This window comes from Caulobacter sp. BE254 (genome assembly GCF_031457295.1).
Taxonomy (GTDB): domain Bacteria; phylum Pseudomonadota; class Alphaproteobacteria; order Caulobacterales; family Caulobacteraceae; genus Caulobacter.
Genome location: NZ_JAVDWJ010000011.1, coordinates 55391 through 111376, shown reverse-complemented (window position 1 = coordinate 111376; position 55986 = coordinate 55391). Strand labels below are relative to the sequence as shown.

Here is a 55986-nt window from a genome sequence, read left to right as displayed (position 1 = left end):
GCGACGGCGTCAAGCTGCTGGCGCGCGGCTGCGTCGGCGACGGCGTCAACCAGGCGGTCGGCGCGCTGTTCAGCGTCGACGCCGAGACCTTCCAGCGCGACGCGGTGCTGAGCCACGAGGTGTTCGGCTCGTCGTCGCTGATCGTGCGCGTCAAGGACGCCGCCCAGCTGGCCGCGGTCCTGGAAGGGCTGGAAGGCCAGCTCACAGCCACGGTGCAGATGGATCCCGCCGACGCCGAGGCCGTGCGCCCCCTGCTGCCGATCCTGGAGCGCAAGGCCGGCCGGATCCTGGCCAACGGCTGGCCGACCGGCGTGGAGGTCTCGCACGCCATGGTCCATGGCGGCCCGTTCCCGGCCACCTCCGACCCGCGCGGCACCTCGGTGGGCACCCGCGCCATGGAGCGCTTCCTGCGGCCGGTCTGCTACCAGGACATCCCCGACACCCTGCTGCCGCCCGCGCTGAAGGCCGACAACCCGCTGGGCGTGCGGCGAGCCGTCGACGGCGTGCTGTAGGCTCGCTTCTCCGGAACGCGGACAGGCATGCGCCTGTCCGCGTTCCCTCGAGCTGACCGTCCGAGGCTCGTCCAGCGGGCCATGTCCCAGCTTCGGAGTCCGCGATGCCGACCCGCCGTAGCCTGCTGGTCCAGATCGTCGGCGCCACCGCCGTCGGCGCTTCGGTTCAAGCGGCCGCCGCCAGCCTCAACGACCAAATGACCGGCGACCTGGCGCCCGTCCACGACCCCTGCATCATCCGGCAGGGCGCGACCTATCACCTGTTCTGCACCAGCCAGGCCAGCCAGAAGCCCGGTCTGATCCACTGGCGCACTTCGCCGGACCTGGTCGTCTGGACCCTGGTCGGCGCCGTCATGCCCGCCCTGCCCGACTGGGCCCAGCAGGCGGTACCTGGCGCGCGCGGGGCCTGGGCGCCGGACATCAGCCTGATCAACGGCCGCTACCACCTCTATTACGCGCTCTCGACCTTCGGGAAGAACCGTTCGGCCATCGCGCTGCAGACCACCGCCACCCTCGACCGCTCCGACCCGGCCTTCGGCTGGCGCGACGAGGGCGTGGTGCTGGTCTCCGGGCCGGACGACGATTTCAACGCCATCGACCCCAACATCGTGGCCACCGCCGGCGGTCGCGTCTGGATGAGCTTCGGCAGCTTCTGGTCCGGCCTGAAGCTGGTCGAGATCGATCAGGCGACAGGCAAGCCCCGGGCCGACGCGGCCCTGACCGCGATCGCCGCCCGCCCCCGCCCCGGCGCGATCGAGGCGCCCTGCATCATCGAGCGCGAGGGCTGGTTCTACCTGTTCGCCTCGTTCGACTTCTGCTGCCGGGGCGTCGACAGCACCTACTACACCGTCGTCGGCCGCTCGAAGGCGGTGGCGGGCCCCTATGTCGACCGCGACGGCAAGCCGATGATGAAGGGCGGCGGCTTGATCGTGCTGCACGCCGACCTCGACCCCGCCAGGCGCTTCAAGGGACCGGGTCACGTGGCCGTGCTGCGCGACGGCGACCGCGACGACATCGTCTACCACGCCTATGATTCCCGAAGGGGCGGCGTCCCAACCCTGCGCATCCAGCCTCTGGCCTGGACCGACGACGGATGGCCCGTGGCCGCCTGAGCCCCTTTTCCGCCCGGGCCTGACGCCCGCCGCGGCGACCTCCGCTCTTTCCGCAGCGCTTCGATTGCACCGGCGTCAATTGTCGGACTATATGATCGCCAAGCGCCATCCAGAGCCGCTCCGATCGTTGGAACGAGGAACCCCATGAAGACTTCACGCCGCAAACTGGCCGGCGCCCTCCTGGCCGCCGCCGCCATCACTCTTCCGGCGGCAGCCCTCGCGGCCGACTACGCCCGGGCCCCGTTCGGCAAGACGCCCGACGGCGCGGCGGTCGAGGCCATAACCCTGACCAATGGCAAGGGCGTCAGCGCCACGGTGATCACCTACGGCGCCACCCTGCAGTCGCTGATTGCCCCCGGCCGCGACGGGACCAAGGCCGACATCGCCCTGGGCTTCAAGGACGCCGAGGCCTACGCCAAGAACGCCAGCTATTTCGGGGCCTCGGTCGGCCGGTTCGCCAACCGCATCGGCAAGGGCAAGTTCACGCTGGACGGCAAGACCTACCAGCTGGCTCTGAACAACAACGGCGTCGCCGCCCTGCACGGCGGGCTCAAGGGCTTCGACAAGCAGGTCTGGAAGGTCAGCGACGTCAAGCGCGGCCCGGTCGCCTCGGTCACCTTCACCTATGTCAGCCCCGACGGCGAGGAAGGCTATCCCGGAACTCTGACGGCCACGGCGACCTACGCTCTCGATGAACAGAACCAGCTGACGATCACCTACGGCGCCACCACCGACAAGCCGACCATCGTCAACATGACCAACCACGCTCTGTTCAACGTCGCGGGCGAAGGCTCGGCCGATGGCGCGATGGGCAATGTCCTGACCCTGGCGTCCGACGGCTACACCCCGGTCGACGCCGAGCTGATCCCGACCGGCAAGATCACGCCCGTGGCCGGCACAGTGTTCGACTTCCGCAAGCCGCGCGTGGTGAGCGAGCGCGTCCGCGACGCCCGCGACCCGCAGATCGTGGTCGGCCGTGGCTACGACCACAACATGGTGCTGACCGGCAAGGCCGGCGGCGCCCCGCGCCTGGCCGCGCGCCTGGCCGATCCCAAGAGCGGCCGGGTGCTGGAGATCCTTAGCGACCAGCCGGGCATCCAGTTCTACACCGGCAACTTCATCGACGGCACCACGGTGGGCAAGAGCGGCAAGATCTATCGCCAGGGCGACGGCATCGCCCTGGAGCCGCAGCACTTCCCCGACGCCCCCAACAAGCCGGCTTTCGCGTCGGTGCGGCTGAACCCGGGTCAGAAGTACAGCAACGTCATGGTGTTCAAGCTGACCACCGACAAGAAGTAGTCCGGCCTTGCCGGACGGCGGAGAAGTCTGCTCCCATCAGCGCATGGCGACAGACTTCTCCATCCGCCCCGTCCGCGCCGCCGACGACCTGGCCGCCGTCGTCGCGTTGTTCCAGGCCTATGTCGCCACGCTGGACGTTGATCTGGGCTACCAGGATTTCAGCGGCGAACTGGCCGGCCTGCCCGGCAAGTACGCGCCGCCCCGGGGCGAACTGCTCCTGGCCCGCGACGCCGCCGGCCAGCCACTGGGCTGCGTGGGCCTGCGCCCGATCCCCCCCGACGGCTGCTGCGAGATGAAACGCCTCTACCTGCTGCCGGCCGCGCGCGGGCTGGGCCTGGGCAAGGCCATGACCGAGGCTGTGATCGAGGCCGCGCGCAGCCTCGGCTACAGCGAGCTGCGGCTGGACACCCTGCCCAGCATGACCACCGCCCTGCGGCTCTACGACCTCATGGGCTTCGAACGCACCGGTCCCTATTACGCGCCGACGCCGGACGGCACGGTGTTCATGCGGCTGAAGCTTCAGGCCGCTTAACGCTTGGAGACGTTCAGCGCCACGGCGGCGCGGATCAACGCCTTGAACGCGGCCTCGTCGATCGCCTCGCCCTGGTGGAAGTCGATCGCCCGCCGCGTGGCGCCCTCCAGGCTGGAGTTGAACAGGCCTGCGGGATCCTCCATCGACGCGCCCATGGGAAAGGTCGTCTTCACGGCGGCCTTGTAGGTCTCGCCGGTACAGACGATTCCGTCGTGCGACCACACCGGTACGCCCCACTTCCACGCCTCGACCACGTCGGGGTCTGCCTCGTGGATCAGCTTGCGGATCCTGGTCAGGGTCTCGCCGCGCCAGTCGTCCAGCGCCGCGATCGCCTTGTCGATCAGCTCGGACGGCGGACCTTCCAGCGGACCGCCCATCTTCTTTTTCATGGTCTTCACCTCGTACTGGCGGCCTGACAGCAGCGTCGGTCCGGACGCCTCCTCGGCCACGGCCTCCGCCTAGCCTTGCGTGCGCCGTCCGCTCCGCCCCCTGGCGACATAGGGCAGCACGAACATGTACAGGCCGCTGGCCAGCAGCAGGATCAGCGGGACCAGGGCGAACAGCCCCACCCAGGCCGGGGGCTGCCCCTTGGTCATGACGATCATGTAGCCGACGACGCCGGCCGTGAAGAGGATCGACAGCCAGCGGTGGGTCTGTCGGATGATCTTGCTCAAGGGAATTTCCTTTGATGGTGGGCGCGACGGATCGGGCCTCGGATCAATATTCATTCTCGGGAAGCGAAAACCTCGTCCTTCGACAAGCTCAGGATGAGGTTTTCGACTGCCAAGGCTGCACCATGGTCCTCATCCTGAGCTTGTCGAAGGACGAGGACCATGCAGGGCGCCAGACGCGACAACCCCTTAGTCCAGCCGCTCCAGCAGCTGGTCCAGATTGCCGAGGAACGACTTCCAGCCGGCGTGGGCGCCGCCGTAGGCCTGCTTCTGGTCGGGGTGGAAACCGGCCTGCTCGACGCGCAGGTGCGTGCCCGTGGCGGTCGGCGTCAGGGTGAAGGTCACCACGCTCTGGAGGTTGTAGGCCGCGTCCTCGTGCGCGAAATCCCAGGTGTAGGACAGGGTCTTGTGGGGCTCGACGGCCAGGACCTTGCAGTCCAGCACCCCACCCCACTCGCCGCGCAGGTTGAAGCTGTGGCCCACCTGGGGCTTGAAGTCGTTCTTCATCAGCCATTCCTCCATCAGGTGCGGCTGGGTCAGGGCGCGCCAGAGCTTTTCCGGGGGATGAGCGATCTCTCGCTCGACGACGACGGTGCGTGTCTGAGTCGCGGTGCTGGTCATTGGTCCATCCTGTTGAGCAGGTCTTCGAGATTGTCGAACCGGGTCTCCCAGAACCCGGCCATGCGGCTTGTCCAGTCCACCAACGGAGCCAGGGCGTTCAGCTGGGCGCTGTAGTGCGTCTGCCGGCCTTCATGGCGGTCACTGACCAGGCCGGCCTGCTTCAGCAACCCCAGGTGCTTGGAGACCGCCGGCTGCGAGACCCCGGCCAGGGCCGTCAGGGCCCCGACCGTCTGCTCGCCGTCGCGGCACAGCCGCTCGAAGATCCCCCGCCGGGTGGGATCGGCGAGCGTCCTGAAGAGCACATCGTGGGCGTTGGTCATGAAAACCGATAACTCATTGGCTATGGGTTACTCATAACTGGTGAGTTATGGGTTCGTCAAGCGGGAGGTGCACATCATGCGAGCGCGACAACTCACCCACTTCCCATCCGTCATCCCGGGCCTCGTGCCCGGGACCCCTCGTTCAGCTGACGGTGAAGCAAAATGGCGCGCCGGCGCGCCACTCATCCGCATCTACGGCGGACAGAGGGGTCCCGGGCACGAGGCCCGGGATGACGCCGGTTGGGAAGATGGCGCTGAGCTCATCCTTGGAACATCCGGAGCGAAACCTCATGAAATCAATGTTGTGAAAAATCTCGACCCAATTTGATCCTCACCCATTCAAACCGCCCGCATACTCATCTCTGCCCCGCCGCAGGGGAGGCCGTCCAGCTGGCGACCTGACGGGCGGCGGGGGCGGTCGAGCGGGAAGCGTCCGCCGGCCGGCGTCGAAGGGCCCTTCGGGTCGGTCGGCGGAGCGTGGGGGTCCTGGATGGGGCCTCGGGCGGTCCGGACCGGACGGCGGGAACACCCCCTCGGGGCCGAACGGCGAAACGCACCAGGCGCGGGCTGAAATCGCCCGCGCGGTCCGGAGGGTTTGCCGACCTTCCGCCCGCCGGGGGCCTCCATCGGAGCGGGTTAAAAATCCGCGATCCGAAGGCTCTCGTCCACCGGCCGCGCGGAGCGCCCGTGACGTGTCGAAACGGTACTTTCCAAAATTCTACACCGGGCGCGCCCCGGACGCTCCGCCGCCTCCCCAAGCCTGTCGGCTTTCACCGACGGAAGAGCGCGAACCTGCGTCGCGATTTTCGCTGTCATCCCGGACAAGCGCGCAGCGCGCAGATCCGGGACCGACGCGTGAACTCGGCGCTTCCGGCGGTCCCGGATCTTCGCTTCGCTGCGTCCGGGATGACAGGCTCTTGAGGGGGTTGAGCCCGCTCACCCTCGCCCGTAATACGCCTCGACCAGCTGTCGATGCGGCGGCAGGTGCTTCAGCGCTTCCCGCGCCGCCTCGGCCACCTTGGCGAAGCTCTGGCGAGCGAGCGCGGCCTCGCCGTAGCGCCCCTCGACCGGCGCGAAGTCCGTCGCCGCGTTCATGCCGTAGAGGATGTACTGGTAGCTGGACGGCAGGAAGGTCTCCAAGTCGACCAGGAAGTCGAACCGCGACACCGGCCGATGCTTCCACTGGGCCAGCAGGTCGCGCAGCGCCTGCGGCCAGGTCGCCGGGTCGGCGTTGTCGCGCCAGTAGGGCTCGTCGCGCTTGGTCAGGCAATAGTGCAGCTTGAGGAACGTGACGATCCGCTCGAAGCGGCCCGCCATGGCGGCGTTGAACGCGCGGGCGGCGGCGTCGCGGGCGGCCCGGTCGCGCAGCGGAAAGACCTCGGCGATCATCGTCGCGGCCACCTCGATCAACATGATCCCGGTCGATTCCAGCGGCTCGAAGAAGCCGGCCGACAGGCCCACGGCCACGCAATTGCCGATCCACTGGCGCTCGCGATAGCCGGTCTGAAACTTCAGCAGCCGTGGCTCCAGGCCGTCGCCCGCCTTGCCGACATAGCCCCGCAGCACCTGTTCGGCCCGGACCTCATCGGTGTGACGGCTGGAAAACACGTAACCGACGCCCCGGCGGCTATCCAGGCCGATGTCCCAGGTCCAGCCGGCCTCGTGGGCGGTGGCCAAGGTGTAGGGATTGATCGGCGCGTCGGGCGTCTCGTACGGGACCTGGATCGCCAGGGCGCGGTCGTTGAACAGCACGTGGTCGACCCGCTTGAACGGCGCGCCCAGGGCCTCGCCGATCAGCAGGGCGCGAAAGCCCGAGCAGTCGACGAACAGGTCGCCCTCGATCGTGCCCAGATCGCCCGCCTGGATCGAGGCGATGTCGCCGATCATGTCGCGGACAACGCCGTCGACCCGGCCCTCCAGGTGCGTGACGCCCGCCTCGACCGCCACCCCGCGCAGGAAATCGGCGAAGCGCGCGGCGTCGAAATGGTAGGCGTAGTTCATCGGCCCCTGGAAATCGGGGTCCTCCAGCCGCTTGGGCGCCAGGCCGGCGGCGATGACCGCCCCCTGCGTCGTCACCGCGTCGGCGAACGGCGGGGCGCCGCCGGCCTGGCGGTCCAGCAGCCAATAGGGCGACAGGTCGCGGCCGTTGGGGCGGAGCGGCAGGTTGAACGGGTGGAAGTATTCGCAAGACTTGCCGTTTTGCGAACGCCGCTCCCAGTCCACGAAGCGGACGCCCTGCTTGAACGTCGCCGCGCTCTCGCGCAGGAACCGCGCCTCGCTGACGCCCAGCTCGGCCAGGGTCGAGCGGATGGTGGGAAACGTGCCCTCGCCGACGCCGATCGTGGCGATGTCCGGAGCCTCGACCAGGGTGATGCGGGCGCCGTCGGGCCGGTCGGCGCCCAGGCGCTTGGCCAGGTAGGCGGCGGTCAGCCAGCCGGCCGTGCCGCCGCCGACGATGACGATCCGGTTCCCGGTCATGGCGCGGCTCCCTTGGGACGATCCTGGCGGCTGGGCGCGAAAAAGAAAATCCCGGGTGACAGTCGGGGGCGTCGTCACCCGGGAGAGCGCAGTCTGGGAGGCAATACGCTCAAGGAAGGGGTGGAGCGACGCGTCGGAGGGGGCGCGTCGCTCCTGAAACGGGGTCCGGGCGAAGGACCGCGCCTCAACACAGGCCTAGAACTTGGTCTTCAGGCGGACGCCCCAGGTGCGGGGCGGCTGGTAGACCGCGGTCCAGACCGGATCGTAGTTCGGCACGCCGGCGGCGCCGGCCCCGGTCTTGATGTTCTTGTCCTCGAGGTTCTGGACGAAGGCCTCGACCGACCAGGGAGCTTCCGCCGGCTCGTAGCGCAGGGTCACGTCCGTGCGGGTGTAGCTCTTCTGCTGGTCCGGGGCGCCCTGGTTGAAATAGGACAGCCAGCTCTTGCTCTCGAAGTGGGTGGCGATCCGCGGGATCACCCGGCCGTTGGCCAGTTCGAACGTGTGCTCGTAGGCTACCGTGCCCGAGAAGTGCGGGGCGTGCGGCAGCTCCTTGCCCTTCAGCTGCACCGCGTGGGCCGCGTCGTTCGGACCGATGCGGCCGTCGGCGGCCATCAGCTCGTCCATCTTGGTGTCCTGGGCGGTGGCCGAGATCTGCAGGCGGTCATTGGCAGTCAGGTTGGCGGTCAGCTCGGCCTCGATTCCGTAGGCCTGGGCGCCCTTGGCGTTGGTGGTCACCACCTGCGACTTGTCGACCGAGCCGTCCGGCTTGAAGGTCGTGACCACTTGGTTGACCTGGTAGCCCTTGAAGTCCTCGTAATAGGCCGCGAGGTTCAAGGTGGCCCGGCCGTCCAGGAAGCGGATCTTGGAGCCGACTTCGTAATTGGTCAGGGTTTCCGGATTGGCCAGCAGGCCGCCGTCCTCGATGTTGCCCGACTTGAAGCCGGTGCTGACGCTGCCATAGACCAGCACGTCGTCGGTCAGATCGGCGTCGGCGCGGCCCAGCCAGGTGAACTTGTCCCAGCTGCCCTTCACGTCGTTGTTGCTGATGCTGTAGCCGGGGCCCAGCAGGGCCAGCAGCTGGGCGGCGCTGGCGCTGCGGTCGCGGCCGAAGATGCCGATGTCGCAGCGCTCCGGATGGCCGCCGCCCACGCCCGCCTCGGCCGTCAAACAGTCCGCATAGCCCTTGAACGTGACGTTCCGGCCGCCCTGGTCCTGCTTGGTGTCGTCGGTGTAGCGCACGCCGGCCGTCAGGCGAACGCGGTCGTTCATGTGCCAGACGGCCTGGCCGAACGCGGCCTTGGACTCGACGGTGCGCTTGGCCTGGATGAAGCTGCCCGACCAGCTCATCGGACCGTCGCGATAGCCGTCGCGCTGGTCGATGTCGAAGCGGATCGAGTTGTCCTCGTGGCTGTAATAGCCGCCGACGATCCAGTCGATGGCCTGCTCGCCCTGCGACTTCAGCTGGACTTCATGGCTCCAGGCGTCGTTGCGCGACCAGACGGTGTGGTTCTCGCCGAACCCGCCCTTGGTCAGCGAACCGTCGGGACGGGTCACGCCCAGGATGCCGCCATCGGCGTCGCTGTTGGCGCTGCCGCCCACCCGCTGCCAGCCGGTGATGTAGGTCAGGCCGACCTTGTCGTTGACGGAATAGTCCATCGTGCTGCGCACGCCGTACGAGAAGCGGTCGCTCTGCGGGGCGGTGTCGATCAGGGCCGACCACTTCTTCTGGCCGGCGCGCGGGGTCTGGGCCAGGGCAAGGATCGGGGCGCCGGTGTCCTGGTAGCCCTCGACATTGACGTTCCAGGTGAAGGCCTCGGTCGGCTTCCACAGGGCGCTGAGGCGGGCCGAGCGCTGGTCCTGGGCGTAGTACTTCTTGCCCTGGGTGACGAAGGCCGACGGGTTGATCCCCGGCGCTTCCGGCGGACGCTGGAAGTCGGCATAGCCGTCGTGGCGCTCGGTGATCGCCGCCAGGCGCAGGGCGAAGGTGTCGGAGATCGGCATGTTGACGGCGACGCGGGCGCCCAGGCGATTGTACGAGCCGGCCACGACCTCGGCGTTGCCGTAATAGTCGCCCAGCGTCGGCTTGGCGGTGCGGATGCTGACAGCGCCGACCGTGGCGTTGCGCCCGAACAGCGTGCCCTGCGGGCCGCGCGCCACTTCGACGGCGTCCACGTCGTACATCAGCACGGCCGCGCCCTGGGCGCGGGGCGAATAGAGGCCGTCGACATAGATGGCGACCTCGGGGTCGGCCACTTCGGTGAAGGCGGTGTCGTTGCCGATGCCGCGCATGGTGATCAGGATCGCGCCCTGGTCGCCCTGTTGGTTGATGGCCATCGACGGCACGAACTTGGCCAGGTCGGTGACGTCCTTGACCTGCTGGCGGTCCAGAGCCGACTGGCCGAAGGCGCTGATGGCGATCGGCGTATCCTGCAGGTTGGTCTCGCGCTTGGTGGCGGTGACCGTGATCTCCTCGAGCTGGGTGGCGTCGGCCGCGGCCGGTGCGGTCTGGGCCTGCACGGCGGTGGCGGCGATCAGGACCGTCACGACCGAGGAACCGGCCAATAGCGTTCTGCGGAGCTTCATCTTCATCCCTCTCCCTGCGCGCGATCTTTTTGGTCGCGACTTGCACGTCGTGAATAGCTACAGTAGGACAACGTTGTCAATCAGCGATCTATTTGCGACTTAGTTGATAATTTCACGCTCCACCTTGTGGATAGTTGAAAATAGTCGCCGATCCACAAGCTTTGCCAAAGAACGTCGGGCGTATAGCCAAAGACGTAAGTGGGAGGAAAAAGAATGAAGCGACAGCATATGCGGGGTCTGGTGATGGCCCTGATGCTGACCACGGCGCTGCCAGCGGCCGCCGCTCACGCCCAGGCCGCCGCCACCAGCGCCACGAAACCTTGGATGAACACCCGGCTGAGCGCCGATCAGCGCGCCGACCTGATCGTTGCGCAAATGACGCAGGACGAGAAATTGACCCTGGTGTTCGGCTATTTCGGCTCGAACCAGGACAAACCGAAGTTCACGCCGCACGCCGAGGCCCGCATGGGCTCGGCCGGCTACATCCCGGGCATTCCGCGCCTGGGCGTGCCGCCGCAGTGGGAAACCGACGCCGGCGTCGGCGTCGCCACCCAGCGCGAGTCGAGCGATCCCTATCTGGAGCGCACCTCCCTGCCCGCCGGCATCGCCACGGCGGCGACCTGGAATCCGGAACTGGCCTTCAAGGGCGGGGCGATGATCGGTTCGGAGGCGCGCTCCTCGGGCTTCAACGTCCAGCTGGCCGGCGGCGTCAACCTGGCCCGCGACCCACGCAACGGCCGCAACTTCGAATATGGCGGCGAGGATCCGCTGCTGGCCGGGACCATGGTCGGGGCCCAGATCCGCGGCATCCAGTCCAACCACATCATCTCGACCATCAAGCACTGGGCGCTGAACGGCCAGGAGACCGGCCGCATGACGGTCAGCGCCAACATCGCCGACGCCGCCGCCCGCCAGTCCGATTTCCTGGCCTTCGAGTTCGCCATCGAGCAGTCGGACCCGGGCTCGGTGATGTGCGCCTACAACCGCATCAACGGCATCTATGCGTGCGAGAGCGACGACCTGATGAACCAGGTCCTGAAGAAGGACTGGGCCTACAAGGGCTATGTGATGTCGGACTGGGGCGCGACCCACTCCACCGCCAAGGCCGCCAATGCGGGCCTGGACCAGGAGTCCGCCTACACCTTCGACAAGCAGCCGTTCTTCGGCACGCCGCTGAAGGCCGCCCTGGCCGACGGCTCGGTGCCGCAGGCTCGGCTGGACGACATGGCTCGCCGCATCACCCGCTCGATGTTCGCCCACGGCCTGTTCGATCATCCGGTGGTCAAGGGCCCGATCGACTTCGCCGCTCACGCCAAGGTCACCCAGGCCGACGCCGAGGACGCCATCGTCCTGCTGAAGAACGACGGCGGCCTGCTCCCCATCGTCAAGGCGGCGAAGAAGATCGTCGTCATCGGCTCGCACGCCGATGTGGGCGTGCTGTCGGGCGGCGGCTCGTCGCAGGTGTTCCCGATCGGCGGCATGGCTGTGAAGGGCCTGGGCCCCGAGGGCTTCCCCGGCCCGATCGTCTACCACCCCTCCTCGCCGCTGAAGGCGCTGCGGGCCCGCAATCCCGGCGCGACCTTCGCCTATGACGACGGAACCGATCCGGTCGCTGCCGCCAGGGCCGCCGCGGACGCCGACCTGGTCATCGTCTTCGCCCACCAGTGGGCCGCCGAATCCCAGGACTACTCCCTGACCCTGGCCGACAACCAGGACGCCCTGATCGACGCCGTCGCCGCCGCCAATCCCAGGACCGCCGTGGTGCTGGAGACCGGCGGCCCAGTGCTGATGCCGTGGCTGTCCAAGGTGGGGGCCGTGGTCGAGGCCTGGTACGCGGGCACCAGCGGCGGCGAGGCGATCGCCCGGGTGCTGACCGGCGAGGTCAATCCCTCGGGCCGCCTGCCGATCACCTTCCCCGCCAGCGTCGACCAGCTGCCGCGCCAGACGATCGACTGCGACCCGGCCAAGCCGGAGGCCTTCTGCGACGTTGACTACGACATCGAGGGCGCGGCGGTCGGCTACAAGTGGTTCGACCAGAAGGGCCACCAGCCGCTGTTCGCCTTCGGCCACGGCCTGTCCTATTCGACCTTCGGCTACGGCGACCTGAAGGCCAGCCAGGTCGGCGACACGCTGACGGTCAGCTTCACGGTCAGCAACACCGGCAAGGTCGCCGGCAAGGCCGTGCCGCAGGTCTATGTCGGGCCGAAGGGCGGCTCAGGCTGGGAGGCGCCGCGCCGCCTGGCTGGCTTCAAGAAGGTCGACCTGGCCCCCGGCGCCAGCGCCAAGGTCAGCGTCACCGTCGACCCGCGACTGCTGGCGACCTTCGACTCCAAGGCCAAGGCCTGGACCATCGCCGCTGGTCCCTACGAGGTGTCGCTGGGCGCCTCGTCCCGCGACCTGGGGGCCAAGACCGAGGTGACCCTGGCGGCCAGGACGCTGCCCGTGTCGTACGACGGGAAGTAGTCGTCACGGCTGGGGACAGGCGCATGCGCCTGTCCCCGATCCGTCAACCCGGCGCCGGCCCCGTCGAGGCTCGGACCATCAGCTCGAACGGCGCCAGGGTGCTGCTGGCCGCCAGCTTCTCGCCGGCCGCGCTGGCGGTGATCAGCATGTCGGCGGCGATCTCGGCCATCTTGGCCACTGGCTGGCGCACCGCCGTCAGGGACGGCACGCTGAGCCGCACCCCGATCGTGTCGTCGTAGCTGAGGATCGACAGGTCGCCGGGCACCAAGAGGCCGCGCGCCTGGGCCACGCTGACCACGCCCAGCGCCATCTGGTCGTTGGACGCCATGATCGCGGTCGGCGGCTCGGGCAGGTCCAGCAGGGCGTTCGCGCCCGCCACGCCGGCCTCGAAGGTGAAGTCGCCCTTGTAGATCCGCGCGTCCGGCACGGGATGGCCGGCCGCCGCCATGGTGGCTTGGAAGGTCTCGACCCGCAGGATCGACGACGAGAACCTGTAGTCGCCGGCGATCATGCCGATGCGCCTGTGCCCCAGGCCCAGCAGGTGCCTGGTCGCCTGGCGGGCCGCGGCGCGGTCGTCCATGTAGACCCGCGGCCCCTGGCCTCGCACCGGCGTGTTCAGGCGCACGAACGGGATATTGCGCTTCTTCAGCGCCCCCAGCACCACCGGGTTCTCGCAGTTGGGCGGCGTCAGGATCACCCCGTCGGGCTGCAGCGACGACAGCACCGCGGTGATCTGCCTTTCCAGCTGGTCCGACTCGCGGTCGACCAGCTCGAACATCAGATGGTAGCCCGACTGCTCGCAGCGCAGCATGGCGCCGTACAGCATCTGGTCGATCCACTCGTTGCCGCGCTCGCTGCGCCAGTTGTCCAGCGTTAGGCGACGGTCGTTGAAGGCCACCAGCAGGTAGGAGCGCGACCCGGCCATGGTCCGCGCCGCCTTGCTGGGGCTGTAGCCCAGCTTCTCGACGGCCGCGAGCACGCGGGCCTTCAGGTCCGGCGTGACATTGGGCTCGTCGTTGAGCACCCGCGACACCGTCTTGACCGACACGCGCGCCTTTTCGGCGACATGGATGATCGTGGCCGGCCGCTTCGCCATTCAGAATCCGTTTCCCCCAGGGTTCGAACGACCGTAACCGGGGCGAAACGCCCTGTCTGCCCCCGCGCCGCTTGACGTCCATGGGAGCGGTATCATTTAAGACCCCAGCAACGAACACGACACGAGGGATCGCGCCATGACCATCACCGGTGAACTTCTGATCGACGGCGGCGCCCGCCCCGGAACCGGCGGCGCGATCCACGCGGTCGACCCCAGCACCGGCGCGACCCTGGACGTGACCTTCGGCGGCGCGACCAAGGCCGACCTCGACGAGGCCTGCGCCCTGGCGGCCGCGGCCTTCGGTCCCTACCGCGCCACCTCGCCCGAGCAGCGGGCCGTGTTCCTGGAAACCGTCGCGGCCAAGATCGAGGCGATCGGCGACGACCTGATCGTCCGCGCCATGGCCGAGACCGGCCTGCCGCGCGCGCGCCTCGAAGGCGAGCGCGGCCGCACCATGGGCCAGCTGAAGATGTTCGCCGGCGTGCTGCGCGACGGCGGCTGGCTCGAAGCCCGGATCGACCCCGCCCAGCCGGACCGCAAGCCGCTGCCGCGTCCGGACCTGCGCCTGCGCAACGTGCCGCTGGGTCCGGTGGCGGTGTTCGGCGCCAGCAACTTCCCTCTGGCCTTCTCGGTGGCGGGCGGCGACACCGCCTCGGCCCTGGCGGCCGGCTGCCCGGTGGTGGTCAAGGCCCACCCGGCGCACCCGGGCACGTCGGAACTGGTCGGCCGCGCCGTTCAGGACGCCATCAAGACCTGCGGTCTGCCATCGGGCGTCTTCGCCCTGCTGCACGACGCCGGCATCGCGATCTCGCAAGGCCTGGTCGCCGACGCCCGCATCAAGGCCGCCGGCTTCACCGGCTCGCGCCGCGCCGGCCTGGCCCTGACGGCCATCGCCCAGGGCCGTCCCGAGCCGATCCCGTTCTACGCCGAGATGAGCAGCATCAACCCGGTCCTGCTGCTGCCGAACGCCCTGAAGGCGCGCGGCCCCGCCATCGCCCCGGACTTCGTCGCCGCCCTGACCCAAGGCGCCGGCCAGTTCTGCACCAATCCCGGCCTGATCCTCGGCATCGACGGCCCCGAGTTGGACGCCTTCCTGGCGGCCACCGCCGAGGTGATCGCCAAGGCCCCGGCCGGCCAGATGCTGACCCCCGGCATCTGCAAGGCCTATACCGGCGGCGTGAAGGTCCTGGCCGAGACCTCGGGCGTCACCGAGGTGGCGCACGGCCTGGAAGGCGGCCACGGCCAGGGCCGCGCGACCCTGTTCTCGGTGGACGCCGCCACCTTCCTGGCCACGCCGCACCTGCAGGACGAAGTGTTCGGCGCCGCCTCGCTGGTGGTCCGCGCCAAGGACCTGGCCCAGCTGACCCAGGTGCTCGCCGCCCTGGAAGGCCAGCTGACCATCGCCGTGCACATGGACGAGGCCGACACCGACCTGGCCCGCGCCCTGCTGCCGACCCTGGAGCTGAAGGCCGGCCGCGTGCTGATCAACGGCTTCGGCACCGGCGTCGAGGTCGGCCACGCCATGGTCCACGGCGGCCCGTTCCCGTCGACCTCCGACAGCCGCTCGACCTCGGTCGGTTCGCTGGCGATCTTCCGCTTCCTGCGGCCGGTCAGCTACCAGAACCTGCCGGCCGCCCTGCTGCCGGCGGAACTGCAGGACGCCAACCCGCTGGGCATCGCGCGCCGGGTGGATGGCAAGGTCGTGCTGGCCTAACCGCCGGTCGTTCCAAGACCCTCCCCCTCTGGGGGAGGTGTCGGCGAAGCCGACGGTGGGGGGAGTAGCCGGCAGGCGTCCGCAACCGGATCGAAGACCCCAAAAACTCCCCCCACCGATCGCTGCGCGATCGCCTCCCCCACAGGGGGAGGACCTAGTTAGCCGGTCCCATATCCCCCGCCCCCCGGCGTCTCGATGACGATCGCGTCGCCCGTCACGACCTCCACGGCGTCGGTCGCGCCGAGCGCCTGCACCGAACCGTCCGCCCGCTCGACCCGCGCTGAACCCAACGCCCCAACACCGCCGCCCGCCAACCCGAACGGCGCCACCCGCCGACGGTTGGACAGCAGGGTCGCCGTCATCGGTTCGCGGAAGCCGATCCTGCGCACCACCCCGTCGCCGCCGCGATGCGCCCCTACGCCGCCCGAGCCGCGCCGGATCGAGAAGGCCTCGACCAGCACCGGATAGCGGCTCTCCAGCACTTCCGGGTCGGTCAGGCGGCTGTTCGTCATATGGGTCTGGACCGCGTCGGCGCCGTCGAAGCCCGGCCCGGCGCCGGCCCCGCCGCAGATGGTCTCGTAGTACTGTCGCCTGTCGTCGCCGAACGTGAAGTTGTTCATCGTTCCCTGGGCCGCCGCCATCACGCCCAGCGCGCCATAGAGGGCGTCGACCACCACTTGGCTGGTCTCGACATTACCGGCCACCACCGCCGCCGGATAGCGCGGCCGCAGCATCGAGCCCTCGGGGATCACCAGATCGACCGGCCGCAAACAGCCGTCATTCATCGGGATCTCGTCGTCCACCAGGGTGCGGAACACATAGAGCGCCGCCGCCCGGCAGATCGAGGCCGGGGCGTTGAAATTGGTCGGAACCTGGTCGCTGGTGCCGGTGAAGTCGACCCGAGCTGTGCGGGCCGCGCGGTCGACGGTGATCGCCACCTTCACCACCGACCCGTCGTCCAGTTCATAGGCGAAGGCGCCGTCCGACAGCGTGGCCAGCACCCGCCGCACGGCTTCCTCGGCGTTGTCCTGCACATGGGCCATATAGGCCTCGACCACCGCCTGGCCGAACTCGGCCACCAGACCGGTCAGGCTCTCGGCGCCGCGCGCGCAGGCCGCCACCTGGGCCTTGAGGTCGCCGATGTTCTGGTCGGGATTGCGGGCCGGCCAGGCGCCCGAGGCCAGCAGGGCCCGCACCTCGGCCTCGCGAAACCGCCCGCCCTCGACCAGCAGGAAGTTCTCGATCAGCACCCCCTCCTCCTCGACGGTGCGGCTGCCCGGCGGCATCGAGCCCGGCGTGATGCCGCCGATGTCGCCCTGGTGGCCACGCGCCGCGACATAGAAGGCCAGGGCGCCGGCCCCGTCGAACACCGGCATGACCACCGTCACGTCCGGCAAGTGGGTGCCGCCGTTATAGGGCGCGTTGAGCATGTAGACGTCGCCGGGCAGCAGGCCCCGGCCGTCGTGCAGCCGCCCGTCGCGGATCGCCCGCACGCTGTCGCCCATCGAGCCCAGGTGCACGGGCATGTGCGGGGCGTTGGCGATCAGGTTCCCGTCGCGGTCGAACAGGGCGCAGGAGAAGTCCAGCCGCTCCTTGATGTTGACCGAATAGGCGGTGTTCTGCAGGGCGAAACCCATCTCCTCGGCCACTGCCATGAACAGGTTGTTGAACACCTCCAGCATCACCGGATCGGCCTTGGTCCCGGCCGCCTGGCGCGGGGCCAGGGCGGCGACGCGATCGATGATCAGGTTCAGGTGACGGTCGACCGTCGCCCGCCAGCCCGGCTCGATCACCGTCGTGCCGGTGTCCTCGCGGACGATCGCCGGTCCCGCCACCTCGCCGCCGATCGGCAAGGCGGCGCGGTCGAACACCGGCGTGGCGTGTTCGGCGCCCGCCATGCGGACGCTGAGGATCGCCAGGGGCTCCGGCTTGGAGTCCGCGCCGACGCCCAGGTCCGGCGCTTCGCCGGCGTCGGCGTGGCCGATGGCCTCTACGGCCAGGGCCTCGACGACCAGGGCCGTGCCCGGCGAGACGAAGCCGAAGCGCCGCTGGTGCAGGGCCTCGAACGCCTCGCGCACCGCCGCCGCGTCGCCCAGCGGCACGCGCAGCGGGGTGTCGGTACCGGCGTACTTGATCAGTAGGCTGGCGATCGTCTCGACCCGGACCAGCGGCACTTTCTGGGCCCACAGCGCAGCCTCGGCCTCGCCCGCCAGGGCGGCGGCGCGAGCGGCCAAGTCTTCGGCCGCGTCGGCCAGCGGCCGCTCCACCGTCGCCTCGCGCAGGGTCCGCAGGTCGGCCAGGCCCATGCCGTAGGCGCTGAGCACCCCGGCGAACGGATGGATCATCACTTCGTTCATGCCCAGGGCGTCGGCCACCAGGCAGGCGTGCTGGCCGCCCGCCCCGCCGAAGCAGGCCAGGACGTATCGGGTGACGTCGTAGCCGCGCTGGATCGAGATCTGCCGCACCGCCTTGGCCATGTTCTCCACGGCGATGGTCACGAAGCCCTCGGCGATCTCGACCGGCGTCATGGCCTTGCCGGTCGCCGCCAGGATCTCGGCCGCCAAGGCCTCGAACTTCGCCGCCACCACGTCGCGATCCAAAGGCTGGTCGGCGTTCGGGCCGAACACCGCCGGGAAGAAGTCCGGCGACAGCTTGCCCAGCATGACGTTGCAGTCGGTCACCGTCAGCGGCCCGCCGCGCCGGTAGCAGGCCGGACCCGGATTGGCCCCAGCCGAGGCCGGGCCGACCCGGAACCGCGCGCCGTCGAACGCACAGATCGAGCCGCCGCCGGCCGCCACGGTGTGAATGTTCATCATCGGCGCGCGCATCCGCACGCCCGCCACCACCGTCTCGTAGGCCCGCTCGTACTCGCCCGCGAAATGGCAGACGTCGGTCGAGGTGCCGCCCATGTCGAAGCCGATCACCCGCTCGAAGCCGGCCTGGGCCGCCGTCCTGGCCATGCCGACCACCCCGCCCGCCGGACCGGACAGGATCGCGTCCTTGCCGCGGAAGGCGTGGGCGTCGGTCAGGCCGCCGTTGCTCTGCATGAACAGCAGGCGCGTCTCGCGCCCCCCTTCTCCTGTTCCTTCAAGCGCGTCAGCCACCCTGTCGACGTAGCGGCGCAGGATCGGCGACAGGTAGGCGTCGACCACCGTGGTGTCGCCGCGGCCGACCAGCTTCATCAGCGGGCTGACCTCGTGGCTGATCGACACCTGGGTGAAGCCGACCTCACGGGCGATCGCCGCGACCCTCGCCTCGTGGTCGGTGAACCGGAAGCCGTGTAGCAGCACGACCGCCACGGCGCGGAAGCCGGCGTCGAAGGCGGCCTGCAACCCCGCGCGGGCTCCTGCCTCGTCGAGAGGCCGCAGCACCGCGCCCTCGACGCTGATCCGCTCGTCGATCTCGACGACGTGGTCATACAGCGCCTCGGGCTTGACGATCTGGCGGTCGAACAGCTTGGGCCGAGCCTGATAGCCGATGCGCAGGGCGTCGGCGTGGCCCCGGGTGATCGCCAGGACCGTGGGCTCGCCCGCCCGCTCGAGCAGGGCGTTGGTGGCCACGGTGGTGCCCATCTTGACCGCGTCGATGGCGCCGCCGCCATCCAGCAGCGCCCGCACGCCGGCCACGGCCGCGTCGTCATACTGCTCGGGGTTTTCCGACAGCAGCTTGTGGGTCAGCAGGGCGCCGTCCGGCCGCCGCGCGACGATGTCGGTGAAGGTGCCGCCGCGGTCGATCCAGAACTCCCAGCCGCGGTCGGTCATCAAGGTCCCCTTTTGTCGGAACCCTTTTGGCGCTGGGGATGGTCGGTATCAAGGGCTCTAGCCGCCCCGCACGATCGGGGACAAGCGCAGGTGCCTGTCCCCGGCCAAGGGCGCTAGGCGCGGAAAGCCTCCGCGCCCGCCCAGATCCCGAGGCCCAGGAAGATCAGCGCCGCGCCCAGGCGGACGTACTTCAGCGGCACGATCCTGGTCGCCGCCTCGCCCAGGTACACGGCGGGGATGTTGGCGGCCATCATGCCCAGGGTGGTGCCGGCCGCCACCCAGAACACGTCATGGAAGCGCGCGCCCAGGGCGACCGTGGCGATCTGGGTCTTGTCGCCCATCTCGACCAGGAAAAAGGCGATGGTGGTGGTCAGGAACACCCCGTAGCGACCCGCGCCGCCGGGTAGATCGTCGTCGGCCTTGTCGGGGATCAGGGCCCAGGCGGCCATGGCGATGAACGAGACGGCGATGGCCCACTTGAACCACGCTCCGTCGAACAGGTCCGAGACCAGCGATCCGGCCAGGGCCGCCAGGGCGTGGTTGGCCAGGGTGGCGACCAATATGCCCAGGATGATCGGCACGGGTTTCTTGAAGCGGGTGGCCAGGATGATGGCCAGCAGCTGGGTCTTGTCGCCGATCTCGGCGATGGCCACCACGAAGGCCGAAACGAGCAGGGATTCCATGAAGTCAAAACCGTCCGGGCCGAGCGCACGCCAATAGCGTCGGAGACCCCGCCCAGCCCGGAACGGAAACCGACGCCATTGGTCTCGCCGCGGAAGCCGGTGGCTTCCTTCACCCGCGCCATGCCTTGAAAGGCAAGTGTGTTGACGGCGGGCCCCGCTGATCGGCGCGGGCGGCTACTCCCCAAAGGTGCCGGGTTGGTAGCGGCCCAGGCGGGTGGGGTCAAGTCGCGGCTGGGGACAGGCGCATGCGCCTGTCCCCAGCCTCTCAGACCGCCGCCGGAGGATCGAACCGCATGGCGTGGATCGATACCCGCACCTTGCCGCCAGTGAAGGCCCCGCCCGCCGCCGTGATCACCACCGGCGTGTCGGCGTAATAGGCCGTCGGGCCGATCACCCCGATGTTGCTGGCGTTCTTGGCGACGCCCAGCGCGGCGCCGAACTTGCCCGTCTCGCCGGCCACGCCGCAGCTGTAAGACGTCGCGCCGGTAACCGCGACGCTGGTGCGGGTCGAGACGCCCAGCACGATGGCGCGGGCCGGGATGGTCACGGTGGTGGCCACCGAGGCGCCGGACAGGGTCACTTCCTGCTCGAGGATCTCGAACCGCGTGGCTGCGAAGAACGGCGAGCGCGCGGCCGTCAGGGCCTTGAAGGTCGAGGACAGCGGGGTCCAGGTCTCGCCGTCGTGGATCAGGGCCAGGCCCTCGTCGATGATCCAGGCCAGCCATCCGGCCTTGGGCGTCAGGGCTTCCCAGACACCGTCGACATAGTGGGCCAGCAGGCCGGCGGCCTTGTCGAACCACGCGGCGCCGGTCGCGCCGGTCGGCAGGATGTGCATCGCGCCGTCGGCGGGTGAGGCCGGCTGGGCGGCGATCGTGCGGCTCTGGACCGCCAACTGGACCAGGCCGTCCAGCCTGCCGAGGGCCTCGTTGACGGTGATATGCTTCTGGGCCTGGCCGGCCGCCACGAAGGGCAGCGACAGGCGGGGCGTCGTGTCGTTGGACATGGGAACTCCTGGAGGGTTTCGACGCCTCCAGTGTCGCCCCGGCGGGAGTCCCGGAGGACCGACGCCTGTCGATCCCCCTCCCCGTCCCCGCCTACTGGGCCGCGAAAGCCAGGCGGGCGCCCGAAGTCAGGACGGTTTTGGCTGCCAGCTCCGCCTTGGCGTCCTCGTACTGCTCCGCGAACTTGGCGATCAGTTCGCCGGCCGACAGCACCGCGTCGATGGCCCCGACGCCCTGGCCCGAGCCCCAGATGTCGCGCCAGGCCTTGGCCTCCTGGTTGCCGCCCGAGCCGAAGTTCATGGCCGACGGATCGCTGACCGGCAGGTTCTCCGGGTCCAGCCCCGCCCGGACGATCGACTGGCGCAGATAGTTGCCGTGCACGCCGGTGAACAGGTTCGAATAGACGATGTCGTTGGCCCGGGCCTCGACGATGGTGTCCTTGTAGCCCTGGGGCGCATTCGCTTCCTTGGTCGCGATGAAGGCCGAGCCGACATAGGCCAGGTCCGCGCCCATGGCCTGAGCCGCCAGGATCGAGCGGCCCGAGGCGATCGAGCCCGACAGCGCCACCGGCCCATCGAACCACTGGCGGATCTCCTGGATCAGGGCGAACGGCGACAGGGTTCCGGCGTGGCCGCCGGCCCCGGCCGCCACCGGGATCAGGCCGTCGGCCCCCTTCTCGATGGCCTTGTGGGCGTGCCTGTCGTTGATCACGTCATGCAGGGTGATCCCGCCGTAGCTGTGGATCGCGGCGTTCAGGTCCTCGCGCGCGCCCAGCGAGGTGATCACCACCGGAACCTTGTACTTCACGCAGAGCTCGACATCCTCCTGGAGCCGGTTGTTGCTCTTGTGGACGATCTGGTTGACCGCGAACGGGGCCGAGGGCGCGTCCGGATTGGCGCGGTCGTGGGCCGCCAGTTCCTCGGTGATCCGCGCCAGCCACTCGTCCAACTGCGAGATCGGCCGGGCGTTGAGGGCCGGGAACGAACCGACGACCCCCGCCTTGCACTGGGCGATGACCAGGTCGGGATTGCTGATGATGAACAGCGGAGACGCGATGACGGGCAGGCGCAGGCGGTCGCGCAGGATCGGCGGCAAGGCCATTGGGAACGTCTCCTTTGTGGCGGCCGCTGCGGGCCGCTCATGTAAACAGCGTTAGCTTAAACGCTCGTTCGCACCCCGCGCAAGCGCTTGACCTACGCTAGGACAGAGGCGCATCTCCTGGTCAAAACAAGAAAATGCTGCGGTGCAGGAGACAGACGTCGTGAATCACCCGCCTACCCCGCTGGCCGAGGATTTTGGCGCCCCGGATCGCGCGAAATGGATGGCCCTGGTCGAAAAGACTCTGAAGGGCCAGGCGTTCGACGAGGCGCTGATCACGCCGACGCCCGACGGTATCGCCATCCAGCCGCTCTATACGGCGCAGGACGGCGTGATGGTGGCGCGCGACCTGCGGGCCCGCGACGCCGACCGTCCCTGGGACCTGCGCATGCGCGCCGCCCATCCCGATCCCCGCCAGGCCGCCGCCGAGATCATGAACGACCTGGAGAACGGCGCGGCCTCGGTGCTGCTGGCCCTTGACCCCGCCGGCGTGAACGGCGTCGCGGCGGGCTCGACGCAGGACCTGGCCCAGGCGCTGAACGGTGTGCTGCTGGACCTGGCCCCCGTCGCCCTGGACGCCGGCTTCCTGGGCCCCAAGGCCGCTGACTGGCTGGGAACCCTGGCCAAGGCCGCGCCCAATGCGCCGCTGGCCTTCCACATGGACCCGCTGACCGCCTTCGCCCAGGCCGGCGCCAGCCCCGGGCCGATCGAAGGCCACCTGGTTTCGGCGGCCACGGTCGGGGCTCGGCTGGCCCAGACCTACGTCAAGGCCGGGCTGATGCTGGCCACGGGCCGCGCGGCGCATGAGGCCGGCGGCTCCAACACCGAGGAACTGGCGGTGATGGCCGCCAGCGCCCTGGCCTACGCCAAGGCCCTGGTTCGCGCCGGCCTGTCGATGGAGGAGGCCTTCTCGCGCATCGTCCTGGGCGTCAGCCTGGACGCGGAATATTTCACCGGCGTGGCCAAGGTCCGGGCTGTCCGAGCGCTGTGGGCGCGGATCACCCACGCCTGCGGCGTCTCGGTCCCGGCCGTGATCGAGGCCCGCTCCTCGCAGCGGATGCTGACCCGGGCCGACGCCTGGACCAACCTGCTGCGCCTGACCAGCGCCGGGTTCGCCGGCGCGGTCGGCGGGGCGGACGCCATTGTCCTGGGCGCCTTCACCGACGCCCTCGGCCTGCCCACCGCCTTCGGTCGTCGCCAGGCCCGCAATACCCAGTTGGTCCTGATGGAGGAAAGCCATCTAGGCCGTGTGGCCGACCCGGCCGGCGGGTCCTGGTACCTGGACAGCCTGACCGACCAGCTGGCCCGCGCCGCCTGGGGCGGTTTCCAGGCCATCGAGGCGGCCGGCGGCATCGTCAAGGCGCTGGAGAGCGGCCTCGTCACCGATATCGTCGGCGCCACCCGCGCGGCGCAGGAGGCCGCCTTCGCCGACAAAAGCCGCAAGATCCTGGGCGTCACAGCCTTTCCTAACGCCGACGACAAGCCGGTGGAGGTCGCGACGCCCGATGCCGCCGACTTCGCCACCGACGCCCCCAGCATCCGGCTGCCCGGTCCGGATTCCCATTGCCCGCCTCTGGCGCCGATCCGCTTTTCCGCCGCCTTCGAGGGAGCCCCCATGGGGGTACGGGCATGAGCAAGTTCCCTGATTTCAAGGACGTCGCCTACGAAGCCGGGGCCACAGCCGCCGCCCCCGAGGGCGTGGTCTGGGCCACCCCCGAGGGGATCGAAGTGCCGCCGGCCTTCACCGAGGCCGACGTCGCGGGCCTTGACTTCACCGGCGGCTACCCCGGCGTCGCGCCCTATCTGCGCGGCCCCTATCCGACCATGTACGTGACCAATCCGTGGACGGTGCGGCAGTATGCCGGCTTTTCGACTGCCGAGGACAGCAACGCCTTTTACAGACGCAACTTGGCCGCGGGGCAGATGGGCCTGTCGGTGGCCTTCGACTTGGCCACCCACCGCGGCTACGACAGCGACCACGAGCGGGTGAAGGGTGACGTCGGCATGGCCGGCGTGGCCATCGACTCCATCCTCGACATGCGCACGCTGTTTTCCGGCATCCCGCTCGACAAGATGAGCGTGTCCATGACCATGAACGGCGCGGTGCTGCCGATCCTGGCGCTCTATATCGTCGCGGCCGAGGAACAGGGTGTCTCGCCCGACAAGCTGTCGGGGACCATCCAGAACGACATCCTCAAGGAGTTCATGGTCCGCAACACCTACATCTATCCGCCTGGCCCCTCGATGCGGATCATCTCCGACATCTTCGCCTTCACCTCGGAGAAGATGCCGAAGTTCAACTCCATCTCGATCAGCGGCTATCATATGCAGGAAGCCGGGGCGACGGCCGACCTGGAGCTGGCCTACACCCTGGCCGACGGGGTCGAATACGCCCGGGCCGGCGTGGCGGCGGGCATGAGCATCGACACCTTCGCCCCGCGCCTGTCGTTCTTCTGGGCGATCGGCATGAACTACTTCATGGAAGTCGCGAAAATGCGCGCGGCCCGCCTGCTGTGGGCCCAGCTGATGAAGCGCGAGTTCGCGCCCAAGGACGACCGCTCGCTATCCCTGCGCACCCACAGCCAGACCTCGGGCTGGTCGCTGGCGGCGCAGGACGTGTTCAACAACGTCGCCCGCACCTGCGTCGAGGCGATGGCGGCGGTCAATGGCCAGACCCAGAGCCTGCACACCAACGCCCTGGACGAGGCCCTGGCCCTGCCGACCGACTTCTCGGCCCGCATCGCCCGCAACACCCAGCTGTTTCTGCAGATGGAAAGCGGCACGACCCGCGTCGCCGACCCCTGGGGCGGCAGCTACTATGTCGAGCGCCTGACCCACGACCTGGCGGTCAAGGCCCTGGCCCATATCGAGGAGGTCGAGGCGGCCGGCGGCATGGCCAAGGCCATCGAGCAGGGCATCCCCAAGCTGCGTATCGAGGAGGCCGCCGCCAAGACCCAGGCCCGCATCGACTCCAATCGCCAGAGCGTGGTCGGGGTCAATCGCTACAAGCCGGAAGTCGTCGACGAGATCCCGATGCTGAAGGTCGACAATTCGTCGGTCCGCACCCAGCAGTTGGAGAAGCTGGCGCGGCTGAAGGCCGAGCGCGATCCGGCCGCGACGGCGGCGGCGCTGAAGGCGCTGGAGGATGGCGCGCGAGGAACCGGCAACCTGCTGGCCCTGGCCGTCGACGCCGCTCGCGCCAAGGCCACGGTCGGCGAGATCAGCCTGGCCATGGAGAACGTCTTCGGCCGCCACCGCGCCACCATCCAGGCGATCCAGGGCGTCTATGGCGCCGAGACCGGCGCCGATCCCAAGGCCGCCCGGGCCCGGGCCATGGTCGCCGCCTTCCAAGAGGCCCACGGCGGCCCGCCCCGCATCCTCGTGGCCAAGATGGGCCAGGACGGCCACGACCGCGGCCAGAAGGTGATCGCCAGCGCCTTTTCCGACCTCGGCTTCGACGTCGACATCGGCCCGCTGTTCCAGACCCCGGCCGAGGCCGCCAAGCTGGCGGTCGACAACGCCGTCCACATCGTCGGGGCCAGCTCGCTGGCGGCCGGCCACCTGACCCTGGCCCCGGAGCTCAAGGCCGAGCTGGCCAAGCAGGGCCGCCCGGACATCATGATGGTCGTCGGCGGCGTGATCCCGCCGCAGGACTTCCAGGCCCTGATCGACGCCGGCGCCGCGGCGATCTTCCCGCCCGGCACGGTAGTCGCCGAGGCGGTGATCGAGCTGCTGGACAAGCTGAATATGCAGTTGGGCTACACCCAGGGGGATGTGGCCTAGGCGCGGGCTGCACCTCCCCTTGATCCGAAGTCCCCGGGGATCGCGATCCTGGGTTCACACGCGGCCGGCTGGATAGGGCGATCGTTCCTCCGTCGAGACCCGCCATGTTCCAGCCCGCACGCGAAATGACCAGCCCACCGCGGGTCGTCACGGCGATCCTGTTCGCCTTCGCCTTCCCGCCGTTGGCCCTGGACGTGTTGGCCGCGGCCATGGAATTGCCGAAGGACCCGCACAGGATTTCGGCCGTGCTGGCGGCCCTGCCGGGGGCTGTGATGATGAGCCTGCTCGCGGGCTGGATCTTCGTGCTGCCCGCCTGCATGGCCTGGGCCGTGCTGCATCAAGTGGACCGACAATACCGATCGGCGGCGGCCCTGGTGGGTCTGGCGACCGGTCTCGCCTTCACCTCTCTGCTGACGACCTTTGGCGACGAGGACGCCCAGGCCGTCGCGATGCACCTGACCGGCGCGACGGTCGGCGTCCTCACAGGCCTCGGCGTCTGGTGGATCGCCTACGGCCGGCAAGGACAGTTCCGGTCGATCATCACCCGGCCGCCGTTGAACCTGTGAGCAGCCAACCGTCTGCTCCGAGCGCCTAGGACCGCGCCTTCTTCACCCGGCGCTTCTTGCGGGTCTTCGGGTCGATCTCTTCGGGCAGGCCGTGTCTAGCCTCGACGTCCTTCTGCAAGGCCTTGGCCGCCATCAGGTGGCCAGGGAACAGGGTGTCGACGGCCCAGCCCAGCACCGGCACGGTGTCGGACAGGTTGTCGGCGGCCAGATAGGCGGCCATCCGCGCCAGGGTGGGGCCCGACGCCTTGGCCTGCACGGCGTGGAACAACAGCAGGCCGCCCGCGCCCAGGCCATAGGCCAGGCCCGCCCAGGGCACCCAGGCCAGGACCCCGTCCAGCCCCAGGCCGAACGGCCCAATGCCGATCAGCCGGTCGGAGAGCCGCTTGATGGTCTCGGCGTGCCGCCAAGCCTGGTGCGCCTTCTGGCGCTCGCCGGCGGGGCCGTCGTCGACGACATAGCCCTCGACGGTTTCGCTGCGCTCGGTCATGTCAAGTCAACGCCCCGCTACGGACTTGGTTGTCGCCCGGCGAACGGACCTGGCGCTTTCCTGGCCGTTCCAGGGCGCGGCTAAAGGCTCGCCAGCCGTTTTGCCTGGGCGATCCAGGCGTCCCGTTCGGCGCGGCCCCGCAGGTTCAGCTTGGCGTCGAAGTCGGCCAGGTCTTCGGCGCCCCAGCCGGCGATCTGCTCGAAACGCGTCACGCCCAGGTCGGCCAGAGACGCCGCCAGCTTGGGACCGATCCCGACCAGCAGGGTCAGGTCATCGGCCGTCGACTTGGCCGCCTCGGCGACCGGTTCGGCGGCGGCTTCCAGGGTTTTTTCCTGGACCTCGGCCGTCACGGTCCCGGCGGTGTCGAGCGCGTCCTCGGCGGCCGTGTCGGTGGCGGCGGCCGCGTCAACTGGCGCCAGGACGAGCGCCTCGGTGACGGGATCGATCGGGGCCTTGATGACCGGTTCGGGCGCCAGCGCGGCCGGCTCGGGCGCGGGCACGGCTCCGGTCAGGGTCGGCGCCAGCAACGCCTCGACATTGACCGCCTCGCGCCAGCGGGCCGACCACCACCACCAAGTGGCCCCGGCCATGGCGGCGCCGCCGAACACCAGCCACAGCGGCGAAGCCGCGCCGGCCATCAGGTTCGGGCCCTTTTCAGGATCGATCTTGGGGATTTCGGGAAGGAACGAAAGGGTCATGGCCGAGCTCCAACAACCGTTTGTTGCAGTGCAGCATAACACGGTTTTGGCGTTAGCGAGTCGCAAAATCGCGACCCAGGCTCAAATCAGTCCGGTCGCGCCTAGAACTAGGCCGGCGGCGACCATGGCCCCCACCACCGCCAGGATCGGGGCGCGGACGGCGAACACCAGGCCGCAGGCCAGGACAGTCAGGGCCGCCGCCGGCAGGTTGACGCTGGCCAGGTCCGGCAGTTCGGCCCGCAGCGGTCCCCAGGCGCGGACCGCTCCCACCCGGAACAGCAGGTGGATCGTGAACCAGACGGCGAGGTTGGCGATCACCCCGACGGCCGCCGCCGAGACCAGGGCCAGGGCGCGGGCGGGCCGGGGACGCGACCGCAGGCGGTCGAAGAACGGTCCGCCAGCGAAGATCCACAGGAACGACGGCGCGAAGGTGGTCCAGGCGGCCATCAGCCCGCCGGCCAGGGCAGCGACCCAGGCCCAGTCCGGCGGCGCGTTCTGGTAGGCTCCGACGAAGCCGACGAAGACCAGCACCAGCACCAGCGGCCCCGGCGTCGTCTCGGCCAGGCCCAGGCCGTCCAGCATCTGGCCCGGCGCCAGCCAGCCGAACGCGCTGGCCGCCTGGCCGACATAGGCCAGGGCCGCATAGGCGCCGCCGAAGCTGGCCACGGCCAGGACGCTGAACACCCCGCCCATCCGGGCCAGGGTCGATCCCGGCGCCAGCGCCAGGGCCAGCAGCACCGGCCCCAGCCAGACGGCCAGGCAGACCAGGGCTGTCCGCCAGGGGGTTCTTACCGAGGGTTCGAATCCCTCCGTCTCCGCCACGCCTCCGCCGAGGGCCCAGCCCACCGCGCCGGCGGCCAGGATGATCAGCGGAAAGGGCAGGACGGTGAAGGTCAGGGCGGCGAAGGCCAAGCCCGCGGCCCACCATCCCGCCGGGCTCCGGATCGCCCGGCCTCCCATGCGGAGCAGGGCCTGCAGCACCAGGGCGACCACCGCCGCCTTCAGGCCCAGCAAGGCCGGTCCCGCCCAGGCCGCGCGGCCGTGGACGACGTACAGCGCCGACAGGCCCAGCATCACCAGCAGACCCGGCAGCACGAACAGCAGGCCCGCCGCGACCCCGCCGCGCACGCCGTGCAGCCGCCAGCCCAGCCAGGTGGCCAGCTGCTGGGCCTCCGGTCCGGGCAGCAGCATGCAGAAGCTCAGGGCGTGGGCGAACCGTTCCTCGTCGATCCAGCCCCGCCGTTCCACCACCTCGCGGTGCAGCAGGGCGATCTGGCCGGCCGGACCGCCAAAGCCCAGGCAGCCGACCTTGAGCCAGACCCAGAACGCTTCCCGAAAGCTGAGCTGGCCGGTCGTCACGCGCGCCAGATCCGCGCCTTGGCGCCGGCGTCGCCGAGCGTGTCGGCCAGCCAGGTCGTGACCTCGGCGATCGCGCCTTCCGCGGATTTCGGTGCCCCGACCACGACCATCGCACAACCGTTCATCTTCATCGGATCCGTCAGCGGCCGCAGGCGCAGTTCCGCAGCTAGCGCGTCGTTCGTGACGGTTTCCATCGCCCGCATGAAGGCGTCGAAGGTTTCCAGGTCCTTCAGCGGCATCCAGGCGGCGATCACCGCGTCCTTGTCCCGGGCCAGCACCGCCCTGGTGGTGGCGACGATCTGGGCGTAGTCGTCGCTGCGCTCGAACGGCGGGTCGATCAGCACGAAGGTCCGCCCTCCCCGTCCGGCCCGCGCGACGGCCGTGGCGTAGCCGTCGTCCTTGACGGCCTGGGCCAGGGCGTACGGCGCCAGGGTGCGGCGCAGGCTGTCGAAATCGTCGGGCCGCAGTTCGCAGGCGGTGTAGCGATCGGTCTTGCGCAGGGCTCGCGCGATCAGCAGCGGCGAGCCGGGATAGAGCGAACCCGCTCCGCCGCCGTTCAACGCCTTCACCGCGGCGACCAGGGGCGCGAACACGGCCGGGACCTCATCCATCGCCAGCAGCTGCCCGACGCCCGCCGCCGCCTCGCCCGAGCGCTGGGCCATGTCGCCGCCCAGGTCGTAGGCCCCGGCCCCGGCATGGGTGTCGATCACCGACAGCGGCGCCGCGCCGTCGGTCAGCACCTTCAGCAGGGCCAGCACGATCGCGTGCTTCTGCAGGTCGGCGAAGTTGCCGGCGTGGAAGGCGTGTCGGTAGTTCATGTCTGGCGCGTCGCTCCCGGAACCGGCGCTCCGTCTATCACGTTGGCGGAGATTAGGGCTGGGAGCGTTCGGTGACGCGGCATTTTTCCAAGGGTGGCAAGGTCAGCTGGACCTGGAGCGCGCGCACCGGCCAGGAAGACGGTGGCCGCGCCCGGAAGTCGGGTTCGGACCCGCGCGGAGACCGATGACCGTGGCCCGCGACACGCAAGAGACCCTTCCCGCCGAACGCACCCTGCTGGCCTATGTCAACGACCAGGAGCGGGGCATCCGCCGCCTGCCCCGCGGCAAGAGCTTCGCCTATGTCGACGAGGACGGCCGGCCCGTGAAGGACGAGGCGACCCTGGATCGGATCAAGGCGCTGGCCATACCGCCGGCCTGGACCAGCGTCTGGATCTGCCCCGATCCCAATGGTCACATCCAGGCGGTCGGCCGCGACCAGAAGGGCCGCAAGCAGTATCGCTACCATCCCGACTGGCGGGCCGATCGCGACGCGCGCAAGTACGACCGCATGGCCGCCTTCGGTCGCGCCCTGCCTCGGCTGCGCCGGCGGGTGGCCGCCGACCTGGCCCGCCGGGGTCTGCCGCGCGAGAAGGTGCTGGCCGCCGTGGTCAGCCTGCTGGAGCTGACCCTGATCCGGGTCGGCAACGACGAATACGCCAAGACCAACAAGAGCTTCGGCCTGACGACGCTGCAGAAGCGCCACCTGAAGCCGGCCGGCGGCGGGGCGGTGTTCGAGTTCAAGGGCAAGAGCGGCAAGATGCACAGGACGGGCTTCCGCGACCGTCGCCTGGCCCGGATCGTCGCCGCGTGCCAGGAGCTGCGCGGCCAGCGACTGTTCCAGTACATCGACGAGGACGGCCAGCGCCACGCGGTCGAGAGCAGCGACGTCAACGACTACATCCGCGCAGGCTGCGGCGACGACTTCTCGGCCAAGGACTTCCGCACCTGGTACGGCTCGTTGGCGGCGCTGGAGGCCCTCAGCCTGAGTCCACCCCCCACGACCCAGGCCGAGGCCAAGCGCACGCTCAACACCTGCGTCAAGGCCGTGGCCGGCCTGCTGGGCAACACCCCCGCCGTCTGCCGCGCGGCCTATATCCACCCCAAAGTGCTGGAAGCGTTCGAGACCTGCCAGCTGCCCCGGCGGCGGACTTCGTCGTCCAGGGCGAAGGAGCTGGCGCTGCTGAAGCTGGTGGGGAGGTGAGGTTCCGGCCGAACGGGACAGCCAAGATCGCAAAGACCTTGAATCCGTTGTCATCCCGGAAGCCTCGCAGAGGCTGTCCGGGATCCAGGGGACTGGGCTGACGCGGTGCGGTTCACCTGGATCCCGGACAAGCGCTACGCGCTTTCCGGGAAGACAACCCATGGGGTGGACGTCGCCTCCATTGAACAATTGATCCCTAAACCGCCTCGGCGAGGCGGGCCGCCTTGCCCTGCAGGTAGCGCTGCTCGGGCAGGCTGGCCGTCAGGGCCGCGGCGGCGCGATAGGCGGCGACCGCCTCGGCCTTGTCCCCAGCCATCTCCAGCAAGTGGGCCCGCACGGCCGCCAGTCGGTGATGGTCGGCGAGACGCTTGTCGCCCTCGAGCTCGGCCAGTCGCTCCAGGCCGGCGCCCGGCCCCTGCGCCATGGCCAGGGCCACGGCGTGGTTCAGCCGGACCATCGGGTTGTCGGCCATCCGCTCCAGCAGGCCGTACAGCGCCAGGATCTGCGGCCAGTCAGTGTCCTCGGCGCGGGCGGCCTCGTCGTGCACGGCGGCGATGGCGGCCTGGAGCTGGTAGGGACCGACCGCGCCGCGCGCCAGGCTGACCTCGACCAGCGCCACGCCCTCGGCGATGGCCGCGGCGTCCCACAGGCCGCGATCCTGCTCGGCCAGCGGAATCAGTTCGCCGTCGGGGCCCGTCCGCGCCGCGCGGCGGGCGTCGGTCAGCAGCATCAGGGCCAGCAGGCCGGCGACCTCGCCGTCGTCGGGCAGCAGGGCCTGGACGGCGCGCGCCAGCCGGATCGCCTCGATGGCCAGGTCGGCGCGTTGCAGCTCGGGCCCGGCGCTGGCCGCGTAGCCCTCGTTGAAGATCAGGTAGAGGACGTGCAGCACCGACCGCAGCCGCTCGCCGCGCTCCGTGGCGTCCGGCGCCTCGAACGGCGCCCCCGAGGCGCGGATGCTCTGCTTGGCCCGGCTGATGCGCTGGGCCATCGTCGCCTCGGGCACGAGGAAGGCGCTGGCGATCTCGGCCGTCGTCAGGCCGCCCACCGCGCGCAGGGTGAGGGCGATGGCCGAGGACGAGGTCAGGGCCGGGTGGCAGCACATGAACAGCAGGTTCAGCGTGTCGTCGCGTCCGGCCAGGGCGTCGAGGTCTTCGGACGGCGACACCACCTGGACGTCGCCCTCCGTGGCCACTGCCTCGCGCCGCCGACGGGCGATCTCGCGGCGGATCTGGTCGGTCATCCGTCGCGAGGCGACCTGCGCCAGCCAGCCGCCCGGGTTGGCCGGCACGCCGGTCTGCGGCCACTGGCGCGCGGCGGCCAGCAAGGCCTCCTGCACCGCGTCCTCGCCGGCCGCGAAGTCTCGGTAACGGCGGACCACGGCCGACAGGACCCGCGGCGCCAGTTCGCGCAGCAGATCCGTCGTCTGGCGGTCCAGCGCCGCCGGGGTCACGATCACATGTCCTCGCCGCTGGCCCACATGATCCGCCGCACCTCGACCGGCAGGTTCAATGGCGCGCCATCGGGACCGGGGCCTTCCGACCAGCGTGAAGCGGCGTAGTAGGCCCGCTCGGCCGTATCGACATCGACGATGACATAGCCGGCCAGGAACTCCTTGGTCTCCGGAAACGGACCATCGGTCACCTCGGGCGCCGCGCCCTGGCGCGCCCGCACGAACCGCGCATCGTCGGGGCCCGCCAACGCATGGGTGACGATCATCTCGCCCGAGGTGGTGAACTCCTCCCGGAACCGGCGCAGATGCTCCATGTGCGCCTGGACCTTCTCCTGCGGCCACTGGTCCATGGACGGGACGCTCCCGCCGGCCACGGGGTACTGCATCATCAGGATGTACTTCATCGTCGGTTCCCTTCGGTTGGAGCGCCGTCCTCCGGCGCTTTCGAGGGCAAGTCGGAGCCGTCCGGCCATCCTCGACATGACCCGCGACTTTTTTCGAGTCCGTCGATCCGGCACAAGCCCGGCTCCAGCTCGCGTCAAAAATATTATCGATTGACAGAAAGAAATTTCAGAACAATCTTGGCGTCACGGGAGGGACGCCATGAACACCGTCGTCAGACTCAAGCCGCGCGCCGAGACCATCGCCGCGCCCGAGACCGCCGCCCAGCGCCGCGTGCGCCTGGGCAGCCACGGCCTGGCCTGGCTGTTCACCGGCCTGCTGACTCTGTCGACGGCCATCCTCGTCGCCGCCCTGGTCACCATGCTGTTCTACAAGGGCGAGCTGGTCCGGATCGGACCCGACAACTGCTACATCGGCGAGGGGCCGCCCAACTCGGTCGCCTTCGGCTCGCTGCCGCTGACGCACCGGCTGATCTACTGCCTGGTCGGCGTCGTGCGCGCGACACCTATCATCATGCTGTTCTGGAGCCTGCGCGCGTTGTTCCACCTCTATGCCAGGGGTCGAGTGTTCTCGCCCGAGAACGGCCGAAGCTTCAGTCGGATCGGCGGCTGGCTGTGCGCCTACGCCCTCTCGCCCTTCGTCTGCCACCTGTTCCTCAGCGCCACGGGCTACGAGATCGACAAGAACTGGGCCCACATGGCCAGCCTCCAGGCCTTCGTCCTGGGCTTGCTGGTCTTGGTGATCGGCCAGGTCATGCAGGTCGGCCGCGAGATCGAGGAAGACCGCGAGGCGTTCGTCTGATGCCGATCATCCTTCGCCTCGACGTGATGATGGCCAAGCGCAAGGTGCGCTCCAACATCCTGGCCCGCGCCATCGGCGTCACCGAAGCCAATCTCTCCCTGCTGAAGTCTGGCAAGGTGAAGGGCATGAAGTTCGACACCCTGGAGGCGATCTGCGCCTTCCTGCACTGCCAACCGGGCGACATCCTCGAATACGCGCCCGAGGAAACGCCGGACCAGCTTCCCCACCACGAGCAAGACACGCTCAAGCGCGCCTGACCGGCGCTTCAACCAGGAGACATCGATGCGCCTGTTTTCAACGCCCGTTGCGGCGATCGCCCTCGGCTGCCTGCTGCTTGGCGGCGGCGTGGCGACGGCCCAGCCCGCGACCTCGACCCGCGCCACGCTGGCCGTCGACGGCGGGACGCTGGCCTACGAGACTTGCGGTGCCGGCCCCAAGGCGATCGTGCTGCTGCACGACGGCATCCTGCACTCGGCCGCGTTCGACGACGTCTGGCCGATCCTGTGCCAGCGCTTCCGGGTCGTGCGTTACGATCGCCGGGGCTATGGCGCCTCGTCTCCCGCCTTGGCGGCCTATGCTCCGGCCAAGGATCTGGAAGCTCTGATGAAGGCGGTCGGGCTGGAGCACGCCACCTTCGTCGGCTCGTCGTCGGGCAGCGGGATCGCCGTCGACTACGCCCTGGCTCATCCCGAGGCCGTCGATCGCCTGGTGCTGGTCGGCCCCTGGGTCAGCGGCTTCGACGTCTCGCTCGGCTTCATCGCTCGCAGCCTGAACCTGGCCGCCAAGGTGAAGATGGGCGACCTGGAGGGCGCGGTGAAGGACCCCTACATCCTGACCAAGACCGCCGACGCCGAACGCGCCCGGGTGGTGGCCTGGCTGAAGGCCAATCCCGGCAATCTGGGCGCCGGCGCGCGCGAGCGCCCGCTGGCCGTCGCCAAACCGCGCCTGGGCGAGATCCAGGCGTCGACCCTGATCCTGGTCGGAGAGGTCGACATCAAGGACGTGCAGGAGCAGGCCAAGGCGCTGGAGACCCTGATGCCGCACGCCCGGAGGATGATCGTGCCAGCCAGCGGCCACTTTCTGTATCTCGAACGCCCGGCGACCTTCGCCGAGATCGTCCGCGCCTTTGTCGAGGAACAGCCCTAGCCAGAGCGCGGGGCGCGATCAGCTCTCGTGCGCCTTCAGTGCCGTCTTCAGTTCCTCGACCATCATCTCGCGCAGCCCCGGCGGCGAGACGATCTCCACCGCGTCGCCCCAGGTGAACAGGTGCCAGGATAGCTCCAGCATGCCGCTGGCCCGGAAAGCGACGATGACCGAGCCGTCCGGGTCCTGGGTCACCACCTGGTTGGGATGGAAGCGCCAGCGCAGGGCGTCCTCGGCCCGGCTGGGGCCGATGCGCAGGACCACGTCCTCGATCTGGCCGTGATAGATGCCGAAGCTCTCGTCGGCGAAGGCCTGCAACGAGAAATCCTCGGGCGGCGGGGCCGGCTCGTCCAGGGCAGCCACCGCCTGCATGCGGTCCAGGCGGAAGGTGCGCGGACGAGGGTCCTTGCCCTCCGTCGCCACCAGGTAGTTGCTGTGGCCGAACAGGATGCCCAGGGGCGTGACCTTGCGGGTGCGGCCTGGCGCGCTGCCGCCCTCGTAGCGGAACGACAGGGCCTGCAGGCCCTTCACGGCCGTGCGGATAGCGGTCAGCACCTGCTCGCTCTCGAACGGGCGGGGGCCGGGGTGGACGGCGATGGTCTCGGCCTGGACCAGGGCCTCGACGTCGGGGGCCACCTTGCGCCGCGCCGCGCCGCGCAGAGCCGACAGCAGCTTGCGCTCCAGGGCGTAGAGGGCGGCCGCCCGCCCTTCGGCGCCGCCGGCGGCGTAGCTGTCGGCGGCGGTGCGCAGGGCCGCCAGTTCCTCGGCGGTGGGGGTCTGGAACAGGCTGTCCAGACCTGACGGGATGCGGAAACGCCTGGTCGGCGGGTCCTCGATCGCCTCCATCTGCGGAAAGGCGGTCCAGACGGCGTCGCGCATGCGCTCGGCGGTGCGCCGGCCCACGCCCATGGCGCGCGCCATCTCGTCCAGGGTCAGGCCCTCGGACGATCCGGCCAGCGTCCGGGCCAGGTCCAGCAGTCGGGTCGCCTTGTCGTGTCGCATGGCCGGACTCTATACGACCGTTTTTGACGCAGAACACCTTCAAAAGCGAGACTCAAGAACCCCGCCGGACAGAACACCCGATCTGGAGCCCGCCCATGAACCGTCTTCTCACCCAGGATTGGCACGTCGCCCCGGTCAGCGCCGCCATGATCTCGGCCGTGCTCGGCTTCGCCGACATCCACCGCGACCTCGGCGGCGGGCGCACCCTGATGCGGCTCAGCCCCGAGCGCGTGCTGCGGGCCGACATCATCCTGCTGCTGGGCCGCGACGCCGAACGGGCCGCCGACATCGGCCTGGTGTGGGACGACCGCGAGGACCAGATCGTCCGGATCATCGACGACGCGGCCCTGCGCGCCTCGCGACAGGCCGCCTGGGAGGAGGCTTTCGACCTCTTCGACGCCGACGACCGCGACCCGGCGCCGCAGCGACTGTGCGCCTGACCTTCCAGCGGCGGACATTCGGTCGCAGGCTTCGCCGGGCGATTTCGCCGGCAAGTTGTCGCCATCCAAAGCAATTGCTGGCTCGGACGAGTATTGCGTCAAATCGACACACGTCCCTACGATTGTAATATAGGCATGCAGATTTTTCCCGCTTAACAATCCTGCTCCAGCAAGAAGTTCCGGGTTCATTCATTTTAAACGAGCGGCCGACATCCTGATCACGAGCAAAATGCTCCCGGCAGTCAAAATGACGTCGGAACCCTTGAATAGGAATACGTCGGATGCCGCTGAATAGCGTCAACACCAACTCGGGCGCGATGATCGCCCTGCAGAACCTGAACACCACCAACAGCGAACTTCAGGTCACGCAACAACGCATCAACACCGGCAAGAAGGTCGGCAACGCCAAGGACAACGGCGCGATCTGGGCGATGGCCAAGGTCCAGTCCTCGACCGCCGGCTCGCTGAACGCCGTGAAGGACTCGCTGCAGCGCGGCCAGTCGACCATCGACGTGGCCCTGGCCGCCGGCGACACCGTCACCGACCTGCTCGGCAAGATGAAGGAAAAGGCCCTGGCCGCTTCCGACACCTCGCTGAACACCGCCTCGTTCAACGCCCTGGTCTCCGACTTCACCTCTTTGCGCGACCAGATCACCAAGGCCGTCACCAACGCCAAGTTCAACGGCGTGTCGATCGCCGACGGCACGACCACCAAGCTGGCCTTCCTGGCCAACGCGGACGGCACCCAGTTCACCGTCAACGCCAAGACCCTGTCGCTGGTCGGCCTGGGCCTGTCGGCCGCCTCGACCTTCACGACCGCCGCCGCGGCCAAGTCGATGATCGACACCGTCAGCAAGGCCATGGGCACGGCGACCAACAAGCTGGCTTCGCTGGGCACCAGCTCGACGGGCCTGGACACCCACCTGACCTTCGTCGGCAAGCTGCAGGACAGCCTCGACGCCGGCGTGGGCAACCTGGTCGACGCCGACCTAGCCAAGGAAAGCGCCAAGCTGCAGTCGCTGCAAACCAAGCAGCAGCTGGGCGTTCAGGCGCTGTCGATCGCCAACCAATCGTCCCAGTCGGTCCTCAGCCTGTTCCGCTAAGCGGTTCGGACGTCGAGTTCAGCACCTTGAAGGGCGGGTCCTTGGACCCGCCCTTTTCTTTCGCCCGCGGCGCGACAAGACTCGCCCCGCGCCGAGCCGGCGCCTACCAGATGTTGTATTGTCAGGATCAGGTCCCGGCCGGCAGAGTCAACGGCGGGTTAAGATTCCCCCCAGGACTCTCAACCAAAAGCACTCGATTCAACACAAGGACTTTCGTCGAATCGGAATGACTAACGAGTCATTATCCACGCCGCGAAAATAGCTGCGACACTTTTACAATATCGAAAGCACGATCGTGGATGCTGGCGACGAGCAAAATGCTCCCGACCGTCAAAATGACGTCGGCAACCTTGAATGGGAAACCGCCGAAATGGCTCTGAACAGCATCAACACGAACTCGGGCGCGATGATCGCCCTGCAAAACCTGAACGCCACCAACAGCGAACTTCAGGTCACGCAACAACGCATCAACACCGGCAAGAAGGTCGGCAACGCCAAGGACAACGGCGCGATCTGGGCGATGGCCAAGAACCAGTCGAGCACCGCCGGCTCGCTGAACGCCGTGAAGGACTCGCTGCAACGCGGCCAGTCGACCATCGACGTGGCCCTGGCCGCCGGCGACACCGTCACCGACCTGCTGGGCAAGATGAAGGAAAAGGCCCTGGCCGCTTCCGACACTTCGCTGAACACCGCTTCGTTCAACGCCCTGCAGTCGGACTTCAACAGCCTGCGCGACCAGATCACCAAGGCCGTCACCAACGCCAAGTTCAACGGCGTCTCGATCGCCGACGGCACGACCACCAAGCTGGCCTTCCTGGCCAACGCGGACGGTTCGCAGTTCACGGTCACCGCCAAGACCCTGTCGCTGACGGGCATCGGCCTGTCGGCCAACGCGACGTTCACGACCGCGGCGACCGCCAAGTCGATGATCGACAGCGTCAGCAAGGCTCTGGGCACGGCGACCAACAAGCTGGCCTCGCTGGGCACCAGCTCGACCGGCCTGGACACCCACCTGACCTTCGTCGGCAAGCTGCAAGACAGCCTCGACGCCGGCGTGGGCAACCTGGTCGACGCCGACCTGGCCAAGGAAAGCGCCAAGCTGCAGTCGCTGCAAACCAAGCAGCAGCTGGGCATCCAGGCGCTATCGATCGCCAACCAGTCTTCGTCGTCGATCCTCAGCCTGTTCCGCTAAGCACAGCGTACCGCGTAAGCGTAGGAAAGGGCGGGTCCTCGGATCCGCCCTTTTTTATTGGACCGCCCCCGGCAGCGCCTTACCCATCCGCACCAGCGGCACCTGCACGCCGCGGGAGGTCGGCGCGAAGAACCGTTCGATCTCATGATAGCCGCAGGCCCGGTACAACGGCTCGCCGGCCAGGGTTCCGGCCAGCTCGCAGCGCGTGAACCCCTCCCCCGCCGCCGCGGTCTCGCAGGCCTCCAGGATCAGCCGGCCCACCCCTTTGCGGACATGGTCGGGATGGGTGTACATCGCCCGCACCCTGGCCGCGTCGCGGGCCGGATCCAGCAGGGCCGCGTCGCGCCCGGCCGAATGGTCGCCGCCGAACAGGGTGGCCCGCCGGCTCCAGCCGCCGCAACCGGCCAGGTTTCCGCCGTCCTCCACGACGAAATAGGTGCCGTCGGCGATCAGTTGGCTGTCCAGCCCCATGACGTCGAACGAGGCCGCCACCTCATCCGGGGCCAGGAAGGGCCTCAGCAGTTCGCCGATCGAGGCGTTCATCAGGTCGCGCAGGGCGGGCAGGTCCTCGGGAACGGCGAGGCGAAGGGTCAGGCTCACGGGGCGGCTCCGTCTGGATCGCCGTGAGTCTGGCGGCCCGCCGCGCCCGCGCCAAGGCCGTTCGAACCACCGCGGCGACGGTTTTCAGCTCTGCCTGAAAAAAAATTCCATGACAACGTTGTCACGAAAGCGGTCTTGAGTTATAGAGATTTCAGCCCTTCTGGGCGTTTCCTCCTATGCGACTTTCGGCCGTCTTCTCTCCTGTGGAAGGCGGCCTTTCTTTTGCCTGTAGCCTGGCTTGCCAGGCTCACAGCCGGCGACCGATCCGCGCCAGGCTGCCCACCGCCCCGGCGGCGAACAGGCCGCTGCGCCAGGCGCTCTCGCGGTCCGGCGCCTCGCCGCTGGCGGCGACGCGGGCCTCGAAATCCATCACCTGCCAGGTCCAGGCGTCGTTGCCGGCATGGATGACCACGGCGTAGTCGTTCATCTGCACCTGGGCGAAAGGCATTGGTCGGCTCCCTGTTCTACGGAGCAGACTTAAGGGCGTGAGATCGCTCGATCGTGGCGCGGGTTTCCACGGACGGGAAAGGCGGCGTGGAGCTTTCGTGCAGGCCTCAGGCCGTGACGATCCGGCCGTCCTCGACGCGCACCGGCCACGGCGACAATCGCGCCCCGACACAGGGGCCGCCGACGCAGGTCCCGCCGACGATCTCGAACAGCGCCCCGTGCCAGGAGCAGGCGATCAGCTGGCCGTCCGGCGTCAGGTAGCGGTCCAGCACCTGGGCCAGCGGCAGGCCGGCGTGCGGGCAGCGGTCGACATAGCCGAACGCCGCCTCGCCTTGGCGCACCACGAAGCCGTGGAAGCGCCTGTCGCCGATCTGCAGCACATAGTTCCGCGCCCCGGGATCGGCGATCTGGTCGAGCGGGCCCAGGTTCACGCCGGCCGGCGTGACCCAGACCCGCCCGACAGACTCGGTTTCGGGCGCGGCCCCTGGGCTCAAATGCGCTCGACCGTCTGCTCGATGGCGCCGAAGACCGAATGGCCCTTGGCGTCGCGCATCTCGATGCGGATCGTGTCGTCGCCCATCAGGAACGGCGTCTTGGGCGCGCCGCTCAGGAGGGTCTCGACCGTGCGCAGTTCGGCCAGGCACGAATAGCCCACGCCGCCCTCGGCGATCGGTTTGCCGGGCCCGCCGTCGGGGCCGCGGTTGCTGACCGTGCCCGACCCGACGATGGTGCCGGCCGCCAGGGCGCGGGTCTTGGCGGCGTGAGCCACCAGGGTCGCGAAGTCGAAGGTCATGTCGACCCCGGCGTCGGCCTTGCCGAAGTCCTCGCCGTTCAGGGTGACCAGCAGCGCCCCGTGCAGCTTGCCGTCCTTCCAGGCCTCGCCCAGCAGGGCCGGCGTCACCGCCACGGGCGAGAAGGCGCTGGCCGGCTTGGACTGGACGAAGCCGAACCCCTTGGCCAGCTCGTCCGGGATCAGGTTGCGCAGGGAAACGTCGTTGACCAGCATGACCAGGATGATGGCCTCCAGGGCCTCCTCGCGGGTCGCGCCCAGCGGCACGTCGCCGACGATCACCGCCACCTCGCCCTCCAGGTCGCAGCCCCAGGCGGAATTGGCCAGCGGGATGGTGTCGCGCGGCCCCAGGAAACCGTCCGAGGCGCCCTGGTACATCAGCGGATCGGTCCAGAAGCTTTCAGGCATCTCCGCTCCGCGAGCCTGCCGCACCAGCTGCACGTGGTTCACATAGGCGCTGCCGTCGATCCACTGGTAGGCGCGGGGCAAGGGACTGGCGGCCTCGTGCTCGTGGAAGCGCTCCTGGGGCACGCCCCCGTGCTCGAGGCTCTCGGCCAGGGCCTTCAGCATCGGCTCGCAGCGCTCCCAGTCGTCGAGGGCGGCTTGCAGGGTCGGCGCGATCGTTCCGGCGTCGGTGTACCAGGCCAGGTCCTTGGAGACCACCACCAGCCGGCCGTCGCGGCCGCCCTTCAGGGACGCAAGCTTCATGTGCGCTTCCTCTTTGCTTCGTTGTTGGGCCGACCGACGCCCTAAGGCAGCTTGGCCTTCGGAAAGCCGGTCCAGCAGGCGTCATAGTCGGCCTGAAGCGCGGAAGTCTCCAGCGCGAACTTCGTCGGCCGGATCACCCAGCGGCTTTCGAACATGAAGGCCATGGTCCCGTCGATCTTGTGCGGCCCGAGTTCCGCCTCCGTCGCGCCCTTGTGGCTGGCGACGTCTGGGCCGTGGTCGCTCATCATGTTGTGCAGGCTGGCCCCGCCGGGCGAGAAGCCGCCGGCCTTGGCGTCATAGGCGCCGGTGACCAGCCCCATGAACTCGCTCATCACGTTGCGATGGAACCACGGCGGGCGGAAGGTGTGCTCGGCCACCATCCAGCGCGGCGGGAAGATCACGAAGTCGACATTGGCCGTGCCCGGGATCTCGCTGGGCGCGGTCAGCACGGTGAAGATCGACGGGTCGGGATGGTCGAAGCTGACCGTGTTGATCGTGTTGAACCGGGCCAGGTCGTACTTGTAGGGCGCGAGGTTCCCGTGCCAGGCCACCACGTCCAGCGGGCTGTGGTCCCAGATCGCGGCCCAGAGGCCGCCCTGGAACTTCTGGATCACCTGGATGGGATGGTCGAGATCCTCGAAGGCGGCGACGGGGGTCAGGAAATCGCGGCTGTTGGCCAGGCCGTTCGAGCCGATGGGTCCCAGCTCGGGCAGGCGGAACCCCTGGCCGTAGGTTTCGCAAACATAGCCGCGCGACGGGCCGTCCAGCTCGACCCGGAAACGGACGCCACGCGGGATGACAACGACCTCGCCGGGGGCGGCGTCGATCCGGCCCAGCTCGGTGACGAAGCGCAAGCGCCCTTGCTGCGGCACGATCAGCAGCTCGCCGTCGGCGTTCTGGAACACCCGATCGATCATCGAGCTGTTGGCCAGGTAGAGATGGGCGGCCATGCCCTGCTGGACAGCGACGTCGCCGTTGCCGGCCAGGGTGACCAGGCCGTCGACGAAGTCGGTCGGCGTCTGGGGAACCTCCAGCGGATCCCACCGCAGCCGGTTGGGGGTGAGGACCGCGGCATCGAACGGCCCGCTCGCCAGGGCCTCCTGAATGTAGGGCGCATAGGGCCCGTGGCCGGCGCTGGGCCGCAGGCGGTAGAGCCAGCTGCGGCGGTTCTCGTGGCGGGGGGCGGTGAAGGCCGTCCCCGACAGCTGCTCGGCATAGAGGCCGTAGGGCGGCTTCTGCGGCGAGTTCTGGCCGACCGGCAGGGCGCCGGGCACGGCCTCGCTGGAGACGTGGTTGCCGAAGCCGGATTGGTACTGGAGGTCCATGAGCGTTTCCGTGACCCTCTGGCCGTCATCTATCGTTGTCATCCCGGAAGCCTCGCAGAGGCTGTCCGGGACCCAGGGGAACCGCACCGCATCAGCCCAGTCCCCTGGGTCCCGGCTCTACGCTACGCTTCGGCCGGGATGACACGGAAGGGGCATTCGGGCGAAAGCCCTAAGCCTCGACCGTGATCACGCCGCGGCGGATCTGGTCCAGCTCGATGCTCTCGAACAGGGCCTGGAAGTTGCCGTTGCCGAAGCCCTGGTTGCCCTTGCGCTGGATGATCTCGAAGAAGATCGGACCGAACAGGTTCTCGGTGAAGATCTGCAGCAGCAGCCCCTCCTCGCCGACCTTGCCGTCCAGCAGGATACGGTTCTTCCTCAGGCGCTCCAGGTCCTCGCCATGGCCGGGCACGCGCTTGTCGACCAGCTCGTAATAGGTCTCGATGGTGTCCTGCAGCTTGACGCCCCGGGCCCGCAGCTTCTCGACGGTGTCGTAGATGTCGGGCGTGGTCAGGGCCAGGTGCTGGATGCCCTCGCCGTTGTACTGGCGGATGAACTCCTCGATCTGGCTCTGGTCGTCCTGGCTCTCGTTGAGCGGGATGCGGATGGCCTTGTCGGGGGCGATCATCGCCTGGCTGAACAGGCCGGTGGCCTGGCCCTTGATGTCGAAATACTTCTGCTCCTCGAAGCCGAAGACGTCGCGGTAGAAGGTCGACCAGGTGCGCATCTGGCCCCGGCGGACGTTGTGGGTCAGGTGGTCCAGCAGGTCCAGGCCGACGCTGTTGGCCGCCTCGGCCTCGGCCGCGCCGGGAACCGGCGTCCAGCTGGAGAACACCGCGTCCGGACCGGCCACCAGGTACAGCATCGAGCCGCCGATGCCTTCCAGCACCCGCGCGCCGTCGCCCAGCACGGTCAGGCTCGCGTCGGCCGCCACCGCGCCGCGCTTCAGGGCCTCGGCATAGGCCTGGTCGACGTCGGCGACGGTGAAGGCCATGCCGTTGGCCGAGGGGCCGTGGGCGGCGCGGAACTCGGCGACCTGGCCGGTGGCCTCGTCATTGACCAGCAGGTTGATCCGGCCCTGCTTGTAGCGGGTCACGGCCTTGGTCGGGTGGGTCGAGGCCGGGACAAAACCAAGCTGCTCGAACAGCGCCTTCATGGCGGCGGGCTCGGGGCTGGTGAACTCGACGAAGGCGAAGCCGTCGAGGCCCAGGGGGTTTTCGGTCGTGATCGTCATGGGAGGGCTCCAGCGAAGCGATCGTGATGGAAAGGTGGTGCGCCCTCGTCCTTCGACAAGCTCAGGATGAGGGCGAATGCAGCGGCGGCGCGATCTCCGTCACACGGCCAGGGCCGCCGGCAGGGCGGCGATCAGGCGGTCGTTGTCGGCGGGGCGGCCGATGGTGACCCGCACCCAGCCGCCGGGCACGGGCGTGGGCCGCACGATAAGCCCTTCCCGCAACAGACGCGCGGCGGTCGCTTCGGCGCCGGCCGGGCTGCGCAGGAACACGAAATTGGCGGCGCTTCGGGTGCGCTCCACGCCCAGGGCGTCCAGGGCCGCCTCGACCCGGCCGCGCTCGGCGATGGTCAGGGCGACGGTCCGCTCCAGGTGCTCGACGTCGGTCCAGGCGGCCAGGGCGGCGGCCTGGCTGATGGCGGTGACGTTGAACGGCGGGCGGATGCGGTCGAGATAGCCGACCAGCTCGGCCGACGAGCAGATCCCGTAGCCGACCCGCAGGCCGGCCAGGCCATAGGCCTTGGAGAAGGTGCGGCCCGAGACCCAGGTCCCGCCCCAGGCCTTCAGCAGGGCCAGGGTGTCGAAGGCCTCGTGATATTCGCGGTAAGCCTCGTCGATGAAGACCACGGTCGAGCGCGGCGTGACGGCCAGGATCTCGGCCAGGTCGACGCCGGAGAGGGCCGCGCCGGTCGGGTTGTTGGGCGTGCACAGCACCAGCAGCTTGGGGCCCTTGGCGGCCTCCAGCTTGAAGGCCTCGACGTCGAGGTCGAAGCTTTGGAGACGCGGCACGTCGATCAGGCTGGCCTCGGCGCAACGGCCGAAGATCTCGTAGGCCGGGAAGGTCGGCGAGGACAGCAGGATGCTGTCGCCGGGGTGCAGCACGGCGCGGAACAGGTAGTCGATCAGGGCCTCGGACCCGGGAGTCATGACGATGCGGGCCGGATCCACCGCCAGCCGCTCGCCGATCGCCGCGCGCAGGGTCTCGCAATAGGGGTCGGGATAGATCTCGGGGCTGGCCAGGGCCTCCTGCACCGCTTGCGCGACCTTGGGGCTGCACCCCAGCAGGTTCTCGTTGCTGGCCAGCTTGGACAGGTCGGCGCGGCCGGCCAGGCGGCCCGCCTCGGCCAGGGTCATGCCGGCCTTGTAGGCGCCCACGCCCTCCAGCGCCGGACGCACCGGCGAGACCAGGGCGGGCGACAGGGACTTTTGATCGACAACCAGCATGCGCCGCGCTCCTTGGCAGAACCAGGGTCAGGTTTAGCGCGAAGGCGGCGGCAGAACGTGGCGATTGTGACCCGCGTTGCGGTTATGTCGGTCACAATGTGCCGATATCTACGCGAAGAATATCACGTCACATACGCTCATCGAAACAAGTCACGCGACCCTCGCCGGCTTGGATCCCGATCTTTCGCTGACGGCGCGCAAAGTTATCCACAGGGTCGCCATGCAGATGCTCCCCCTCTGGGGGAGCTGTCGCGAAGCGACTGAGGGGGTCTTGCGGCCAATGCCGCAATCCCCCTCCGGCCCTCCGGGCCACCTCCCCCAGAGGGGGAGGATCTGACTTATCCCCGCTCCCGTAGAACCAAACCCCAACTCAATCAACGCCGTACACAAAAACGCACGTTTCCTGTCCCCACCCTCCAGGACGGCCGCACACTGGCGGCATGACCCAAGCTCAAGACATCCCCGCCTGGTGCCTGAACTTCCAGATCAAGCTGATGGACGCCCTCGAGGCGGCCTGGAAGAGCATCGAGGCCACCAACGATCCCGCCGCCATCCGCCAGGCCCGCGACAAGGCCAAGGCCATCGGCGACCTGGCCGCCATGGCCCGCAAGGTGGCGCTGATCACCCCCCGCGAGCGCGCCAAGCCCGCCGCGCCCACGATGACCGACGTCGTCGCCGCCGGCCTGGCCGCCACCCAGGGCGTGGCTGACCTGAGGGCGATGCAGGCGGACACCCGGCGCCCGGCCGTTCCGGAAGCCGCCCCGGCCGCCCCCATGGCGCCACAGGTCGAACACGCCCGCCGCGCGCTCGACAAGCTCAAGGGCGGCCGGCGCGGAAGGCTGTGAGCGGATCGCGGGTGCCCCCTCCTGTCCAATCCGCCCGCAGCGGCGAGGCCGCGCCTTAAAACCTTGTAGGCGAGCCTGCTCTGGCGGCTGGCCGAGTCAAGGACCGCCTCCGGCGGCCGCGTCGCGGCGACGCTCCGCGTCGTCCTTGACTCGGCCAGACGCCAGAGCTCCGATCCACCAAGGCTTTAAGGCGTGGCCCCATCCGGGGCGGATGGGCAGCCCGATAGCTCTGATGCTGTTTCAGTAGAAGGACGCCGCAGTTATGAAGTGGGGCAACTGGCTAGTCGGTGGATGCTGCACGATCTTTGTGCTGGTGATAGTGACCCCGACGGGCGTCTACGAGGGCATCTCGAAACTATCAGCTGGCAAGGATGCTGCGGCTTGGGTTCAAGCCGTAGGATCTATCATCGCAATTTTGGCCGCTGTAGCCGTGGCCGCTTATCAAAATCATCATGAGAATAAGCGTCGCTCCCGCGAGATCAATACTGCGATGTACATTCGCATGCAGGCAGCGATGTGGGCTTCTGACATGGCTGTGGCAGCGATCGCGTCCGTGCCTGGAGCACTCCAGAACGACGAGCAGTTGCCTGCCTTGGCAGAGTTTGGATTTCCACAACATACCTTTGATGATGCCGCTGCGACCATCGATCGATTACCTCTTCATGAATATGAGAGCGCGGAGGTTGCGGTCGCTCTATCCCTTCTCAGAACGCTTATTCGCGGCTCTCAAGAGAGAGCTAAAATTCTTGTCGAGCTTCTTCGTAATGGAAATTCGATCACCGAAATTATGTGGGAAGACCTTGAGGAAAGGATCGAGGACGCACTAAAACACCGCGATCTTATTCATGCGATTGGAACCCCAACCGCATAAGCCCCTCTACTCCAGATAGTCCAGCGGCAACGCTGTCGCGTCCTTGATCGTCTCCAGCACGAAGGACGAGCGGATGTCCTTGACCGCCGGCATCTTCAGCAGGCGCTTCATGGTGAAGTCGGCATAGGCGTCCAGGTTGGGGGCGACCACGCGCAGCAGGTAGTCGTAGCCGCCGGTCATGGCGTGGCAGCCCACCACCATCGGCTCGCGGCGGACCGCGTCGGCGAAGGCCTCGGCGGCGGTCTCGCTGTGGCGGTCGACCTGGACCTCGACATAGGCCAGCAGGTCCAGCCGCGCCTTGCGGCGATCCAGCAACGCCACATAGCCGGCGATCAGGCCCGAGGCTTCCAACTGCTTGACCCGGCGCAGGCAGGGGCTGGGCGACAGCCCGACCCGCTCGGCCAGTTCGACGTTCGTGACCGAACTGTCCTGCTGGAGGATCTCCAGGATCTTTCGATCGGCGCGAGTGAGCTTCATCGTGACCTGATTTTCCGAAAGCCTGGCAGACCCTGCCGATCCTAACCCGCTTTTCCGCCTCCCGACACCGTCGGGCGGAGCCTTAAGGCCAAGCCGGGCGTTGGGACCCCGAGGCTTCCGCCTCCACCCCGCCCGGCGCCGATCGGCGCCGGGTCACCGCGAGGACGATCAACGTCCCGCCGCCACGGAGAGACCCATGCGCACCGCCCTGCTGATTTCCGCCTCGATCGCCAGCCTGTCGCTGATGGCCTGCTCGCAGAAGACCGAGGACCACGCCGGCGCCGCCGCCGACCAGGCCGGCAAGGCCACCGCCTCGGCGGCCCAGGACACCGCCGCCAACGCCAACACCGCCGCCGCCAACACCGCCGCGGCCACGGACAAGGCGGTCGACAACACGGCCGCGGCCGCCGACAAGGCCGCCAAGAACACCTCCGACGCCGTCGGCGTCGCCGAGCGCAAGGCCGACGCCGCCGCCGACGCGGCCGCCAAGACCCACTGAGGCGCATGATTGGGGACAGGCGCATGCGCCTGTCCCCGCCAGCGACCGCCAAAGCAAAACCCCCGGAGCTTTCGCCCCGGGGGTCTCGTTTACGCTTACTGTTACGCCACTAAACTTGTCGGGACTTTCAGTTGGCCAGGCGGCGCAGGAACGACGGGATCTCCAGATCCTCGCCCTCGTCCGTGGTCGGTTGGTCCAGGGGTTGCGACTGCGGACGGGCCGAACCGGTCTGGCGCGGGGCCGGAGCCGGCTGCTGCTCGTAGCGCTGCTGGCGGCCGCCGCCGAACAGGCTCATCCAGCCGCCCGACTTCTGGGCCCGGCGGTCTTCGTAGGTTTCGCTGTACAGCGGCTCGTCCTCGGCCTCGGCGACCATCGGGTCGACGATGCGGGTGACGCGCGGGGCCGGCGCGGCGACACGCGGCTCTTCCATCACCGGCTCCTCGAAGCGCAGGTCTTCCTGGGCTTCGGCGACCGGAGCGGGTTCCTCGTAGGCCGGTTCCGGCGCGTAGGAGGCGACCGGGGCGGCGGCGGGACGCTCGATCGGGCGCGGCTCGTAGCGCATGCCCGGGCGGGTGGTTTCGGCGGCGACCGGGGCCGGCGCCGGGGCGGCCTGCGGCGCGGCGGGCCGGGTCTCGGCGATCAGCGGCTGGGCCGTGGTGTTGCGCGAGACGGGCTTGGGCTCGATCTGGGCGATGGAGGCGCCGTCCATGCCGGTGGCGACCACCGACACGCGGATCACGCCGTCCAGCGACGGGTCGAAGGCGGCGCCGAAGATGATGTTGGCTTCCGGGTCGACCTGATCCGAGATCGCGTTCGCCGCTTCATCGACTTCAAGGAGCGTCATGTCCATGCCGCCGGTCACGTTGACCAGCACGGCCTTGGCGCCCTTCAGCGAGACTTCGTCCAGCAGCGGGTTGGCGATGGCGTTCTGGGCGGCCATCAGGGCGCGGTCTTCGCCGGTGCCCTCGCCGGTGCCCATCATCGCCTTGCCCATCTCGGTCATGACCGTGCGGACGTCGGCGAAGTCGAGGTTGATCAGGCCGGGCAGCACCATCAGGTCGGTGATCGAGCGAACGCCCGAGTGCAGCACCTGGTCGGCCATGCCGAAGGCTTCGGCGAAGGTCGTGCGCTCGTTGGCGACGCGGAACAGGTTCTGGTTGGGAATGACGATCAGGGTGTCGACATAGCGCTGCAGCTCGCCGATGCCGGCGTCGGCCAGGCGCATGCGGTGGCGGCCTTCGAAGTGGAAGGGCTTGGTGACCACGCCGACGGTCAGGATGCCGCGCTCGCGGGCGCACTTGGCGATGATCGGGGCCGCGCCGGTGCCGGTGCCGCCGCCCATGCCGGCGGTGATGAACACCATGTGCGCGCCGTCCAGGTGCTCGCCGATCTCCGGGAAGCTCTCCTCGGCGGCGCTCATGCCGACTTCGGGGTGAGCGCCGGCGCCCAGGCCCTGCGTGACCTGCACGCCCAGCTGGATGCGACGGTCCGTCTTGGCGAACTGAAGCTGCTGCGCGTCGGTGTTGGCCACCACGAACTCAACACCCTCGAGGCCGGCCTCGATCATGTTGTTGACAGCATTGCCACCGGCCCCACCGACGCCGAACACCACGATACGCGGCTTCAGTTCAGTGGTACGCGGCGCGGAAAGAGAAATAGCCATGGGACCCTCGCGTCCTAAACGCCGAATTCGTCAACTACCGAGCGGATCAACCGCCGGGAGTCATCTCGACGATCGGGTTAACAGAACAACCACCAACCTTAATCGGTGGTTAACTGCATAAGCTGAGTCGGCCCGGGGTCGATCCCCACGGCAGGGAAAAAATCCAGTTATCCCAAGGAATCGCTGAGGAATCGCCCGCTCGCCCAAGCTAGCTCGAAGGTTCGTGCGACGGAACGCCGCTGTCCGAAAAACCTTTGGAAAACCCGGTTTTCGAGGCCTCGAAAACTAGGCTGTGAGGCGTTTCCGACACTTAGATCGTAAACGTTCATGCTTAAGATCTGTTAAGACTTGGCCGCTGTTCTTGGCGAGCTTGGCCAAGACGGAAAATTCGCTTGGTCACAAAAATTTACAGTCACGCGCCAGGGCGCGCGACTCAGCCAAGCTTGCGTCGGTGGGCGGCGAAGCGAGGCGAGCCCCGCGATCGTTCGATCACAGATTGTCGCGCAGCCAGGCCGCTGCCCGGGCGACCGGGCTGGCGTTGGGGTCGAGCGGGCGCTTGCGGATCGCCGCCCCGGCCAGGGCCTTGGGCGAGACCACCTCGCGCGGGCCGAAGGCCGTGCGATGCAGGACGCCGGCGGCGGCGCAGAAGGCCGGTCCCGAGGCGGCGTCGGCCAGGTGCGGCACCCGGCGCGGACGGCCCAGGCGGACGGGACGGTCGAACACCCGCACGGCCACTTCGCGCACCCCGGCCAGCTGGCTGGCCCCGCCCGTGAGGACGATGCCGGCGCCCGGCTCGACCGGCGCGCCAGAGGCCTTCAGGCGCTCGCGCAGCAGTTCCAGCGTCTCCTCGACGCGCGGCTGGATGATGCCCTTCAGCAGCGACCGGGGCGCGATCACCGGGCCCGCGCCCGGATCGTCGCCGCGCGGCGGGGCCTCGATCATCTCGCGGTCCTCGTTGGCCGAGGCGATGGCCGATCCGTGCAGGGTCTTGATGCGCTCGGCGCCGGCGACCGAGGTCTGCAGGCCGCGGGCGATATCTTGCGTCACATGCCCGCCGCCGACGGCCAGGCTATCGACGTGGCACAGGGCGCCGTTGTTGAACACCGCCACCGAGGTCGAGCCGCCGCCCATGTCGATGCAGACCGCGCCCAGGTCCATCTCGTCCTCTTCCAGGGCCGCCAGGGCCGAGGCGAACGGCGCGGCGACCACGCCCTCGAAGCTGAGGTGGGCCCGTTCCACGCAGTGGGCCAGGGTGTGGAAGATGTTCTCGTTGATCGAGACGACCAGAAGCTCCAGACCCAGGGCGCGGCCGAACATGGCGCGCGGGTCGCGGATGCCGCGCTGGCCATCGACGGACCAGGCGATCGGCAGCAGGTGGATCGGCTTGCGGCCGGGAATGCGAACCTGGGCCAGGGCCGAGGCGATGGCCCGCGACAGGTCGCCGTCGCCGATCGGCCGGGCGCCCAGCGACACCTGGGTGTGGACGCGATGGCTGGCCAGCTGGCCGCCGGCCGTGCAGACGCTGACGCCCTGGACGTTGACGCCGGCCACGGTCTCGGCCCGCTCGACGGCCTGGGCAATGGCCTGGGCCGCCTCGTCGAGGTTGACGATCGCCCCGCCGCGCACGCCGCGCGATTGCACGTAGCCGACGCCGGCCGTGGTCAGGGTTCGGTTGTCGCGATGGATCCCATCGGCCTTCATGATGAAGCAGGTGACCTTGGACGCGCCAAGGTCGACGGCCGCGACCGCCGGCTGACGCACCAGCGTCGCCTTCAAGCCTTCGCGGGCTTGTTTCCGGTCATCCAGTCGCGACATGGTTACAGTCACCTCACACACAAGTTCATGTTCAGGCCCCTCCGGCCACGGGCTGCCCGGGCAGCACCGCGTCGCGAGGCCTTACGGCCACCATCTCCGGGTCGCGCAGGTCGATGCGCGCGAAACCGAGATCGAGGATTCGTTGTCGTTGATCGAGTTGATCCAATTGAATCAGCGCGGACTCTTCGTCAATGGCCGGCAGCTGGATCAGCGAACCATCTTTCAGGCGAAGGTCCCAGCGGCGGTCGTCGACGCGCACCAGGGCCTCCAGCCGGTCGCGCAGGCGCGGTCGGGCGTTGACGGCCGGCAGGATGGCGCCGGCGGCCTGGTCGGCGCCCTGCCCCACCACCAGCGGCAGCTGCGGGAAGCGCGCGGCGTCGGCCTCGCGGATGATCCGCCCCTCGCCGTCGATCACCCGCATGGCGCCGGAATGCTGCCAGACGGCCAGGGCCGGACGCTCCTCGACGGAGATGAACACGGTGTCGGGCAGCAGGCGCACGACCTTGGCGCTCTTGACCCAGCCCACGCCCTCGACGCGCGCCCGCAGGTCGGCCAGGTCCAGGCCCAGGGTGGGCTGGTCCTGGTACAGGGCCGTGGCGTTGAGGATGTCGGCCTTCGCCATCGGCGAGGCCCCCTCGATGTGCACGGTCTTCAGCTTGAAGCCCAGGTCGGCGAACTCGCCGTCGACGCCGCGGGCCATGGCCTGGCCCAGGCGCTCGGCCCGATGGCCGGTGACCAGGGTGGCGACCACGGCGACGATCAGCGCGCCGCCGGCCACGGTCAGGGCCAGGCCCGGCGACACGCCCACGCCGCCGTTGCGGGCGGCTTGCAGTTTCCCGGCCGGCGGCGCGGCGTTGCGCGCGGCCGATCGAGCCTTCGGACTTGCGGGCGCTTCGGCCCGGGGGCGCGTTGGCTTACGCGGTCCCCCCCGCACACTTGCGGGCATAAGCGTCCTCCACGATCCAGAACACCAAACGATCAAACGAAACGCCGGCGTGGTCCGCCTGCTCGGGGACGAGCGAAGTGGGTGTCATGCCAGGCTGCGTATTGACCTCTAGAAGGACCAGAAGGTCGTTAATTCCGTCATAACGGAAGTCCGCCCTGGTCACACCTCGGCAACCAAGACTTGCATGGCCAAGCTTGGCGAGATGCAGGGCGCGGTCCCTTGCGGCGTCCGGAATCGGGGCCGGCAGGACGTGGATCGAGCCGCCTTCGGAATACTTGGCGTCATAGTCGTAGAAACCTGTGGACGAGCGGATTTCCGTGACCGCCAGGGCCCGCAGATCCCTTGCCCCACCCAGGATCGCGACCGAAAGCTCCAACCCCGGGATGTAGGGCTCGACCATCACCTCTTCCCCGAAAGTCCAGTCCGGCGCGCCGACCTCGTGCGGCGGCCCGTTGGCGCCCGCGCGCACGATGAACACGCCGACCGACGAGCCCTCGGCGTTGGGCTTCACCACATAGGGCGGCTGCATCACATGGTCGCGGGCGACATCGTGACGGTCGAACAGCCCGCCGCCGGGCACCGGGATGCCGGCCGCCGCCAGCACCGCCTTGCTCCGCGCCTTGTCCATGGCCAGGGCCGAGGCCAGGACGCCGGAATGGGTGTAGGCCAGGCCCAGGGTCTCCAGCACGCCCTGCACGCAGCCGTCCTCGCCCCAGCGGCCGTGCAGGCCGTTGACCACCAGGTCGGGCGCCAGGCTCGCCAGGACCTGGGCGATGTCGGGACCGGGATCGACCCGCGTGACGCGGGCGCCCAGGCGCTCCAGCGCCGCGGCGTAGGCCGCGCCGGTGGCCAGGCTGACCTCGCGCTCGGCCGACGGGCCGCCGAGCAGGACGACGATGTGCTGGTTGGCGAGGGGGCGTTCGGCTGGGGTCATGGACCGCAGCGGTAGCGGGGTCGTGTGGAGGGGTTAGGGAGAGGCGGCGTGGTTTTTGCGCACCCTCTCCTTGAGGGAGAGGGAGGGGCCCGCGCGAAGCGTGGGAGGGAGAGGGGTTACGCCCTCTCCGATTTCACGCAAGCGCCCTGCCGGCGCGCCGTCGGACGCCTTACCCCCTCACCCTCCCATCGCTACGCGGCGGGTCCCTCCCTCTCCCCACGGGAGAGGGTTTGAGATCAGTGCCCCGCCGCCGCCGGCGCCGCCGCGCTGAGGGCGCGGAAGTCGATGTCGCTGTCGGCGACCAGGTAGATAAAGCTGGCCCAAGCCGCGACGTTCTGGGCCAGTTCGTCGGGGCGCACCTTGTTGAGGGTGTCGTCCATGGTGTGGTGGTAGTCGAAGTAGCGGCTGGCGTCCTGGTTCAGGGCGATCACCGGCACGCCCGACTCCTCCAGGCCCTCGATGTCGGCCCCGGCGTGGGCCGGCGGGGCGCGGTCGACATAGACCTTCAGGGCGGTCAGCACGCGGGCGGCGGCCTGCATGGCCGGGTGCCCGGCCGAACCCTTGGGGACCTGCAGGCTGTAGACGCGGTCGGCGCCGCTGTCGCTCTCGCCGGCCACGACGATCTTGGGAACCTCGTCCTTGTGGGCGGCCAGGTAGGCCTCCGACGAGCCGCCGCTCTCTTCCGAACCGAACATCACCACGCGGATCGTGCGCTTGGGGTGCTTGGGCAGGTCGCCGATCAGCTTGGCCGCGGCCGTGGTGATGGCCACGCCCGTGGCGTCGTCCAGGGCCCCGGTGCCGACATCCCAGCTGTCCAGGTGGCCGCCGATGACGATCACCTCGTCGGGCTTTTCCGAGCCCTTGATCTCGCCCGAGATGTTCCAGGCCACGTCGGCCGGATCGACGGTCGAGGCCAGCTTCAGCTTGATGCGCAGCGGACCCTTGGCGGCCAGGCGCTCCAACTGCTCGGCCTCCGGCACGCCCAGGGCGGCCGAGGGGATCGAGACCACGCCGTCGCCGAAGGCGGTGACGCCGGTGTGCGGCACGGTGGAGTCCGAGGTCGAGATCGAACGGATCAGCAGGCCGACCGCGCCGCGCTTGGCGGCCTCGACCGGACCGGTGCGGCGCGAAATCCCGGCCACGCCGTAGCCGGCCCCATCCTGGGCGCGGACCATCGGCTGGGTGATGACCACGATCTTGCCCTTCACGGCGCTTTCCGGCGCGGCGATCAGTTCGGCATACGTCTTGAACAGCGCCACCTCGGCCTCGATCCCGCCCGCAGGGGTCGGCACGGTGCGGCCCAGGCCGACGATGCTCAGCTTCATCGGATAGGGAGCGACCAGCTCGGCGCTCTCCTCGCCGCGCGTCCACGAGGGCTTGGCGAATTCCTCGACCTTGACGTTGGTGAAGCCCAGCGCCTTGAACTTGGCCACGCTCCAGTCCTTGGCGCGGGCCATGGCGGGCGAGCCGACGAGGCGCGGGCCGATGGTGGTGGTCAGGTCCTCGGTGACGTCCCAGGCGGTGCGGTCCAGCAGGGCCTTGTCGCGCAGGGCCTCGGCGGTCTTGACGTCTTGGGCGTGCGACGCCCCGGCCATCAGGGCGGAAACGGCGGCGGCGGTCAGCAGGGTACGGAACAGGCGCATGAAATCTCCCTCGTTGAGGGGTTCATAGCACCGCTCCTGCCAGCGGATAGGCAACAACCGGATGAACTATCCGTAACCTTTGAGATGCGTGCGGTTCGGGCGCCGTGCGTCCTTCGAGGCTCGGCTACGCCTCGCACCTCAGGATGAGGATGTCAGCACAGAGGTCCTCATCCTGAGGCGCCCGCGCAGCGGGCCTCGAAGGACGCAGAGCGTCTCAGCCCTACCCGACCCGCCCGATGCGCTTGATTTCCCACTCCAGCTGGACGCCCGTCTTGGCCAGGACGTCGGCGCGGACGGTGTCGCCCAGGCCCTCCAGGTCGGCGGCGGTGGCCTCGCCGGTGTTGATCAGGAAGTTGCTGTGCAGCGGGCTGAACATCGCCCCGCCGTACAGGCGGCCACGCCAGCCGGCCTCGTCGACCAGCTTCCAGGACGAATGGCCCGGCGGGTTCTTGAAGGTCGAGCCGCCGGTCTTCTCGCGGATCGGTTGGGTGGTCTCGCGGCGCGAGGTGATCTCGGCCATGCGGGCCTTGATCTGCGACGGCTCGTCGGCGGTCCCTTCGAAGATGGCGTCCAGCACGATCAGGTCCGCGCCCTGCAAGGCGCTGTGGCGGTAGGTGAAGTCGAACTGGTCGCCGCTGATCTCGCGCACGTTCCCCTGGCGGTCCATGACCCGGGCCGAGCGGATGACGTTGACGGTCTCGGAGCCGTAGCACCCGGCGTTCATGACCGTCGCGCCGCCGACCGTGCCGGGGATGCCGGCGTAGAACTCCAGCCCGGCGATGCCCGCCTCGGCGGCCTTGCGGGCCAGGATGGCGTCGGGCACGGCCGAGCCGGCCTTGATGCGGTTATCGCCCAAGGCCTCGACTGTGTTGAAGCCCTTGCCCAGCCGGATCACAACCCCGTCGACGCCGCCGTCGCGGACCAAAAGGTTGGAGCCCACGCCGATGGCCAGCACCGGCACGGCTGGGTCCAGGGCCTTCAGGAAGTCGGCGAGGTCCGGCTCGTCGGCCGGCAGGAACACCACGTCGGCGGGGCCGCCAACCCGGAACCAGGTGAACGGCGCCAGGGCCTCGTCGACCAGCAGCTTGCCGCGGACGGCGGGGAGGCTCTGTTTCCAGCTCATTGCGCGCGAGCCCCACCCGTCGGCTTGGCCGCCACCCTCCCCATAAAGGGGAGGGAAAGAGAAAACGCGTCTTCCCTCACCGCCGCGCTCACTTCGCCAGCGCTTCCAGCTGCCCCGGCAGCGCATAGGCCCAGGACGTGATGTCCCCAGCCCCCAGCAGCACCACTAGGTCGCCCGACTGCGCCTCGGCGGCGACCAGAGCCGGCAGGGCGGCGGGGCTTTCCAGCGGCAGGGCGCGGCGGTGGCCGAACTTCTTGAGGCCCTCGACCAGGTGGTCGCGGTCGACGCCCTCGATCGGCTGCTCGCCGGCCGTGTACACGTCGGCGACGATCACCGTGTCGGCGTCGTTGAAGCAGCTGCTGAACTCGGTCATCAGGTCGCGCAGGCGGGTGAAGCGGTGCGGCTGGACCACGGCGATCACCTTGCCGGTCGAGACCGCGCGGGCGGCCTTCAGCACGG

General features: G+C 69.1%; 52 protein-coding genes, 1 pseudogene and 1 riboswitch (2 of these 54 only partly in view). Of the genes and pseudogenes, 20 read left to right on the top strand and 33 right to left on the bottom strand.

Annotated features, from left to right (window positions below; genetic code table 11):
* The 4 genes from J2X41_RS18550 to J2X41_RS18535 form a co-directional block, all read left to right on the top strand.
* Positions 1-512: the end of an aldehyde dehydrogenase (NADP(+)) gene (locus J2X41_RS18550; protein WP_310084102.1), read on the top strand. The gene continues 1015 nt to the left of window position 1, outside the view; only the last 512 of its 1527 coding nucleotides appear in the window; the start codon falls outside the window, past its left edge; the stop codon is at positions 510-512.
* A gap of 104 nt (positions 513-616) precedes the next feature.
* Positions 617-1624 (top strand): arabinan endo-1,5-alpha-L-arabinosidase, encoded by a 1008-nt coding sequence (locus J2X41_RS18545; RefSeq protein ID WP_310084098.1) that lies wholly within the window; start codon positions 617-619, stop codon positions 1622-1624.
* A 144-nt stretch (positions 1625-1768) separates the two neighbouring features.
* Positions 1769-2923 (top strand): aldose epimerase family protein, encoded by a 1155-nt coding sequence (locus tag J2X41_RS18540; protein WP_310084095.1) that lies wholly within the window; start codon positions 1769-1771, stop codon positions 2921-2923.
* A gap of 43 nt (positions 2924-2966) precedes the next feature.
* The gene (locus J2X41_RS18535; RefSeq protein WP_310084092.1) at positions 2967-3455 is read left to right on the top strand and encodes a GNAT family N-acetyltransferase; all 489 of its coding nucleotides are present in this window, start codon (positions 2967-2969) and stop codon (positions 3453-3455) included.
* Here the strand turns inward: J2X41_RS18535 and J2X41_RS18530 are convergent.
* From J2X41_RS18530 to J2X41_RS18505, 6 genes are all read right to left on the bottom strand, one after another.
* Positions 3452-3904 carry a DUF1801 domain-containing protein gene (locus J2X41_RS18530; RefSeq protein WP_310084090.1) on the bottom strand — a complete coding sequence of 151 codons (453 nt, stop codon included), beginning with the start codon at positions 3902-3904 and terminating at the stop codon, positions 3452-3454. The two genes, J2X41_RS18535 and J2X41_RS18530, sit on opposite strands and share 4 nt — an antisense overlap.
* Positions 3905-3913: 9 nt before the next feature.
* On the bottom strand, positions 3914-4129 hold the full coding sequence (locus tag J2X41_RS18525; protein WP_310084088.1) for a hypothetical protein: 216 nt from the start codon (positions 4127-4129) through the stop codon (positions 3914-3916).
* A gap of 186 nt (positions 4130-4315) precedes the next feature.
* Complete coding sequence (locus J2X41_RS18520) at positions 4316-4747, bottom strand: SRPBCC domain-containing protein (protein WP_028041375.1); 432 nt, start codon at positions 4745-4747, stop codon at positions 4316-4318.
* Complete coding sequence (locus J2X41_RS18515; protein WP_310084086.1) at positions 4744-5067, bottom strand: metalloregulator ArsR/SmtB family transcription factor; 324 nt, start codon at positions 5065-5067, stop codon at positions 4744-4746. The genes J2X41_RS18520 and J2X41_RS18515 overlap by 4 nt, the downstream gene beginning before the upstream one ends.
* Positions 5068-6003: 936 nt before the next feature.
* Positions 6004-7545 (bottom strand): tryptophan 7-halogenase, encoded by a 1542-nt coding sequence (locus J2X41_RS18510; RefSeq protein WP_310084084.1) that lies wholly within the window; start codon positions 7543-7545, stop codon positions 6004-6006.
* 195 nt (positions 7546-7740) lie between these two features.
* On the bottom strand, positions 7741-10128 hold the full coding sequence (locus tag J2X41_RS18505; protein ID WP_310084081.1) for a TonB-dependent receptor: 2388 nt from the start codon (positions 10126-10128) through the stop codon (positions 7741-7743).
* A gap of 213 nt (positions 10129-10341) precedes the next feature.
* Between J2X41_RS18505 and J2X41_RS18500 the strand changes: the two genes are divergently transcribed.
* Positions 10342-12591 (top strand): beta-glucosidase, encoded by a 2250-nt coding sequence (locus J2X41_RS18500; RefSeq protein WP_310084077.1) that lies wholly within the window; start codon positions 10342-10344, stop codon positions 12589-12591.
* A gap of 43 nt (positions 12592-12634) precedes the next feature.
* Here the strand turns inward: J2X41_RS18500 and J2X41_RS18495 are convergent, their stop codons facing one another.
* The gene (locus J2X41_RS18495) at positions 12635-13687 is read right to left on the bottom strand and encodes a LacI family DNA-binding transcriptional regulator (protein WP_310084075.1); all 1053 of its coding nucleotides are present in this window, start codon (positions 13685-13687) and stop codon (positions 12635-12637) included.
* A 136-nt stretch (positions 13688-13823) separates the two neighbouring features.
* Between J2X41_RS18495 and J2X41_RS18490 the strand changes: the two genes are divergently transcribed.
* Positions 13824-15401, top strand: a complete 1578-nt coding sequence (locus J2X41_RS18490) for an aldehyde dehydrogenase (NADP(+)) (protein ID WP_310084072.1) — start codon at positions 13824-13826, stop codon at positions 15399-15401.
* Between the two features lie 158 nt (positions 15402-15559).
* Here the strand turns inward: J2X41_RS18490 and J2X41_RS18485 are convergent, their stop codons facing one another.
* The 4 genes from J2X41_RS18485 to J2X41_RS18470 form a co-directional block, all read right to left on the bottom strand.
* Entirely contained in the window at positions 15560-19162 is a 3603-nt protein-coding gene (locus tag J2X41_RS18485; protein WP_310084068.1) for a hydantoinase B/oxoprolinase family protein, read from the bottom strand.
* 113 nt (positions 19163-19275) lie between these two features.
* The gene (locus J2X41_RS18480; protein ID WP_310084066.1) at positions 19276-19845 is read right to left on the bottom strand and encodes a TMEM165/GDT1 family protein; all 570 of its coding nucleotides are present in this window, start codon (positions 19843-19845) and stop codon (positions 19276-19278) included.
* Between the two features lie 61 nt (positions 19846-19906).
* Positions 19907-20043: riboswitch (yybP-ykoY riboswitch) on the bottom strand.
* 67 nt (positions 20044-20110) lie between these two features.
* Positions 20111-20848, bottom strand: coding sequence for a DUF2793 domain-containing protein (locus J2X41_RS18475; protein ID WP_310084064.1), 738 nt, complete (start codon positions 20846-20848; stop codon positions 20111-20113).
* A gap of 91 nt (positions 20849-20939) precedes the next feature.
* A complete protein-coding gene (locus J2X41_RS18470; RefSeq protein ID WP_310084062.1) occupies positions 20940-21947 on the bottom strand; it encodes a nitronate monooxygenase family protein in 1008 nt (335 codons plus the stop codon).
* Positions 21948-22167: 220 nt separating this feature from the next.
* On the opposite strand from J2X41_RS18470, the gene J2X41_RS18465 reads away from it, so the two are divergent.
* The 3 genes from J2X41_RS18465 to J2X41_RS18455 all read left to right on the top strand — a co-directional run bounded on the left by J2X41_RS18465 (position 22168) and on the right by J2X41_RS18455 (position 26293).
* Positions 22168-23577 carry a methylmalonyl-CoA mutase family protein gene (locus J2X41_RS18465; RefSeq protein WP_310084274.1) on the top strand — a complete coding sequence of 470 codons (1410 nt, stop codon included), beginning with the start codon at positions 22168-22170 and terminating at the stop codon, positions 23575-23577.
* Complete coding sequence (gene scpA, locus J2X41_RS18460) at positions 23574-25727, top strand: methylmalonyl-CoA mutase (RefSeq protein ID WP_310084060.1); 2154 nt, start codon at positions 23574-23576, stop codon at positions 25725-25727. The genes J2X41_RS18465 and scpA overlap by 4 nt, the downstream gene beginning before the upstream one ends.
* Positions 25728-25831: 104 nt before the next feature.
* Complete coding sequence (locus tag J2X41_RS18455) at positions 25832-26293, top strand: hypothetical protein (protein WP_310084057.1); 462 nt, start codon at positions 25832-25834, stop codon at positions 26291-26293.
* Between the two features lie 25 nt (positions 26294-26318).
* Here J2X41_RS18455 and J2X41_RS18450 read toward each other — a convergent pair whose 3' ends face one another.
* From J2X41_RS18450 to rlmJ, 4 genes are all read right to left on the bottom strand, one after another.
* The gene (locus tag J2X41_RS18450) at positions 26319-26780 is read right to left on the bottom strand and encodes a DUF4112 domain-containing protein (RefSeq protein WP_310084056.1); all 462 of its coding nucleotides are present in this window, start codon (positions 26778-26780) and stop codon (positions 26319-26321) included.
* An 80-nt stretch (positions 26781-26860) separates the two neighbouring features.
* Positions 26861-27478 carry a hypothetical protein gene (locus tag J2X41_RS18445; protein ID WP_310084054.1) on the bottom strand — a complete coding sequence of 206 codons (618 nt, stop codon included), beginning with the start codon at positions 27476-27478 and terminating at the stop codon, positions 26861-26863.
* A gap of 81 nt (positions 27479-27559) precedes the next feature.
* Positions 27560-28837 carry a chromate efflux transporter gene (chrA, locus tag J2X41_RS18440; protein ID WP_310084053.1) on the bottom strand — a complete coding sequence of 426 codons (1278 nt, stop codon included), beginning with the start codon at positions 28835-28837 and terminating at the stop codon, positions 27560-27562.
* The gene (gene rlmJ / locus J2X41_RS18435) at positions 28834-29655 is read right to left on the bottom strand and encodes a 23S rRNA (adenine(2030)-N(6))-methyltransferase RlmJ (protein WP_310084050.1); all 822 of its coding nucleotides are present in this window, start codon (positions 29653-29655) and stop codon (positions 28834-28836) included. Before rlmJ ends, chrA begins: the two co-directional genes overlap by 4 nt.
* Before the next feature lie 184 nt (positions 29656-29839).
* Here rlmJ and J2X41_RS18430 point away from each other — a divergent pair, with 184 nt between their 5' ends.
* Positions 29840-30856, top strand: a complete 1017-nt coding sequence (locus J2X41_RS18430) for a DNA topoisomerase IB (protein ID WP_310084047.1) — start codon at positions 29840-29842, stop codon at positions 30854-30856.
* Between the two features lie 196 nt (positions 30857-31052).
* Here the strand turns inward: J2X41_RS18430 and J2X41_RS18425 are convergent, their stop codons facing one another.
* On the bottom strand, positions 31053-32306 hold the full coding sequence (locus J2X41_RS18425) for a DUF6596 domain-containing protein (RefSeq protein ID WP_310084044.1): 1254 nt from the start codon (positions 32304-32306) through the stop codon (positions 31053-31055).
* Positions 32307-32308: 2 nt separating this feature from the next.
* The gene (locus tag J2X41_RS18420) at positions 32309-32710 is read right to left on the bottom strand and encodes a YciI family protein (RefSeq protein ID WP_310084042.1); all 402 of its coding nucleotides are present in this window, start codon (positions 32708-32710) and stop codon (positions 32309-32311) included.
* 199 nt (positions 32711-32909) lie between these two features.
* Between J2X41_RS18420 and J2X41_RS18415 the strand changes: the two genes are divergently transcribed.
* Genes J2X41_RS18415 through J2X41_RS18405 form a run of 3 tightly spaced genes read left to right on the top strand, consistent with a single transcriptional unit; the run spans position 32910 to position 34655 of the window.
* The gene (locus tag J2X41_RS18415; protein ID WP_310084040.1) at positions 32910-33509 is read left to right on the top strand and encodes a DUF2975 domain-containing protein; all 600 of its coding nucleotides are present in this window, start codon (positions 32910-32912) and stop codon (positions 33507-33509) included.
* Entirely contained in the window at positions 33509-33766 is a 258-nt protein-coding gene (locus J2X41_RS18410) for a helix-turn-helix transcriptional regulator (protein ID WP_310084037.1), read from the top strand. The genes J2X41_RS18415 and J2X41_RS18410 overlap by 1 nt, the downstream gene beginning before the upstream one ends.
* Positions 33767-33791: 25 nt before the next feature.
* Positions 33792-34655 (top strand): alpha/beta hydrolase, encoded by an 864-nt coding sequence (locus J2X41_RS18405; protein WP_310084034.1) that lies wholly within the window; start codon positions 33792-33794, stop codon positions 34653-34655.
* Positions 34656-34673: 18 nt separating this feature from the next.
* Here J2X41_RS18405 and J2X41_RS18400 read toward each other — a convergent pair whose 3' ends face one another.
* Entirely contained in the window at positions 34674-35654 is a 981-nt protein-coding gene (locus J2X41_RS18400; protein WP_310084031.1) for a YafY family protein, read from the bottom strand.
* A 95-nt stretch (positions 35655-35749) separates the two neighbouring features.
* Here J2X41_RS18400 and J2X41_RS18395 point away from each other — a divergent pair, with 95 nt between their 5' ends.
* The 3 genes from J2X41_RS18395 to J2X41_RS18385 all read left to right on the top strand — a co-directional run bounded on the left by J2X41_RS18395 (position 35750) and on the right by J2X41_RS18385 (position 38389).
* On the top strand, positions 35750-36094 hold the full coding sequence (locus J2X41_RS18395; RefSeq protein ID WP_310084027.1) for a hypothetical protein: 345 nt from the start codon (positions 35750-35752) through the stop codon (positions 36092-36094).
* Between the two features lie 281 nt (positions 36095-36375).
* Positions 36376-37197 (top strand): flagellin, encoded by an 822-nt coding sequence (locus tag J2X41_RS18390; protein WP_310084025.1) that lies wholly within the window; start codon positions 36376-36378, stop codon positions 37195-37197.
* A 370-nt stretch (positions 37198-37567) separates the two neighbouring features.
* Positions 37568-38389, top strand: a complete 822-nt coding sequence (locus J2X41_RS18385; protein WP_310084021.1) for a flagellin — start codon at positions 37568-37570, stop codon at positions 38387-38389.
* Between the two features lie 54 nt (positions 38390-38443).
* On the opposite strand, the gene J2X41_RS18380 is transcribed toward J2X41_RS18385, so the two are convergent.
* From J2X41_RS18380 to J2X41_RS18350, 7 genes are all read right to left on the bottom strand, one after another.
* Positions 38444-38989: a GNAT family N-acetyltransferase gene (locus tag J2X41_RS18380; protein WP_310084017.1), complete on the bottom strand. Its 546-nt coding sequence runs from the start codon at positions 38987-38989 to the stop codon at positions 38444-38446.
* 247 nt (positions 38990-39236) lie between these two features.
* Positions 39237-39437 carry a hypothetical protein gene (locus J2X41_RS18375; RefSeq protein ID WP_028040174.1) on the bottom strand — a complete coding sequence of 67 codons (201 nt, stop codon included), beginning with the start codon at positions 39435-39437 and terminating at the stop codon, positions 39237-39239.
* Between the two features lie 106 nt (positions 39438-39543).
* On the bottom strand, positions 39544-39930 hold the full coding sequence (locus tag J2X41_RS18370) for a Rieske (2Fe-2S) protein (protein ID WP_310084014.1): 387 nt from the start codon (positions 39928-39930) through the stop codon (positions 39544-39546).
* Positions 39927-40934 (bottom strand): fumarylacetoacetate hydrolase family protein, encoded by a 1008-nt coding sequence (locus tag J2X41_RS18365; protein ID WP_310084012.1) that lies wholly within the window; start codon positions 40932-40934, stop codon positions 39927-39929. The genes J2X41_RS18370 and J2X41_RS18365 overlap by 4 nt, the downstream gene beginning before the upstream one ends.
* A gap of 41 nt (positions 40935-40975) precedes the next feature.
* Positions 40976-42259, bottom strand: a complete 1284-nt coding sequence (gene hmgA / locus J2X41_RS18360) for a homogentisate 1,2-dioxygenase (RefSeq protein ID WP_310084009.1) — start codon at positions 42257-42259, stop codon at positions 40976-40978.
* 169 nt (positions 42260-42428) lie between these two features.
* On the bottom strand, positions 42429-43490 hold the full coding sequence (gene hppD, locus J2X41_RS18355) for a 4-hydroxyphenylpyruvate dioxygenase (protein ID WP_310084006.1): 1062 nt from the start codon (positions 43488-43490) through the stop codon (positions 42429-42431).
* Positions 43491-43589: 99 nt separating this feature from the next.
* Complete coding sequence (locus J2X41_RS18350; protein WP_310084003.1) at positions 43590-44711, bottom strand: aminotransferase class I/II-fold pyridoxal phosphate-dependent enzyme; 1122 nt, start codon at positions 44709-44711, stop codon at positions 43590-43592.
* A gap of 440 nt (positions 44712-45151) precedes the next feature.
* On the opposite strand from J2X41_RS18350, the gene J2X41_RS18345 reads away from it, so the two are divergent.
* Complete coding sequence (locus J2X41_RS18345; RefSeq protein ID WP_310083998.1) at positions 45152-45556, top strand: hypothetical protein; 405 nt, start codon at positions 45152-45154, stop codon at positions 45554-45556.
* Positions 45557-45818: 262 nt separating this feature from the next.
* A complete protein-coding gene (locus J2X41_RS18340) occupies positions 45819-46427 on the top strand; it encodes a hypothetical protein (protein WP_310083996.1) in 609 nt (202 codons plus the stop codon).
* Positions 46428-46433: 6 nt separating this feature from the next.
* Here J2X41_RS18340 and J2X41_RS18335 read toward each other — a convergent pair whose 3' ends face one another.
* Positions 46434-46904 carry an Lrp/AsnC family transcriptional regulator gene (locus J2X41_RS18335; protein ID WP_056760809.1) on the bottom strand — a complete coding sequence of 157 codons (471 nt, stop codon included), beginning with the start codon at positions 46902-46904 and terminating at the stop codon, positions 46434-46436.
* 196 nt (positions 46905-47100) lie between these two features.
* On the opposite strand from J2X41_RS18335, the gene J2X41_RS18330 reads away from it, so the two are divergent.
* The gene (locus J2X41_RS18330; protein ID WP_310083994.1) at positions 47101-47403 is read left to right on the top strand and encodes a hypothetical protein; all 303 of its coding nucleotides are present in this window, start codon (positions 47101-47103) and stop codon (positions 47401-47403) included.
* 127 nt (positions 47404-47530) lie between these two features.
* On the opposite strand, the gene ftsZ is transcribed toward J2X41_RS18330, so the two are convergent.
* From ftsZ to J2X41_RS18305, 5 genes are all read right to left on the bottom strand, one after another.
* Complete coding sequence (gene ftsZ, locus J2X41_RS18325; protein ID WP_310083991.1) at positions 47531-49066, bottom strand: cell division protein FtsZ; 1536 nt, start codon at positions 49064-49066, stop codon at positions 47531-47533.
* A 489-nt stretch (positions 49067-49555) separates the two neighbouring features.
* Positions 49556-50881: a cell division protein FtsA gene (ftsA, locus tag J2X41_RS18320; RefSeq protein ID WP_310083988.1), complete on the bottom strand. Its 1326-nt coding sequence runs from the start codon at positions 50879-50881 to the stop codon at positions 49556-49558.
* A 31-nt stretch (positions 50882-50912) separates the two neighbouring features.
* Entirely contained in the window at positions 50913-51827 is a 915-nt protein-coding gene (locus J2X41_RS18315) for a cell division protein FtsQ/DivIB (RefSeq protein WP_310083986.1), read from the bottom strand.
* Positions 51796-52761 carry a D-alanine--D-alanine ligase gene (locus J2X41_RS18310; RefSeq protein WP_310083984.1) on the bottom strand — a complete coding sequence of 322 codons (966 nt, stop codon included), beginning with the start codon at positions 52759-52761 and terminating at the stop codon, positions 51796-51798. Before J2X41_RS18310 ends, J2X41_RS18315 begins: the two co-directional genes overlap by 32 nt.
* Before the next feature lie 236 nt (positions 52762-52997).
* Positions 52998-54404 carry a M20/M25/M40 family metallo-hydrolase gene (locus J2X41_RS18305; RefSeq protein ID WP_310083982.1) on the bottom strand — a complete coding sequence of 469 codons (1407 nt, stop codon included), beginning with the start codon at positions 54402-54404 and terminating at the stop codon, positions 52998-53000.
* An 88-nt stretch (positions 54405-54492) separates the two neighbouring features.
* Here J2X41_RS18305 and J2X41_RS18300 point away from each other — a divergent pair.
* Positions 54493-54650, top strand: a pseudogene (locus J2X41_RS18300) (hypothetical protein).
* Here J2X41_RS18300 and murB read toward each other — a convergent pair.
* Both murB and murC read right to left on the bottom strand, forming a co-directional pair.
* Positions 54625-55527 carry a UDP-N-acetylmuramate dehydrogenase gene (murB, locus tag J2X41_RS18295; RefSeq protein WP_310083980.1) on the bottom strand — a complete coding sequence of 301 codons (903 nt, stop codon included), beginning with the start codon at positions 55525-55527 and terminating at the stop codon, positions 54625-54627. The pseudogene J2X41_RS18300 and the gene murB overlap by 26 nt on opposite strands.
* 88 nt (positions 55528-55615) lie before the next feature.
* A protein-coding gene (gene murC / locus J2X41_RS18290; protein ID WP_056759244.1) for a UDP-N-acetylmuramate--L-alanine ligase crosses the window boundary here: on the bottom strand, positions 55616-55986 show its 3' portion. 1048 nt of this gene lie beyond the right edge of the window; the window shows 371 of its 1419 coding nt (coding positions 1049-1419); the start codon falls outside the window, past its right edge; the stop codon is at positions 55616-55618.

Coding starts and splice junctions, on each gene's coding strand:
- J2X41_RS18545 (WP_310084098.1), top strand. CDS start 617: ATGCCGACCCGCCGTAGCCTGCTGGTCCAGATCGTCGGCGCCACCGCC.
- J2X41_RS18540 (WP_310084095.1), top strand. CDS start 1,769: ATGAAGACTTCACGCCGCAAACTGGCCGGCGCCCTCCTGGCCGCCGCC.
- J2X41_RS18535 (WP_310084092.1), top strand. CDS start 2,967: ATGGCGACAGACTTCTCCATCCGCCCCGTCCGCGCCGCCGACGACCTG.
- J2X41_RS18520 (WP_028041375.1), bottom strand. CDS start 4,747: ATGACCAGCACCGCGACTCAGACACGCACCGTCGTCGTCGAGCGAGAG.
- J2X41_RS18515 (WP_310084086.1), bottom strand. CDS start 5,067: ATGACCAACGCCCACGATGTGCTCTTCAGGACGCTCGCCGATCCCACC.
- J2X41_RS18510 (WP_310084084.1), bottom strand. CDS start 7,545: ATGACCGGGAACCGGATCGTCATCGTCGGCGGCGGCACGGCCGGCTGG.
- J2X41_RS18505 (WP_310084081.1), bottom strand. CDS start 10,128: ATGAAGCTCCGCAGAACGCTATTGGCCGGTTCCTCGGTCGTGACGGTC.
- J2X41_RS18500 (WP_310084077.1), top strand. CDS start 10,342: ATGAAGCGACAGCATATGCGGGGTCTGGTGATGGCCCTGATGCTGACC.
- J2X41_RS18495 (WP_310084075.1), bottom strand. CDS start 13,687: ATGGCGAAGCGGCCGGCCACGATCATCCATGTCGCCGAAAAGGCGCGC.
- J2X41_RS18490 (WP_310084072.1), top strand. CDS start 13,824: ATGACCATCACCGGTGAACTTCTGATCGACGGCGGCGCCCGCCCCGGA.
- J2X41_RS18485 (WP_310084068.1), bottom strand. CDS start 19,162: ATGACCGACCGCGGCTGGGAGTTCTGGATCGACCGCGGCGGCACCTTC.
- J2X41_RS18480 (WP_310084066.1), bottom strand. CDS start 19,845: ATGGAATCCCTGCTCGTTTCGGCCTTCGTGGTGGCCATCGCCGAGATC.
- J2X41_RS18475 (WP_310084064.1), bottom strand. CDS start 20,848: ATGTCCAACGACACGACGCCCCGCCTGTCGCTGCCCTTCGTGGCGGCC.
- J2X41_RS18470 (WP_310084062.1), bottom strand. CDS start 21,947: ATGGCCTTGCCGCCGATCCTGCGCGACCGCCTGCGCCTGCCCGTCATC.
- J2X41_RS18465 (WP_310084274.1), top strand. CDS start 22,168: ATGGCCCTGGTCGAAAAGACTCTGAAGGGCCAGGCGTTCGACGAGGCG.
- scpA (WP_310084060.1), top strand. CDS start 23,574: ATGAGCAAGTTCCCTGATTTCAAGGACGTCGCCTACGAAGCCGGGGCC.
- J2X41_RS18455 (WP_310084057.1), top strand. CDS start 25,832: ATGTTCCAGCCCGCACGCGAAATGACCAGCCCACCGCGGGTCGTCACG.
- J2X41_RS18450 (WP_310084056.1), bottom strand. CDS start 26,780: ATGACCGAGCGCAGCGAAACCGTCGAGGGCTATGTCGTCGACGACGGC.
- J2X41_RS18445 (WP_310084054.1), bottom strand. CDS start 27,478: ATGACCCTTTCGTTCCTTCCCGAAATCCCCAAGATCGATCCTGAAAAG.
- rlmJ (WP_310084050.1), bottom strand. CDS start 29,655: ATGAACTACCGACACGCCTTCCACGCCGGCAACTTCGCCGACCTGCAG.
- J2X41_RS18430 (WP_310084047.1), top strand. CDS start 29,840: ATGACCGTGGCCCGCGACACGCAAGAGACCCTTCCCGCCGAACGCACC.
- J2X41_RS18420 (WP_310084042.1), bottom strand. CDS start 32,710: ATGAAGTACATCCTGATGATGCAGTACCCCGTGGCCGGCGGGAGCGTC.
- J2X41_RS18415 (WP_310084040.1), top strand. CDS start 32,910: ATGAACACCGTCGTCAGACTCAAGCCGCGCGCCGAGACCATCGCCGCG.
- J2X41_RS18410 (WP_310084037.1), top strand. CDS start 33,509: ATGCCGATCATCCTTCGCCTCGACGTGATGATGGCCAAGCGCAAGGTG.
- J2X41_RS18405 (WP_310084034.1), top strand. CDS start 33,792: ATGCGCCTGTTTTCAACGCCCGTTGCGGCGATCGCCCTCGGCTGCCTG.
- J2X41_RS18400 (WP_310084031.1), bottom strand. CDS start 35,654: ATGCGACACGACAAGGCGACCCGACTGCTGGACCTGGCCCGGACGCTG.
- J2X41_RS18395 (WP_310084027.1), top strand. CDS start 35,750: ATGAACCGTCTTCTCACCCAGGATTGGCACGTCGCCCCGGTCAGCGCC.
- J2X41_RS18390 (WP_310084025.1), top strand. CDS start 36,376: ATGCCGCTGAATAGCGTCAACACCAACTCGGGCGCGATGATCGCCCTG.
- J2X41_RS18385 (WP_310084021.1), top strand. CDS start 37,568: ATGGCTCTGAACAGCATCAACACGAACTCGGGCGCGATGATCGCCCTG.
- J2X41_RS18375 (WP_028040174.1), bottom strand. CDS start 39,437: ATGCCTTTCGCCCAGGTGCAGATGAACGACTACGCCGTGGTCATCCAT.
- J2X41_RS18365 (WP_310084012.1), bottom strand. CDS start 40,934: ATGAAGCTTGCGTCCCTGAAGGGCGGCCGCGACGGCCGGCTGGTGGTG.
- hmgA (WP_310084009.1), bottom strand. CDS start 42,259: ATGGACCTCCAGTACCAATCCGGCTTCGGCAACCACGTCTCCAGCGAG.
- hppD (WP_310084006.1), bottom strand. CDS start 43,490: ATGACGATCACGACCGAAAACCCCCTGGGCCTCGACGGCTTCGCCTTC.
- J2X41_RS18350 (WP_310084003.1), bottom strand. CDS start 44,711: ATGCTGGTTGTCGATCAAAAGTCCCTGTCGCCCGCCCTGGTCTCGCCG.
- J2X41_RS18345 (WP_310083998.1), top strand. CDS start 45,152: ATGACCCAAGCTCAAGACATCCCCGCCTGGTGCCTGAACTTCCAGATC.
- J2X41_RS18340 (WP_310083996.1), top strand. CDS start 45,819: ATGAAGTGGGGCAACTGGCTAGTCGGTGGATGCTGCACGATCTTTGTG.
- J2X41_RS18335 (WP_056760809.1), bottom strand. CDS start 46,904: ATGAAGCTCACTCGCGCCGATCGAAAGATCCTGGAGATCCTCCAGCAG.
- J2X41_RS18330 (WP_310083994.1), top strand. CDS start 47,101: ATGCGCACCGCCCTGCTGATTTCCGCCTCGATCGCCAGCCTGTCGCTG.
- ftsZ (WP_310083991.1), bottom strand. CDS start 49,066: ATGGCTATTTCTCTTTCCGCGCCGCGTACCACTGAACTGAAGCCGCGT.
- ftsA (WP_310083988.1), bottom strand. CDS start 50,881: ATGTCGCGACTGGATGACCGGAAACAAGCCCGCGAAGGCTTGAAGGCG.
- J2X41_RS18315 (WP_310083986.1), bottom strand. CDS start 51,827: ATGCCCGCAAGTGTGCGGGGGGGACCGCGTAAGCCAACGCGCCCCCGG.
- J2X41_RS18310 (WP_310083984.1), bottom strand. CDS start 52,761: ATGACCCCAGCCGAACGCCCCCTCGCCAACCAGCACATCGTCGTCCTG.
- J2X41_RS18305 (WP_310083982.1), bottom strand. CDS start 54,404: ATGCGCCTGTTCCGTACCCTGCTGACCGCCGCCGCCGTTTCCGCCCTG.
- murB (WP_310083980.1), bottom strand. CDS start 55,527: ATGAGCTGGAAACAGAGCCTCCCCGCCGTCCGCGGCAAGCTGCTGGTC.